Annotated in this window: 58 protein-coding genes and 1 pseudogene; 37 read left to right on the top strand and 22 right to left on the bottom strand. The window is 35.1% G+C overall.

What is annotated here, in order from left to right:
- Positions 1 to 5: 5 nt before the first annotated feature.
- Genes ABEB23_RS16800 through ric form a run of 8 tightly spaced genes read right to left on the bottom strand, consistent with a single transcriptional unit; the run spans position 6 to position 6546 of the window.
- The gene (locus ABEB23_RS16800) at positions 6 to 440 is read right to left on the bottom strand and encodes an RrF2 family transcriptional regulator (RefSeq protein ID WP_348813826.1); all 435 of its coding nucleotides are present in this window, start codon (positions 438 to 440) and stop codon (positions 6 to 8) included.
- 53 nt (positions 441 to 493) lie between these two features.
- The gene (locus ABEB23_RS16795; RefSeq protein ID WP_348813825.1) at positions 494 to 1729 is read right to left on the bottom strand and encodes a hypothetical protein; all 1236 of its coding nucleotides are present in this window, start codon (positions 1727 to 1729) and stop codon (positions 494 to 496) included.
- A 48-nt stretch (positions 1730 to 1777) separates the two neighbouring features.
- Positions 1778 to 2221 (bottom strand): hypothetical protein, encoded by a 444-nt coding sequence (locus ABEB23_RS16790; RefSeq protein ID WP_348813824.1) that lies wholly within the window; start codon positions 2219 to 2221, stop codon positions 1778 to 1780.
- A 13-nt stretch (positions 2222 to 2234) separates the two neighbouring features.
- Positions 2235 to 2699 carry a hemerythrin domain-containing protein gene (locus ABEB23_RS16785; protein ID WP_348813822.1) on the bottom strand — a complete coding sequence of 155 codons (465 nt, stop codon included), beginning with the start codon at positions 2697 to 2699 and terminating at the stop codon, positions 2235 to 2237.
- Positions 2700 to 2758: 59 nt separating this feature from the next.
- Positions 2759 to 3448, bottom strand: coding sequence for an anaerobic ribonucleoside-triphosphate reductase activating protein (locus tag ABEB23_RS16780; RefSeq protein WP_348813821.1), 690 nt, complete (start codon positions 3446 to 3448; stop codon positions 2759 to 2761).
- Positions 3429 to 3596 (bottom strand): anaerobic ribonucleoside-triphosphate reductase, encoded by a 168-nt coding sequence (gene nrdD / locus ABEB23_RS16775; protein WP_348813820.1) that lies wholly within the window; start codon positions 3594 to 3596, stop codon positions 3429 to 3431. Before nrdD ends, ABEB23_RS16780 begins: the two co-directional genes overlap by 20 nt.
- A gap of 59 nt (positions 3597 to 3655) precedes the next feature.
- Complete coding sequence (locus ABEB23_RS16770; protein ID WP_348813819.1) at positions 3656 to 5773, bottom strand: ribonucleoside triphosphate reductase; 2118 nt, start codon at positions 5771 to 5773, stop codon at positions 3656 to 3658.
- Positions 5774 to 5814: 41 nt separating this feature from the next.
- A complete protein-coding gene (gene ric, locus ABEB23_RS16765) occupies positions 5815 to 6546 on the bottom strand; it encodes an iron-sulfur cluster repair di-iron protein (protein WP_348813818.1) in 732 nt (243 codons plus the stop codon).
- A gap of 306 nt (positions 6547 to 6852) precedes the next feature.
- Here ric and ABEB23_RS16760 point away from each other — a divergent pair, with 306 nt between their 5' ends.
- From ABEB23_RS16760 to ABEB23_RS16705, 12 genes and pseudogenes are all read left to right on the top strand, one after another.
- Positions 6853 to 7287: a c-type cytochrome gene (locus ABEB23_RS16760; protein WP_348813817.1), complete on the top strand. Its 435-nt coding sequence runs from the start codon at positions 6853 to 6855 to the stop codon at positions 7285 to 7287.
- 11 nt (positions 7288 to 7298) lie between these two features.
- Entirely contained in the window at positions 7299 to 8633 is a 1335-nt protein-coding gene (locus ABEB23_RS16755) for a cbb3-type cytochrome c oxidase subunit I (protein WP_348813816.1), read from the top strand.
- Between the two features lie 182 nt (positions 8634 to 8815).
- Entirely contained in the window at positions 8816 to 9595 is a 780-nt protein-coding gene (locus tag ABEB23_RS16750; RefSeq protein ID WP_315140223.1) for a CbbQ/NirQ/NorQ/GpvN family protein, read from the top strand.
- Positions 9596 to 9654: 59 nt separating this feature from the next.
- Positions 9655 to 11430 carry a nitric oxide reductase activation protein NorD gene (locus ABEB23_RS16745; RefSeq protein ID WP_348813815.1) on the top strand — a complete coding sequence of 592 codons (1776 nt, stop codon included), beginning with the start codon at positions 9655 to 9657 and terminating at the stop codon, positions 11428 to 11430.
- Positions 11431 to 11670: 240 nt separating this feature from the next.
- Positions 11671 to 12636 carry a DUF438 domain-containing protein gene (locus tag ABEB23_RS16740; RefSeq protein ID WP_348813814.1) on the top strand — a complete coding sequence of 322 codons (966 nt, stop codon included), beginning with the start codon at positions 11671 to 11673 and terminating at the stop codon, positions 12634 to 12636.
- 24 nt (positions 12637 to 12660) lie between these two features.
- Positions 12661 to 13242 (top strand): cytochrome c oxidase subunit 3, encoded by a 582-nt coding sequence (locus ABEB23_RS16735; protein ID WP_348813813.1) that lies wholly within the window; start codon positions 12661 to 12663, stop codon positions 13240 to 13242.
- Positions 13243 to 13340: 98 nt separating this feature from the next.
- Positions 13341 to 13592 (top strand): cytochrome C oxidase subunit IV family protein, encoded by a 252-nt coding sequence (locus tag ABEB23_RS16730; RefSeq protein WP_348813812.1) that lies wholly within the window; start codon positions 13341 to 13343, stop codon positions 13590 to 13592.
- A 93-nt stretch (positions 13593 to 13685) separates the two neighbouring features.
- Positions 13686 to 15176, top strand: coding sequence for a copper-containing nitrite reductase (gene nirK, locus ABEB23_RS16725; protein WP_438861681.1), 1491 nt, complete (start codon positions 13686 to 13688; stop codon positions 15174 to 15176).
- 103 nt (positions 15177 to 15279) lie between these two features.
- Positions 15280 to 15603: pseudogene (locus ABEB23_RS16720) on the top strand (c-type cytochrome); the annotation flags it as partial.
- An 85-nt stretch (positions 15604 to 15688) separates the two neighbouring features.
- Entirely contained in the window at positions 15689 to 16495 is an 807-nt protein-coding gene (locus ABEB23_RS16715; protein ID WP_348813811.1) for a formylglycine-generating enzyme family protein, read from the top strand.
- A gap of 71 nt (positions 16496 to 16566) precedes the next feature.
- Entirely contained in the window at positions 16567 to 17136 is a 570-nt protein-coding gene (locus tag ABEB23_RS16710) for an SCO family protein (RefSeq protein WP_348813893.1), read from the top strand.
- Between the two features lie 88 nt (positions 17137 to 17224).
- Positions 17225 to 18487 (top strand): alginate export family protein, encoded by a 1263-nt coding sequence (locus ABEB23_RS16705; protein WP_348813810.1) that lies wholly within the window; start codon positions 17225 to 17227, stop codon positions 18485 to 18487.
- A gap of 125 nt (positions 18488 to 18612) precedes the next feature.
- On the opposite strand, the gene ABEB23_RS16700 is transcribed toward ABEB23_RS16705, so the two are convergent.
- Positions 18613 to 19236, bottom strand: coding sequence for a murein L,D-transpeptidase catalytic domain-containing protein (locus ABEB23_RS16700; RefSeq protein WP_348813809.1), 624 nt, complete (start codon positions 19234 to 19236; stop codon positions 18613 to 18615).
- Positions 19237 to 19722: 486 nt separating this feature from the next.
- Complete coding sequence (locus tag ABEB23_RS16695; protein WP_348813808.1) at positions 19723 to 20607, bottom strand: SDR family oxidoreductase; 885 nt, start codon at positions 20605 to 20607, stop codon at positions 19723 to 19725.
- 119 nt (positions 20608 to 20726) lie between these two features.
- On the opposite strand from ABEB23_RS16695, the gene ABEB23_RS16690 reads away from it, so the two are divergent.
- The 3 genes from ABEB23_RS16690 to ABEB23_RS16680 all read left to right on the top strand — a co-directional run bounded on the left by ABEB23_RS16690 (position 20727) and on the right by ABEB23_RS16680 (position 23478).
- Positions 20727 to 21086 (top strand): winged helix-turn-helix transcriptional regulator, encoded by a 360-nt coding sequence (locus ABEB23_RS16690; protein ID WP_348813807.1) that lies wholly within the window; start codon positions 20727 to 20729, stop codon positions 21084 to 21086.
- 102 nt (positions 21087 to 21188) lie between these two features.
- On the top strand, positions 21189 to 22358 hold the full coding sequence (locus ABEB23_RS16685; protein WP_348813806.1) for a molybdopterin molybdotransferase MoeA: 1170 nt from the start codon (positions 21189 to 21191) through the stop codon (positions 22356 to 22358).
- Positions 22359 to 22815: 457 nt separating this feature from the next.
- Positions 22816 to 23478, top strand: coding sequence for a carboxylesterase family protein (locus ABEB23_RS16680; RefSeq protein WP_348813805.1), 663 nt, complete (start codon positions 22816 to 22818; stop codon positions 23476 to 23478).
- Positions 23479 to 23687: 209 nt separating this feature from the next.
- Here the strand turns inward: ABEB23_RS16680 and ABEB23_RS16675 are convergent, their stop codons facing one another.
- The 10 genes from ABEB23_RS16675 to ABEB23_RS16630 form a co-directional block, all read right to left on the bottom strand.
- Positions 23688 to 24596, bottom strand: a complete 909-nt coding sequence (locus tag ABEB23_RS16675; RefSeq protein ID WP_348813804.1) for a helix-turn-helix domain-containing protein — start codon at positions 24594 to 24596, stop codon at positions 23688 to 23690.
- Positions 24597 to 24604: 8 nt separating this feature from the next.
- Positions 24605 to 25102 (bottom strand): hypothetical protein, encoded by a 498-nt coding sequence (locus ABEB23_RS16670; protein ID WP_348813803.1) that lies wholly within the window; start codon positions 25100 to 25102, stop codon positions 24605 to 24607.
- 1 nt (position 25103) lies between these two features.
- A complete protein-coding gene (locus tag ABEB23_RS16665; protein ID WP_348813802.1) occupies positions 25104 to 25541 on the bottom strand; it encodes a DUF2147 domain-containing protein in 438 nt (145 codons plus the stop codon).
- Positions 25542 to 25570: 29 nt separating this feature from the next.
- Positions 25571 to 26386, bottom strand: a complete 816-nt coding sequence (locus tag ABEB23_RS16660) for an oxidoreductase (protein ID WP_348813801.1) — start codon at positions 26384 to 26386, stop codon at positions 25571 to 25573.
- A gap of 453 nt (positions 26387 to 26839) precedes the next feature.
- Positions 26840 to 27355, bottom strand: a complete 516-nt coding sequence (locus tag ABEB23_RS16655) for a hypothetical protein (RefSeq protein WP_348813800.1) — start codon at positions 27353 to 27355, stop codon at positions 26840 to 26842.
- Between the two features lie 176 nt (positions 27356 to 27531).
- Complete coding sequence (locus ABEB23_RS16650) at positions 27532 to 28218, bottom strand: DUF6602 domain-containing protein (protein WP_348813799.1); 687 nt, start codon at positions 28216 to 28218, stop codon at positions 27532 to 27534.
- Between the two features lie 157 nt (positions 28219 to 28375).
- Positions 28376 to 29698, bottom strand: a complete 1323-nt coding sequence (locus ABEB23_RS16645) for a HEPN domain-containing protein (protein WP_348813797.1) — start codon at positions 29696 to 29698, stop codon at positions 28376 to 28378.
- A gap of 160 nt (positions 29699 to 29858) precedes the next feature.
- Entirely contained in the window at positions 29859 to 30479 is a 621-nt protein-coding gene (locus tag ABEB23_RS16640; protein ID WP_348813796.1) for an HNH endonuclease family protein, read from the bottom strand.
- Entirely contained in the window at positions 30472 to 31878 is a 1407-nt protein-coding gene (locus tag ABEB23_RS16635; RefSeq protein WP_348813795.1) for an AAA family ATPase, read from the bottom strand. Before ABEB23_RS16635 ends, ABEB23_RS16640 begins: the two co-directional genes overlap by 8 nt.
- Positions 31879 to 32037: 159 nt before the next feature.
- Positions 32038 to 33066, bottom strand: coding sequence for a hypothetical protein (locus ABEB23_RS16630; RefSeq protein ID WP_348813794.1), 1029 nt, complete (start codon positions 33064 to 33066; stop codon positions 32038 to 32040).
- A gap of 457 nt (positions 33067 to 33523) precedes the next feature.
- Here ABEB23_RS16630 and ABEB23_RS16625 point away from each other — a divergent pair, with 457 nt between their 5' ends.
- The 19 genes from ABEB23_RS16625 (at position 33524) to ABEB23_RS16535 (ending at position 52128) form a co-directional block, all read left to right on the top strand.
- Positions 33524 to 33853 carry a winged helix-turn-helix domain-containing protein gene (locus ABEB23_RS16625; RefSeq protein ID WP_348813793.1) on the top strand — a complete coding sequence of 110 codons (330 nt, stop codon included), beginning with the start codon at positions 33524 to 33526 and terminating at the stop codon, positions 33851 to 33853.
- Positions 33850 to 34599, top strand: coding sequence for a sulfite exporter TauE/SafE family protein (locus ABEB23_RS16620; protein WP_348813792.1), 750 nt, complete (start codon positions 33850 to 33852; stop codon positions 34597 to 34599). The genes ABEB23_RS16625 and ABEB23_RS16620 overlap by 4 nt, the downstream gene beginning before the upstream one ends.
- Positions 34599 to 35162, top strand: a complete 564-nt coding sequence (gene mobA, locus ABEB23_RS16615; RefSeq protein WP_348813791.1) for a molybdenum cofactor guanylyltransferase — start codon at positions 34599 to 34601, stop codon at positions 35160 to 35162. Before ABEB23_RS16620 ends, mobA begins: the two co-directional genes overlap by 1 nt.
- Positions 35162 to 35404, top strand: a complete 243-nt coding sequence (locus ABEB23_RS16610; RefSeq protein WP_348813790.1) for a MoaD/ThiS family protein — start codon at positions 35162 to 35164, stop codon at positions 35402 to 35404. Before mobA ends, ABEB23_RS16610 begins: the two co-directional genes overlap by 1 nt.
- A 78-nt stretch (positions 35405 to 35482) precedes the next feature.
- Entirely contained in the window at positions 35483 to 36541 is a 1059-nt protein-coding gene (locus tag ABEB23_RS16605; RefSeq protein WP_348813788.1) for a ThiF family adenylyltransferase, read from the top strand.
- A 59-nt stretch (positions 36542 to 36600) separates the two neighbouring features.
- Positions 36601 to 37047, top strand: a complete 447-nt coding sequence (locus ABEB23_RS16600; RefSeq protein ID WP_348813787.1) for a molybdenum cofactor biosynthesis protein MoaE — start codon at positions 36601 to 36603, stop codon at positions 37045 to 37047.
- Positions 37048 to 37213: 166 nt separating this feature from the next.
- Positions 37214 to 38128 carry a bifunctional molybdenum cofactor biosynthesis protein MoaC/MoaB gene (gene moaCB, locus ABEB23_RS16595; RefSeq protein ID WP_348813786.1) on the top strand — a complete coding sequence of 305 codons (915 nt, stop codon included), beginning with the start codon at positions 37214 to 37216 and terminating at the stop codon, positions 38126 to 38128.
- Positions 38118 to 39125, top strand: coding sequence for a GTP 3',8-cyclase MoaA (gene moaA, locus ABEB23_RS16590; RefSeq protein WP_348813784.1), 1008 nt, complete (start codon positions 38118 to 38120; stop codon positions 39123 to 39125). The genes moaCB and moaA overlap by 11 nt, the downstream gene beginning before the upstream one ends.
- 65 nt (positions 39126 to 39190) lie before the next feature.
- Positions 39191 to 40141: a tRNA modification radical SAM protein MnmL/YtqA gene (gene mnmL, locus ABEB23_RS16585; protein ID WP_348813783.1), complete on the top strand. Its 951-nt coding sequence runs from the start codon at positions 39191 to 39193 to the stop codon at positions 40139 to 40141.
- A 343-nt stretch (positions 40142 to 40484) separates the two neighbouring features.
- Positions 40485 to 41960 (top strand): MFS transporter, encoded by a 1476-nt coding sequence (locus tag ABEB23_RS16580; RefSeq protein WP_348813782.1) that lies wholly within the window; start codon positions 40485 to 40487, stop codon positions 41958 to 41960.
- 47 nt (positions 41961 to 42007) lie between these two features.
- Positions 42008 to 43600 (top strand): MFS transporter, encoded by a 1593-nt coding sequence (locus tag ABEB23_RS16575; protein WP_348813781.1) that lies wholly within the window; start codon positions 42008 to 42010, stop codon positions 43598 to 43600.
- A 28-nt stretch (positions 43601 to 43628) separates the two neighbouring features.
- The gene (locus ABEB23_RS16570) at positions 43629 to 44678 is read left to right on the top strand and encodes an MFS transporter (protein ID WP_348813780.1); all 1050 of its coding nucleotides are present in this window, start codon (positions 43629 to 43631) and stop codon (positions 44676 to 44678) included.
- A gap of 148 nt (positions 44679 to 44826) precedes the next feature.
- Entirely contained in the window at positions 44827 to 47043 is a 2217-nt protein-coding gene (locus ABEB23_RS16565; RefSeq protein ID WP_348813779.1) for a molybdopterin oxidoreductase family protein, read from the top strand.
- Between the two features lie 16 nt (positions 47044 to 47059).
- Positions 47060 to 47629, top strand: coding sequence for a 4Fe-4S dicluster domain-containing protein (locus ABEB23_RS16560; protein ID WP_348813777.1), 570 nt, complete (start codon positions 47060 to 47062; stop codon positions 47627 to 47629).
- Positions 47630 to 47711: 82 nt separating this feature from the next.
- Positions 47712 to 48224 (top strand): Rieske (2Fe-2S) protein, encoded by a 513-nt coding sequence (locus ABEB23_RS16555; RefSeq protein ID WP_348813776.1) that lies wholly within the window; start codon positions 47712 to 47714, stop codon positions 48222 to 48224.
- 31 nt (positions 48225 to 48255) lie between these two features.
- Positions 48256 to 48507 (top strand): DUF6755 family protein, encoded by a 252-nt coding sequence (locus ABEB23_RS16550; protein ID WP_348813775.1) that lies wholly within the window; start codon positions 48256 to 48258, stop codon positions 48505 to 48507.
- Positions 48508 to 48595: 88 nt separating this feature from the next.
- Positions 48596 to 48937: a hypothetical protein gene (locus ABEB23_RS16545; protein ID WP_348813774.1), complete on the top strand. Its 342-nt coding sequence runs from the start codon at positions 48596 to 48598 to the stop codon at positions 48935 to 48937.
- Between the two features lie 134 nt (positions 48938 to 49071).
- Complete coding sequence (locus tag ABEB23_RS16540; protein ID WP_348813773.1) at positions 49072 to 49923, top strand: FixH family protein; 852 nt, start codon at positions 49072 to 49074, stop codon at positions 49921 to 49923.
- A 207-nt stretch (positions 49924 to 50130) separates the two neighbouring features.
- On the top strand, positions 50131 to 52128 hold the full coding sequence (locus tag ABEB23_RS16535) for a TonB-copper family protein (RefSeq protein WP_348813771.1): 1998 nt from the start codon (positions 50131 to 50133) through the stop codon (positions 52126 to 52128).
- A 74-nt stretch (positions 52129 to 52202) separates the two neighbouring features.
- Here the strand turns inward: ABEB23_RS16535 and lysS are convergent, their stop codons facing one another.
- Positions 52203 to 53912 carry a lysine--tRNA ligase gene (gene lysS / locus ABEB23_RS16530; RefSeq protein WP_348813770.1) on the bottom strand — a complete coding sequence of 570 codons (1710 nt, stop codon included), beginning with the start codon at positions 53910 to 53912 and terminating at the stop codon, positions 52203 to 52205.
- Between the two features lie 294 nt (positions 53913 to 54206).
- Here lysS and ABEB23_RS16525 point away from each other — a divergent pair, with 294 nt between their 5' ends.
- From ABEB23_RS16525 to lipB, 3 genes are all read left to right on the top strand, one after another.
- Positions 54207 to 54932: a hypothetical protein gene (locus tag ABEB23_RS16525; RefSeq protein WP_348813769.1), complete on the top strand. Its 726-nt coding sequence runs from the start codon at positions 54207 to 54209 to the stop codon at positions 54930 to 54932.
- A gap of 101 nt (positions 54933 to 55033) precedes the next feature.
- The gene (locus tag ABEB23_RS16520) at positions 55034 to 55780 is read left to right on the top strand and encodes a hypothetical protein (protein ID WP_348813767.1); all 747 of its coding nucleotides are present in this window, start codon (positions 55034 to 55036) and stop codon (positions 55778 to 55780) included.
- A gap of 15 nt (positions 55781 to 55795) precedes the next feature.
- Positions 55796 to 56497 carry a lipoyl(octanoyl) transferase LipB gene (lipB, locus tag ABEB23_RS16515; protein WP_348813766.1) on the top strand — a complete coding sequence of 234 codons (702 nt, stop codon included), beginning with the start codon at positions 55796 to 55798 and terminating at the stop codon, positions 56495 to 56497.
- A gap of 89 nt (positions 56498 to 56586) precedes the next feature.
- Here lipB and rnhB read toward each other — a convergent pair whose 3' ends face one another.
- Positions 56587 to 57246, bottom strand: coding sequence for a ribonuclease HII (rnhB, locus tag ABEB23_RS16510; RefSeq protein WP_348813764.1), 660 nt, complete (start codon positions 57244 to 57246; stop codon positions 56587 to 56589).
- Positions 57247 to 57671: the final 425 nt, after the last annotated feature.

Below are 57671 nucleotides of genomic sequence, written 5' to 3'. Positions count from 1 at the left end.
AAAAATTAATACCTTAAAAAAGTATCACCGGATTTAATCCCAAGCGCCAATTCCTCAAGATTGGTGTTTTCGAGCATGTGGGCCAATTCATTTCGGATTGATTTGAATTTTTCATGCACCGGACAGGGATGTTCTTCGGAGCAATGATGCAATCCCAGACCACAACCGGTAAAGACGCTGTCTCCTTCGAGAGCAGTTACAATTTGCGAAAGTTTGATCTCGCTCATAGTTTCTTTTGGAATTTCAAAACCACCGCCTACGCCTTTGATGGAATGGATGATATTATTTTTGGAGAGTATTTGTAGAATTTTGGCCGTAAAAGCCTCAGGAGAATCTATTTTTTTTGCAATATCTCTCAGTCCCACTCTGTTGTCCTGATATGATTGGGAAGCTATAAAGATAGTGGCTCGGATACCGTATTCACAGGTTTTAGAAAACATATTTAGTTTTTTACAAATTTATTGAATTAAGTTTCATTCTATTATGATTATTATCATTCTTTCATCAGTTGTACTTCACTTATAGATCGTGATTGTGTAACGAGTTTTCCAATAATAATCATCAAAAGTCCGGCGGGTAAACCGATACTGGTAAAAAAAAGATTTTGCTGGTACATAGGCATTGGCCCTTTATCAAAAAAGAAATAACCTCCTTGGATGAATAATAACATTTCGGTTCCCACAAAACCCAATAAAAATAGTGAGAGTCCCCAGTTTATCCAGATGCTTTTTCCGTTTATGAATTTGTTTTGCAAGGCAAAACCCAATAAAAATCCTGTGATAATCCCCAGCATTGTTAAATGGATGTATCCAATGACAAAGTTCCTTATTTGATGGGATATCTGATCCAGTCCCGGTAGTAAAACCACCAATTGAATTCCAATTTTTAATGCTAATGAAAACAGGGCAAATCCATAAACGATTTTTTCAATCTTTTTTAAAGATGAAAAGAAAGTTTGAAAATGGGGTTTACAAATTTTCACGAATACTAAAAAAGCGGCCAACTGCAAGATAACTCCTAAGCTGTTGATCCAATAAAAAATAGGATTACTCAGATACCAACTTACGGGCAAAGCTAAGGTCAAAATGGTTGCTGTTACTAATAATTTATAGAAGAAGTGAAATTGTTTGTCGTCAATTTTAGCTTTCAGCTGATGAAAAAATAAAGCTAAAACGGCAAACATAAACCAACCGTTAAATTGAAAATGCAAAAAGAATTGAATAGCAATTTGATAAAAAGCACTCGCTTTTCCCATTAATCCTACCGCGGGTCCCAAACACCAAACACCTATAGTCGATAAGACCATGAAAAATAATGCGGTTCTAAGCATTTGTTTTTCCGGGAGAGAAGAAGCTTGGGCATCTTTCCAGATCAATCTGCAGAAAAAGTAACTGCAAAAAATATGTAGAGTAGAAAAGGCAATCGAAAGCATGGCATATCCTTCAACAGGAAAACGAACCATCATACCCATAACAGCGACCTGCGTAACCCAAAATAATCGGTTGTAAATGGGTTTTTGTTGCGTTTCTTTAGGAACGAAAAAGTGAACAATCAAACTGTACAACATCAAATACACCCAGCCCAACATGGCAACATGTGAATGACCATGTAATAAAAACTGAAAATTAACCAATTCGACGGGAGCAACATACATCAAACGAAGTAACAGCCCCATCAATGCAGCAATAAAAAAATTAATAAAACAAATTAAGAACCAATGCTTCTTCATAATCAACCTCTAAAATGGATTTTAATTTTTGTGTGTGTAAAGGGTTTTTTATTTGAAATATAAGGGATATTCTTCTAAATAAGCGGAGATTTCTTTTTTTATTTCTTCTTTGTTCGTTTCTTCAATGGTATTGATTTTCCATTTCAATGGTAGCAAATAATTATGCAGTTGATTGTGTGATTCCCCCTTCATTGTGCAATTTTTAAAAATCAAAGCAAATTCAGCGTCTAATTTTTCTTTTAAAACAGATGCGCTTTCATCTGATTTAGAATCGGAAATGATTTGCTGTAAGGCTTTAATCCCAGCAGTAGTTTCTGGATTAGCTTCCCACAGTTGTCCATTGTTTAGACTCACTTTGGTAGGGGTGTTTTTTGGTACTTCTGTAGCTTCTTTGTTTGGAGATACTTCTGTAGGTTCCTTAGCTTCTTTGTTTTGGCAACATAGAAAGCTGATGGACAAAAGAAATAATACTATTGCATTTATTTTTTTCATTTTTAGTTTCATTTTATTTCCAAAAAATGTCATCTTCTTTTTCTACAAAAGTTTCTCTGGAATGAATTTGATTAATTTTTGCCAATTGTGCTGCCGTTGCAATTTTCTGAATTGCAGCAAATAAAATTCGTTCCTCAAAACGGATGTGCGTTTCTAGTTCTTTTTCGAAAAGTTCTAAAGATTTTTCTAAATTGGAACAGTTTTTCAAAATGTATTCTAAGCGACGGTGTTCCGTGATGGCACGTTTTACAAGTTCATTGTCGGCATCTAAAATGGGGAAGAGGTATTTTTCTTCCAATTCATAATGAGGTTTTAAATACGAACTAAAAAACCAATCGGTATGTGCTTTAATACGTTTTGGATCTACTTTTTTAGCTAATCCTGTTCGTATTTTCCAACACAACTGTAATCCGTGATGATGATCGTGGCTTAAGGGCTGTAATTCTGGAGCTCTCTTTAAAGGTCTGTCTGAAATCATTGTATTAAATTTTAAATTATTTTAAAAAGAGGTGAACAGGAAGTGGCTATTCTTCATCATCAACCTCTAAAATGAACTTTAATTTTTTCTGTAGAAAGGTTTTCATTTTCTAATTCCCGATTGGAATGCCACAATTTTTCTAAAGTGGCAACGCCATTCACAAAATGCTGTATGTAATAATCGCCGCTGTAATTATTGGTTTCTAAATAAGCGATCATCGTGCGCATGTCTTTTTTTGAAATTAAATCCGAGTGAACCGTGGTGCGTACTTCAAAGGCGAGCTGACTTTTAAGTAATAAATGCAATGATTTTTCGAACGGATCAAAAAGTTCCGATTGTGTTATTTTTTGAAACTCGGAAGGCATAGCTTTAAAGTCTAAAGATACAAAATCAACCAGCTTGTTTTTAATTAATTCTTTTAAAACAGTTGGTTTAGAGCCGTTTGTGTCAATTTTGACTAAGAAACCCATTTTTTTGACTTCGGCAATAAGATCGATAATGTTTTTGTGCAACAAACATTCTCCTCCACTGAAAACAACTGCGTCTAATAGGTTTTTTCTCGAACGAAGAAAAGTAATTGTTTTTTCGAACGAAATGGTTCCTTTTCCTAACACTATTTCAGGGTTATAACAATATAAGCAACGCATGTTACAGCCTGCAAACCAAAGAATGCAAGCTGATTTATGCGCATAGTCTAATAACGTAAAAGGCGTTATATTGTAAATGGGTTTACTGACATTTTCCTTCATTGAAATGGGTGCGTTGTCTGTGTTCTCCTTTTTTTCCAATATTGAAACTTTCTACAGGTCTGTGGTAGCCCATAACTCGGGTATACACCAAACACTTAGTTCTTAAATGTTGATTTTGTTCTAAAATCGGATGTGTGGCTGTTTTCATATATTTAGGTTTTTTGGTTGAGAGTGCTTAATTATAATGTTGGTTTTTGAATTGTCGTCTTAGTCTAGAGAATGTAAAATGAAATTGTCTTTTTCTTTTTCAATTAATGCATCGTCACATTTTGGACAAAATTCATGTTCTCCATTCAGATAGCCATGTACTGGGCACACGCTAAACACGGGAGTCACGGTGATGTATGGCAATTTGAAATTAGAGATTACTTTCTTTACAAATTGTTTACAGGCTTCCGGAGAGCTTATTTTTTCGCTCATATACAAGTGCAGAACGGTTCCGCCGGTATACTTGCATTGCAATTCGTCTTGTAAAAACAAAGCTTCAAACGGATCCTCGGTATGATCAACCGGTATTTGTGAACTGTTTGTGTAATAAATATTGTCTTCTTGTCCAGCTTGATAAATATCGGCAAAGCGTTTTTTATCTTCTTTGGCAAAACGATACGTTGTTCCTTCGGCTGGTGTGGCTTCCAGATTATAGAGATTTCCAGTTTCTTCCTGAAATTCTTTCATTCGGTTACGAATATGGTCCAAAACTTCCGATGCAAATTCAATTCCAGATGGTGAGGTTATCGCATCTTGTTTTCCAGTGAAGTTCACAATCATTTCATTCATTCCGTTGACACCAATAGTTGAAAAGTGATTTCTGAAATGTTGTAAATATCGTTTGGTATAGGGATATAAACCACGGTCATACATTTCCTGAATGAATACTCTTTTTTTCTCTAAAGTCGATTTGGAAAGATATAACAGCTTATCCAATTGCAGGAACAATTCGGGTTTGTTTCCTTGAAACAGATAACCCAAACGTGCCATATTGATGGTAACCACTCCAATACTGCCAGTCATTTCGGCACTACCAAAAAGACCATTACCACGTTTTAATAATTCGCGTAAATCGAGTTGTAAACGACAGCACATGCTGCGAACGGCATTAGGTTTGTAAGCATTTGGATTTTCTTCTTTATTGCCATTTTCATCCAATACATATTGGCTTCCGATGAAATTCTGGAAATAGGAGGAACCAATTTTCGCTGTATTTTCAAAAAGCAAATCGGTATTTTCTCCATTCCAGTCAAATTCTTCGGTAATGTTTACTGTTGGGATAGGGAAGGTGAAAGGTTGTCCATTAGCATCTCCTTCGGTCATTACAGTATAATACGCTTTGTTGATGAGGTTCATTTCCTTTTGAAAATGTTCGTATCGCAAATCAGTCAATTTGTTAACGCCTCGTTCCCTGGCTCTCATCAAGAGATCGTATTCAAAATTTGATTCGAAAAAATGCAGATCATTCTTAGTTGGGATTTGTGTTTTCAAATCTTCCGGTACTACCCAGTCCAAAGTGATATTGGTAAAAGGCGATTGTCCCCAACGGGCAGGAACATTTAAATTATAAACAAAACTGCGAACCGCTTTCAATACATCATCAAAGGATAAATCGTCCTTAAAAACATAAGGAGCTAAATAAGTATCAAAGGAACTGAATGCCTGCGCACCTGCCCATTCACTTTGCAAAATTCCAAGAAAATTAGCCATTTGTCCCAAAGCTTCCCTAAAATGGGAAGGAGCTTTGCTTTCGACACGACCACGAATACCGTTAAAACCTTCGTTAAGCAATACACGTAAACTCCAGCCGGCACAGTATCCTGTCAAACAATCCAAATCATGAATGTGAATATCACCATTTCGGTGTGCATAGCCTTCTTGTTTGGTATAGACTTTATCCAACCAATAATTGGCTATGATTTTACCTGCAACATTGTTGACTAAACCCGCATTGGAATAGGAAGTATTCGCATTGGCATTAATGCGCCAATCTGTTTGTTCTATATATTCTTCAATGGTTTGAGAACTGTCAACATAGGTGGTATCCTCATTCAATCCATCAATATGCTCGCGTTGCAATTTGCGTGTATGTCTGAACAACATAAAGGAACGCATTACTTCAAAATATTGTTTCTCAAAAAGTGTTTTTTCGATCAAATCCTGAATTTCCTCAACAGCCCAAGTTTCTTTGGATTGTAATCTGTCTGTAATGGTTTCAAAAACACTTTCATCTAATGCTATGTTGACGCTGTTGAAACTTTTTTCAATGGCATCCTTAATTTTGAAACTTTCAAAGGGTTTGTATTCGCCGTTTCTTTTGATAACATATTTTTCCATAGCATTTGATGATTAAGGTTTATATTAGTTGATTTTGTCTTTTATAGTTCTGGTGAAAATTTTTTTTCTAAAACCGCTGCAGCCGGGAACAAAATATTGTTTTCCAAATGAATGTGTTTGTGAAGATCCTCTTCGAATTCGGCCAACATGGCAAAAGTCACACGATAAGTATTGCAGGCATCAGCAGGTGGTGTGTAATCATTAGTTAGCAAAGCAATTTTACGAAAACGCTCTCCTTCAGCATCATGCTCGTTCATCATCATGGCAATTGGATTTGCAACAGTACCAAAATGCGGTTGTTCGATGAGTTCATCTGTAAGAGTTGCTTTAACCATTCTTTTGATGAAAGGGAATAAAATCAACTCTTCTTTTTTCATATGTTGTGCTAATTCACCGGCACAACCAATGAATAGTTGGTTGATTTCGAATAATTCAGGATGGCTTGCCCCGTGCACTTTACATAATTTGGCTAAAAAGGGAAGGATAACATTTGTTTTCTCTTCTACATAACGGTGATGTGTTTTCTCAATATAGTCCGCTAATAAATCCAACGGCCATGATTTAAAATCGATGCTGTTGTCATTTTTTGTAGCCAAAACAGAATTTATCTCATCCATTATTGTATTGGTATCAACGTCTTTTTTTTCACAAGCTTCATCAATAGTTCGGTTCCCTTTACAGCAAAAATCAATTCCGTATTTGGAAAAAACGGCTGCCGTTCTGAAATCTTTTGCTACATATTCACCTATTGTTGTTCTCTCTAAAGTTTCCATAATGATTGTTTTTAATTAAAATTTATTCTACAAAAATAATCATTATTTTGAATAAAAGACAAATTTATCCTTAATTAAATTTATTATTTTATTTTTTTTGTAACTAGATAGAATTCAATAGTATGTAATTTTTTTTATTTCTTTTTTGGGTACTATAATTTTACAAATAAAAAAAAATGCACAACATGACTTTTATCATGTTTTAAGGTTTTTTTAAGGTTTTAATTTGCAGTAATCAAATAAAAGACAATTTTGTCCTTTATTTAAAATTAAGTAAAATTATTAACTAGTAAAAAACTGATACTTATGCTTTCAAAATCACAGGCAAGAGCATTTTTTTTGGGAGGAACCTTGGTCACCTTTTTAATCTTTATAGGATTGACCGTTTACTCATTCATGCCCAGAAATGATCAAACGAACTACGTCAAGATTGACAAACATGTAGTGCGCGGAAAAGAAATTTGGGAAACCAACAATTGTATGGGATGCCATTCCATTATGGGAGAAGGAGGATACTACGCTCCCGAATTAACAAAAGTACTTGACCGAAGAGGCGAGGGATATGTTAAAGCAGCTTTAATGTCTCCAGTTCCTTGGGCTCCAAGTGGCCGAAAAATGGTAGTCTATAATATGAGTGAAAAAGATGCCGATGCAGTAGTTGCCTACTTAAAATGGATTGGAAAAATAGATTTAAATGGTTTTGACCGTGTGGTTTCTCCATTAGCCAAAGAAAATAATTAAAAATAAGTAAGATGAAATATAAATCACAAAAAGTAGCCTATTGGTTTTTTGCATTGTGTATGCTTTTGTTCTCCCTGCAAATAATCTACGGTTTTATCATGGGCTTTGACCGAATAGGAATACAAGGATTACACGATATCATTCCTTTTAATACGGCAAGAGCAGTTCATACCAATTTATTAGTGGTCTGGTTGTTAACCGGTTTTATGGGTGCTGCCTATTACATTATTCCAGAAGAAGCACAGCGCGAATTAATCAGTGTAAAATGGGCATACATTCAGCTTATATCACTTGCTGTTGTGGGGGTTGTAGCGATTGTAGGGTTTCACTTCAATCATTGGGAAGGAAGAAAATTTCTTGAAATTCCAAGAGAATTAGACTTCCTGGTAGTTATTAATGTATTGCTTTTCCTAGGTTTAATTCTGGGAACACTTTTCAAAGGAAAACGCCAGACTACCACCGCGTTGGTACTCTCAATGGGATTGTTGTTTGCCGCCTTATTGTACCTGCCGGGAATGATTTGGTTTGACAGTCAGGTAATGGATTCATTCTTCCGTTGGTGGGTTGTTCACTTGTGGGTTGAAGGTGTTTGGGAATTAATCATGGGAGGTATTCTTTCGTTCTTATTGATCAAATTAACCGGAGTTGACAGAGAGGTAATCGAAAAATGGTTGTACGTAATTGTTGGATTGACTTTCCTTTCAGGAGTTTTAGGAACAGGACATCACTATTACTATATAGGTGTAAATAAAATTTGGTTAATCGTTGGAGGTATTTTCTCCGCTTTGGAACCTTTAGCTTTCTTGGCGATGGCCTTATTCGCCGTAAATATGTATAGAAAGGGAGAAAAAAGTCATCCGAACAAAATTGCCTTATTCTGGACTATTGGTTCGTCTATCGTTTCATTTGTTGGCGCCGGATTACTTGGTTTTGCACACACATTACCACAAACCAACATGTACACTCACGGTACTTTGGTAACAGCCATGCACGGACATTATGCGTTTTGGGGTGCTTATGCGATGATTGTTCTAGCAATGATTAGTTATGCCTTGCCAAATGTTACAGGTCGTAAACGTTATGAAAGTACACATGGTATGATGGCTTTCTGGTTATCCAATATTGGAATGCTTGGAATGACTGTTGCCTTTGGGGTAGCTGGTGTTGCTCAAGTATATATGGAAAGAAAAATGAAAATGGATTTCATGGTTGTTCAAAACGAAATCAGTATCCACTTTGTAGTGCTGCTTATTTGCGCCACGATGTTTACAACAGGAATAAGTCTTTTTATTTATGACTTCTTTAAATACGGCAAACCTTCTGATGAAGCTTTAGAAATAAAATAAATTACTAATTCGCCTTTTTTTTTAATCCGGGACGCTTTGATTATCGTTTTTTAGAACTGCATTTCCAGAAAGACAATAGTTTTAGTGTTCCGGTTTTTTTTAACTCTTACTGAATTAACATACAAGGAAATTTTTACTTGGTTAGTTTTTTTAATTGATTTAGATGTTTAAATAATAAAATGATGTCACAAAATACACCTTATTACCATACTGTAGGCAAAGAAGTAGAAGTCTTTGAACATTCCTATAAAAACAAAATTCCTTTTTTGCTAAAGGGACCAACCGGAACAGGAAAGTCTCGTTTTGTAGAATATATGGCGCATCAATTGGACAAGAAAATCATCACGATCAGTTGTCATGAAGAAACTTCTTCGACAGATTTGATTGGAAGATTTATTATCAAAGGAGCCGAGACAATCTGGCTTGATGGTCCGTTGACCACTGCCGTAAAAGAAGGAGCGATCATTTATTTGGATGAGGTTGCCGAAGCCCGTCCCGATGTTATTGTTGCTATTCACTCTTTGACCGATCACCGACGAGAACTTTTTATTGACAAATTAGGAGAAACGGTAAAAGCACACGACGATTTCATGTTGGTTGCTTCCTTTAATCCAGGCTATCAAAGAGGTTTTAAAGAACTGAAACCATCAACTCGTCAACGTTTTATTGCGGTATCTTTTGATTATCCAGAACCAAAAATTGAAACTGAAATTTTGGTTAACGAAACGGATATTGATCAGGACACTGCCAAAAAACTTGTAGCGATTGGAAATAAAATCCGAAACTTAACCGAATTAGGATTGACAGAAACGGTATCTACGCGACTTCTGGTGGATGCTGCTAAAATAATTCATAGTGGATTACCAAAACGATTGTCTGTTCATGTCGCGGTTGTAGAACCATTAACGGATGACTTACAAACATTGGAAGCACTAAAAGATTTGTGCAATTTGATGATATAATGTAGAGGCAACTCGTATGGACAACTCTCGAGTTGCACGTACATACAAATAATAAAAAAATGGGTTTCGAAATAGATGAATACATAGTTGGGAAGTTCTTCAAACACTTAAAAAAAAGTAAAAAAGTAGCTCCAGAAATCATTGCGAGGACTGTTACGCTCAACGAAATCAAACCGCGACTGACTATTTTGGCTCGTGCCTTGACGGGTAAACCAATCGAAATTTTTCCTGCCGAACGCGAAGGAGGATATAAAAACAATAATTTTTTTCTTCCGATTTCCTTTGCCGAATTACCAAGCAAAGCCGAAAATCACACTTTTTATCTTTTCCGAATTTTGTTTTTAAGCGTGCAACAACGTTTGAATTACAATTGGACTTTCGAGGAAAATGAACAAACTTTAGCCGTTTCACAACAAAGAGCATTAGAGACATCAGAAGAAATTCTGAAGATTTTATTCGAAGAATATGCCATAAATGAAGACTTTCATAGTCAAGCAAAGCAACATTTTATTCAAAAAGCAACCGAAAAAAGCGATCCTGATTTTTCCTGGATTTATGGTAAATGGATGCAAAATGATGTAGAGCAAAATCTGGAAACGGTACTTGAAAATTTCTCGGATAAAACTAAAAAAGGAGTTGAAAACCAACCAACAACTACATTAAAATCAACTGCGGTTGAAGAAGTTAAAACGGTGGAATTAGACAAAAAACAGCAGGAGGATTATGTCTTGCTTCATAATTTTGAAAAAGTAGAAACGGCCGAGGAATTCAACGGAACCTGGCGTGATTTTGATGGCTCAGACGAATTGGAAGACCATCAGGAAGCGTTGGAAGAGTTAAATATGAAGTTCACCGTTCGCGTAGATGACACAGCACATTCTGTTTATCAGGCTGATTTTATTGAAAACACTTCCATCTCCGAAAGTGCAGAAGTCGATGCCAAAGGATTTCATCTTACCTATGATGAATGGGATTGCAGCAAACGTGTTTACAAAGAGAATTTCTGTAAAGTGTATCCAAAATCACAACAAAAAACAGATCCTGTTTATTACAAAAATACGATTACCAAAAATGCATCCACTTTGTTGGGCTTGCGTAAAATGCTGACCAATGTCAATAACAAAATGCAACAGCAAAAACGCCAGACACAAGGAGATGAATTTGATATTGATGCGATTACCGATTTGTATGTAGACGTCCATTCCCAACGCACTCCTTCTGAAAAAATATACATTTCAAACCGTAAAAAAGATAAAGATTTATCCATTTTAATTCTGTTAGATATTAGTCTTTCCAGTGATGGATACGCGGCTGGAAATCGTGTTATTGATGTCGAAAAAGAAGTTTCAATCCTTTTTGGTGAAATCCTAAACGAATTTAATATTGATTTTTCAATTGACAGTTTTTATTCTAAAACGCGCAACTTTTCAACCTATTTAACCATTAAAGATTTTGATGAAAATTGGAACGTCGCTAAACACAAAGTGGGCGCAGTAGAACCTAATGGCTATACTCGAATTGGAGCTGCTTTGCGTCATGCCGGCGCCCGACTCGACAAAAGAAACACCAAAAATAAATGGGTTATTGTGATTTCTGACGGAAAGCCAAATGATTATGATAAATACGAAGGCAAATACGGTATCAATGATGTGAAGCAAGCACTTCGCGAATTGAATGCAAGAAACATTAATTCGTATGCCCTGGCAATTGAAGCGGAGGCAAAATATTATTTGCCGCAAATGTTTGGTCAAAATCACTACCAAATTTTAACGACACCAGTTGAGTTATTGCAATCTCTGGTGCGATTGTATGAAAAAATTAAACATCAAAAATAAAATTCAATCAGTAAGAAATTAAGTTTCATTTAGAAATAAACTATTTAATTTTTTAGAACCATAGAAGAAATGTGAGCAGCTAAGAACAATTTTAACAATTAGGTTGTCCATTTTTATAGGCTTATGTTTCTAATGTAGTTTAAATTATTTTCCAGGATTACAATGTTTTGCAAAATGCAGTGTAGCATCCAAAACTAAATTTTCTTAATTCTTCATTATCAATCTTTAAATTACAATATAATGAATACCACTTTAGATACCACAGCCCTTCCTGAGGGACACCCCGTTCAGGTTTATTTTCAGGAAAGAGAAATTATTTACAAACTTTTAGAGGAATTATCAGAGGCAGACCCAGCTGAAGATATTCAGAAATACATTAATATTTTCAATCAACTGGATACGATTGAAAAAAGATTTGCCCGAAAAGAGAATCAGCTCTTTCCATTTTTAGAAAAAAAGGGATGGGTTGGACCTTCACAAGGAATGTGGTCTTTTCATGACAATTTGAGAGAGCAGATTCGTTTAATCCGTTACTATATTAAAACAGGAAATCCTGAAAAAATCACTGTCAATACACCTTTTTTGGTTGATGGGATTTATAGGTTAATGCATGTTGAAGAGACTGTTTTGTTTCCTAATGCATTAGACTTGTTAGAAGAAAAAGATTGGATTGCGATGCGTTCTGGTGAAGAAGAAATAGGCTGGATGTTGCCAAAGGCTCCCGCTCCTTTTCCGGCAGTCGAATACATTCATCCAAGTGAAGATTTTACTCCAAGAGAATTGTCTTTTTCATTAGAGAACACTTCGCATTATGACGAAGGATATATGACGGTAGAACAAGTGAATTTACTTTTCAAAACGATGCCTTTGGATTTGACTTATGTTGATGAAAATGACAGAGTTATTTTTTACAATAGAGGAGAGGAACGTGTTTTTCCGCGAAGTGCCGGAATCATTGGTCGCGAAGTTAAATTTTGCCATCCTCCAAAAAGCGTTGGAACCGTTCTTAAGATTTTGGATGAATTTAGAAAAGGAACCAAAAGTGAATCTTCGTTCTGGATTAATTACAAGGAACGTCTGATTTACATTCGCTATTTTGCCGTTAGGGATGCTGATAAAAACTATAAAGGAGTGATTGAAATCTCTCAAGATATTACTGATATCAAGAAAATTGAAGGCGAAAAAAGATTGTTAGATTGGGAGTAAAATAGTATTAAATAAATCTTAAAAATGATTACCTTTAAAATCGATTACAAAGACATCTATTATCCTCCTGGGGGTATTTTGATGTGGATTATTATTTTTCTGGAACTGATTACTTTCGGTATGGCGGTTGTGGCATTTGTTTTTTATGGAAAAGAGCAGCCTGAATTATTTCATCAGTCCAGATTACAATTGAATGCCACTTTTGGCGCGATAAATACTGTTTTTTTGTTAACTAGTGGTTTTTTTATGGCTAATGCAGTACATGAATTTAAAGAAAACGACAGACAGAAATCTTCTTTGTATTTTAAATTGGCCATGCTTGGTGGCGTATTCTTCTTAATTTTAAAAGGAATTGAATATTACCATAAAATTGAATCAGGTGTTACATTGGATACCAATATGTTTTTTACATTTTACTGGCTGTTAACCGGATTTCACCTTATTCATGTAATTATGGGTTTGGTGATTTTGGCATGGACGCGCTACGGAATGAAGAAGAAAGATTCTGATACCGGTATTGAAGACATTGAGGGCTGCGCAGCTTTCTGGCACATGTGCGATTTGATTTGGTTGCTTTTATTTCCTGTACTCTATTTAATTTTTTGAAAATGAAATCGTCCTGATTCCATCCCGAAGCTTCGCGACAGAAAATGGAAAGTAGTAAGGCGATATCATTTCAATTAAAAAACAAATATTATCCACATATGAAAAAAACATTAGTTTTTGTTTACGGCATATTGATTTTGCTCACGGTTGCCACGGCTTTGATTTCGAATGTTATGTTGGTTTCCCAATTGGCAATAGCTTTAATAATGGGCTTATCGGTGCTGAAGTTCTTTTTGGTTTCGTTTGAATTCATGGATTTGAAAAAAGCGAATTCTTTTTGGAAGGTGAGTCTGATAGCACTTTTAGGAGTGATTGTTTTGAGCATTATTTTTATTAAAATAAGTGCCTAAAAAAAAGTATAAACATGATAAATATCATAATAAAAGATAAAAAGGTCTTTTATTTTTACAGTATAAATTATGACAAATTAACACCAGATAATTATGGAAATTACATTTAATTTAAGCAGACAAAGTAAGGTAGTTGCTGCTGCTTTGTTTATGGCTGTTGGCCTGTTTTCTTGTTCCAAAAAAGAGGAAAAAGATGCAAAATATTACCAAGACATTAAAGTGGAAGGCCAAAAAGAAGCTGAACTTACTGCGCCACCTTTTGTTCCAAAACCAGTTGGTGATCGTGCCGCAATGAAATTGGTTGTAAACATGGAAATTAAAGAAGAAGAAGGTGAAATGGTAGATGGGGTAAAATATACCTATTGGACCTTTGGAGGATCAGTGCCAGGAAGTTTTATCAGAACCAGAGTTGGGGATGAGGTAGAATTTCACTTAAGAAACCATCCTGATAATAAAATGCCGCACAATATCGATTTGCACGCGGTAACAGGACCAGGAGGGGGTGCAACATCTTCTCTAGTAGCACCAGGACACGAAAAAGTGTTTAATTTTAAAACATTAAATCCAGGTTTGTATGTATACCATTGTGCTACTGCGCCAGTTGGGATGCACATTGCCAACGGAATGTACGGTTTGATTTTGGTGGAACCAGAAGGTGGATTGCCTCCAGTTGATAAGGAGTACTACATCATGCAAGGGGATTTCTATACCAAAGGAAGTTATGGAGAGCAAGGTTCTCAGCCGTTTGACATGAATAAAGCAATTAAGGAACAACCGGATTATGTAGTTTTCAACGGAAAAGTAGGAGCTGTGGCCGGTGATAAAGCGATAACCGCTAAAGTGGGTGAAACTGTTCGTATCTATATGGGTAATGGTGGACCAAACTTGGTTTCTTCTTTCCACGTTATCGGAGAAATATTTGATAAAGTACACATTGAAGGTGGTGACATGATTAATAAAAATGTTCAAACTACTTTGGTGCCTGCGGGTGGTTCTGCTATAGTTGAGTTTAAAGTGGATGTTCCTGGAACATTTATTTTAGTGGATCACTCTATCTTTAGAGCGTTCAATAAAGGAGCTTTGGGAATGCTAAAAGTAGAAGGGGATGAAAGCAAAAAAGTATATTCAGGTACAACACAAGAAGGAATTTATTTGCCAGAAGGTGGAACAATACAAAATATGCCTAAGGAAAATGGTGCTGTAAAAAGTACTGTTGCCAAAACGGTTCCTGAACAAATTAAATCAGGTAAAGAATTGTACGGAAGAACTTGTTTCGCCTGTCACCAATCAGAAGGACAAGGGGTTCCAAATGCTTTCCCTCCATTAGCCAAATCAGATTTCTTAAATGCTAATCCAGATAGAGCAATTAATGCTGTATTGCACGGATTGAGTGGAGAAGTTGTTGTAAATGGTAAAAAATTCAATAATGTTATGACCAGTCAAAATTTGACAGACGACGAAGTAGCGGATGTTTTGACTTATGTATATAACAGTTGGGGTAATAATAAAACAGTTGTAACTCCGGCAAAAGTAAAAGCAGTTAGAGCGAAACCGGCTCCAAAAGCTGCGGCTGCTGCTCATTAATCAATAAGAAAATAGAATTCAATTAAAATTTAAAATTAAAATAACAGTAATGAAAAAGTATATTTTTTGCATCGCAATGATCGGATTAGGTTTGCATGGCTATAGCCAAAATGCAGCCAAAGGAAAAGTAGTTTATGATAAGGTTTGTGTGGCTTGTCACCAACCAACAGGACAAGGAATTCCAGGAGCTTTTCCTCCCTTGGCTAAATCGGATTACTTGAATAAAGATGTGAACCGCGCTATTAAAGGAGTGGTGAAGGGATTAACTGGACCAATCACAGTAAATGGTAAAAAATTTAGTGGAGCTATGCCTGCGCAAGCTTTAAGTGATCAGCAAATTGCCGACGCATTCACTTATGTTTATGCTAGTTGGGGTAATAATAAAACGGTTGTTACACCAGCAATGGTAAAAGCCCAAAGAAAATAATAAATAGTGATCTGTTGGGTATAATTATTTTAAAAAAAAAAGGATTATACTCAACAGGTTAAATAGTACTCAAAATAAGTCCGCCATGTTAAGAAGTAAAATAGCCGTGTTTTCATTTCTATTACTGATAGCAACATCGCTATGGGCTCAAGATACTCCAATGGTTTCTATAAAAAGGGGAGCTTATGTTCCCCTTTATGGAACTACGGATAAGAAGCCGGTAGAGATTACAGCTTTTAATATGGATGTTTATCCCGTTACGAATGCGCAATATGCTGCTTTTGTAAAAAAGTATCCTGAATACAGTCGTTCTAAAATGAAAGGAATTTTTGCCGATAAAAGTTATTTGTCGCATTGGCAAAGTGATTTTAATTATGGTAAAAACAATTTGAGTAACGCAGCGGTAACCAATGTTTCCTGGTTTGCAGCCAAAAAATATTGCGAATGCCAAGGAAAACGTTTGCCAACCATGGACGAATGGGAATATGTGGCCATGGCCGATGAAAAGCGAATTGATGCCAGAACCAAAGAAGATTTTAATAAATACATCATGTCTTGGTATGAAAAGCCCAAAACCTATGCGAATCCTGTAGGGCAGACCTTCAAAAATTATTGGGGTGTTTATGATATGCATGGACTCGTTTGGGAATGGACTGCTGATTTCAACAGTATTTTTCTTTCCGGGGAATCCAGAAAGGACAAGGCTACTGATAAGAATCTCTTTTGCGGAAGCGGCTCCGTTAATGCTACCGATTTAATGAATTATGCCGCCTTTATGCGGTATGCTTTCAGAGGAAGTCTCAAAGCAAGATACACTACAAAAAATCTTGGATTTCGATGTGCGAGTGATAAAATACAGCAATCAAATCCAACCCAAAAATCAAAGAAATGAAATCAATGATTCAAGAACACCGAAAAGTTGGAATTATAGATAGTTTGAGTAAAAAAATGTTTTTAGGATTGATGGTAATCCTTTTAACACTTCAAGGCTGTATTAGTAAATCCGAAGCGGATACCAAAGACAAGCCTATTTCGGATTTATCCATTTATAATCTTCCTTCAAAATGGACCAATCAAAATGGTGAAAATCTCGAAATGAAAGATTTGAAAGGCAAGGTATTGGTCATGGTAATGATTTACACCTCCTGTAAATCTGCCTGTCCGAGATTAGTGGCTGATATGCGTAATATTGAGGAGCGTTTACCAGAGAACATCAAGGAAAATGTAAAATTGGTTTTAGTGAGTATAGATCCCGATGTTGATACTCCAAAACGATTAAAAGCTTTTTCTATTGAGAACAAGATGGAAGGAGATCAATGGCTTTTCTTACGTTCGACCCAGGAAAATACAAGAGAGTTTGCAGCAGTTTTGGCTGTCAATTATAAAAAAATATCCCCATTGGATTTCTCTCATTCTAATATAATCAGTGTTTTTAATACCGATGGAGAACTGGCGTATCAGCAAGAAGGATTGGGGGTTAACTCAGATCAAACCATAAAGAAAATCACTGAAGAAGCCGAAAAAATAGACTAAAATAATGATGAAATTGCTTGATTCCAAACACAAAAAAAAAAGGAGGATTAGCGATTGCATATACGTTTAAAAACAAATATAAACCACAATGAAATTATTAAAAAACATCTGTCTGTCATTGATCGCGATGATGAGCTTAGGGGCTTATGCACAAGAATTTGATGCCAATCTCCAACTTAGACCCCGTTATGAATTCAGAAACGGTTTTAAAAGTCCGATATCAAATGCGGATGACGCCACTTCTTTCATATCACAACGTTCCCGCCTGAATTTTAATTTCAAGCAAGAAAAATTAAAAGCTAAATTAACGCTTCAAAACGTTCGTACCTGGGGTGATGTGACCACAACCACACAGGCTGATAAAACCGGAATTGCGGTGTACGAGGCTTGGGGTCAATATGATTTTAGTTCCAATTGGAGTGCCCGTTTGGGACGTCAGGTGATTTCGTATGATAATCAGCGTATTCTTGGTGAAATTGATTGGGCGCAACAAGGACAAAGTCATGATGCTGCGGTAGTTACTTTTCATCCTGAAAATCATCAATTAGACTTAGGGGTTGCGATGAATGCCAATGCAGAAAATCTGGTTGAGCCAAAAACACCTTATACTACCAATTACAAATACATGCAATATGCTTGGTATCATACCAAAATCAGTCAATTAAACATGAGTTTGTTGTTGTTAAATACAGGTTATGAATTTGAAAAAACGGTTGGTGATTTGGAGGTTGACTGTAAACAAACTTTTGGAACCTATCTTACTTTCAAGGAAAAAAAATGGGATACTAACCTTGGTTTGTACGGACAAACAGGAGAAAGTGCTGATAAAAATGTGAGCGCATGGTATGCTGGAGTTTTTGCGGGTTATGGTATTACTGATGCTTTTAAGGCAGGGTTAGGATATGAATATCTTTCCGGTAAAGACCAAGATGATACCAGTAGCGATATCAAATCATTTAACCCTCTTTTTGGAACTAACCACGGTTTTAATGGTTATATGGATTATTTTTATGTAGGAAACCATCAAAATAGTGTTGGTTTGCAAGATGCCTATTTGAAATTTAATTATACTTCTAATAAATGGCAATTTGCTTTAATGCCGCACGTTTTTTATGCACCAAATACAGTTTTAGATGCTGCCAATGAAAAAATGGATAGTTATTTAGGAACTGAGGTTGACTTCACCACCAGTTACACCATTCAAAAAGATATTGTCGTTTCGGGGGGGTATTCACAAATGTTTGCTTCGACAACATTGGAAAGAGTTAAAAACGTTGCTGATCCGGCCAATACTAATAATTGGGTTTGGGTAATGGTTTCGTTTAATCCTAGAATTTTTACGTTAAAATAAAACGTTTGCCTGTTTTAAAAAAAAGAACCTCGCTTACCTGAAATACAGGGTGTAGCGAGGTTTTTTATATAGGGGTCTTCCGAGTCTGGAAGAATTTGATTTAGATATATTGCCGTTGAAACTTTTTAATAGTAGATGTCTAAAATAATGTTGCTTTTAGAACTGTCAATTATTTTTTCAATTCGGCTGTAATATTCTGTATTAACCATGGGACAACCTAAACTTTTACAAATTGGTTGATCTTGTTCTTCACAAGGCACTCTTTCGTATTTATGAAGAACTATATTTCTGGCTAAAGCATTATTATTCGTTTTTTCTAATCCGTATAGTTTGTAAGCCTTGCCGTATTGTCCATTATAGCTGGACCCTATAACATATTTGCCAAGAGAAGTACAAAAAGAATTTGGGGTGTTACTGAATTTTAATTCACCGGCGGTTTCATTTCCGGAACCTAGACCGTGAGCAACCAAACCCTGATCGATTATTTTATCGTTTTTCAGGTCATAAACAAAAAATCTGTTTTTTCCTGACATGATTCGCATATCAATAAGAAAAGCTATTTCCTTGTTGTATTTAGGATTGGCTTTAATTAATTGCTTGATACGATTTACCTGGTTCAACAGCTTTTGTTCTATTGAGTCATGTAAAACTGGAATATCAGAAGATTCCTTTTTAGTATTTTTTGATGAAATTTGGGCACTATGAAATAATAGTCCCAAAGAAACAAAAAGAAATAACAGTCTTTTCATTTGATGCTTTTTTGAGTTATAGGTTATATACATCTAATTTTCGGTGATACTACTTTGTTGCTTATTTGGGAGAAACAATTCGATAGTTATAGGTCAAATCAATTTTAAACTGTTGTAAAATTAGTTTTTTTTTATATATAATTCACACTTAAAATTTTATTAACATTTTCAATAGCTATAAATTAACATTTTATTTTAGAACGGAATTATTTGATTTAAAGTATTTTACAGAAAAGCAAAATTTAGTAAGAAGTTACAGGTCTAATTGGTTAGGAAAATCAGTTTCATAAATCTTAATTTTTTAAGGAGCATTATATCATGAAAACTGAAACCTCTTATAAAAGTTGGTTTTGCCTGAAGGGTTTTTCTAGATTCGCTTTGGTGTAAATTAGATTCGTCTGTTGCGGAGTGACATTTCAGTATTTGTCTAAAAAAAAATAGCGAACAATTTTTAGTTGTTCGCTATTTTTTCACAAGTTGAGTAAATTAGCTTTTTACTGCATATACTTTTGTTAAAAAGTCTTCCAAACTAGTTGGTTTTCTGCCTAACAACTGTTCTAAATCTGTTTTAGTACTGTTAAATTCTCCTTGTTTTATCGCTTCTGCAAATCCTGCAAACATCCCAACATATTCTGCTGGCACACCAGCTTTTGATAATGCATCTGTATAAATAGCAGCAGTTGGATTTATATAGTCAATTTTTTTGTTTGTGATTTTACTCAAGATATCTGCCACATCCTGAAAAGAATAATTTTCAACATTATTCATGGCGTATTCTTTGTTTTCGTGTCCTTCACTTATTAAAACATTGGCTACTGCTTCTGCTAAGTCTGTACGTGAAGCAAATGCTGATCTGGTTTCTCCTGCGGGAAAAAATACTCCTGTTTCCAAAACCTGCTCCCCTACGAACATCGGTATCACATCCAAATACAAATTGTTTCTGAAAATAGTGTAATTCAAGCCACTTGCTTTGATGCTGTTGTCAGTGTCAATATGCGATTTGGCAAGAAAAGCGATTGGCGAAGTTTCAGTTTCATTTTTGCGTTCAAAACTGGTGTATAAAATGTGTTTGACACCGGCTTCTTTTGCAGCCTTTACAACATTTTCCTGTTGTTTTCCTCGGTTCACGATATCAGTTCCTGAAACCAATAGTAATTTGTCAATTCCTGAAAAGGCAGCGACCAACGATTCATAATTATCGTATTCACCAATTTTTATATTGATGCCCTTAGCTTTAAAATCGGTTGCTTTTGTCTCGTCTCTTACCAAAGCCGAAATCGAGTTTGGTGTAACTCCTTTTTTTAATAGGAAATCAATAGTTGCTTTTCCAAAATTTCCTGTTGCTCCTGTTATTAAAATTTTTTGACTCATTTTTTTATATTTAGTTGTAGATTATACTGCAAAGATATTTATATTTGCTATTAAAAGTATAGTGGTATACTAAAGTATATCACTATACTTTAGTATACTAACAATGAAATCAGGTAAAGATGGATGAAATAATTAGTTTTAGCGAAGCAAAGGCTTGTCCGATTCAGTTTGTACTGGCTGTGAATGATACCTTGAATGTAATTAATGGGAAATGGAAGTTGCCTATTATTGGTTCTTTATTGTTTGATAAAAAACGATTTACAGAGATACAACGCAATATTCCCAAAATCACAGCACGAATGTTATCCAAGGAATTGAAAGATTTAGAAATGAACGGAATGGTGAAACGAACCGTTTATGATACTATTCCGGTAACTGTCGAATATGAGTTGACAGATTCGGCGAGGAACTTAGGGGAAGTTTTGGATAAAATGTTAGAATGGGGTTTGCAGCACCGAAAAGCTGTGCTTTCGGAATAGTAAAATGCAATTGAGTCCAATTTTCTTCTATTTATTTCTAAAAGAATAAAAGGAATAAGTCAATTGGGAATTGTATTTTTGAATGTTGCTAAAAATTACACTATGATTTCAGTTCAAGAGGCTTTTTCAATCCTACAAAATAATTTACCAGAGTTACAGGAAACAGACTATTCATTGGTTCAGGCACGAAAACATGTGCTTTCCCAAACGCTTTTTTCACCTATCAACATGCCTCCGTTCCGACAATCGGCAATGGATGGGTTTGCCTTGTGTTTGCATAATGCCCTGGTGTATGAGATTATTGGTGAAATCAAAGCTGGGGATACGCATCAGGTGGTTTTGTTGCCAGGTCAGGCGATTAAGATTTTCACTGGAGCCGCTGTTCCGGATTCGGCGCAAGCGGTGATTCAAATTGAAAAAGTAGTGGTAAAAGAACAGCAATTGTTGCTCGAAGAAGCTGTTCAGCCAGAAACGAACATAAGACCTATTGGTGAACAGATTAGTGTTGGGGAACTGGCTCTAGAAAAAGGAACTTTGCTAAATGCCGCGGCTATTGGGTTCTTGGCCGGATTGGGTTTTACTTCCGTAAAAGTATTTAAAAAACCGAGTGTAGGAATTCTGGTAACCGGGAACGAATTGGTAAAACCGGGTTCGCCTCTAGAATACGGAAAAGTCTATGAAAGTAACGGTATCATGCTGGAATCGGCTTTGAAAGAGGGGTATTTTGATCAGGTGAATTTGTATGAAGTCAACGATAATTTTGAAAACACCAAAAACAAATTGCAAGAAGCTTTGTCTGTAAATAATGTGGTTTTGGTTTCGGGAGGAATATCAGTGGGGGATTATGATTTTGTGGCAGCAGCCTTAAAGGAATTAGAAGTCGAAACACTGTTTTATAAAGTTAACCAAAAACCCGGAAAACCGCTTTTTGCAGGAAAACGAAATGACAAAATGGTTTTTGCTTTGCCTGGAAATCCTGCGGCTTGCTTAACTTGTTTTTATGTTTACGTTTTACCAACGCTTTCGATACTTTCAGGAAAAGCGACGAACTACAATCAATCCAAGTCAATTTCGTTGGGACATGATTATACTGTGCATAATACCCGTTCTCAGTTTTTAAAAGCGGATATTGTTAATGATGAAGCGAATGTTTTATCGCATCAGGCTTCTTCGATGCTGAATTCTTTCTCGGTTTCCAACGGACTGGTTTTTGTGCCCGATGGAATCTATGAATTGAAAAAAGGCGATAAAGTTGAAGTGTATTTGTTGTAGAGGTATATTTATAACGCCTTAGTACAAAAGTAAATTGTTGTCCGCCAAGTTTAATTATTTTTCCTTTCTCTTTGTTCGTCTTCTCGTTGATCATCATCGTAATCATCGCTTGGGTAAAATGCAACCTAAACATGAACTAAATAGTCGTGAAAACCCCTTTTGCTTTTGTGGAAGTCCTTTGCTTTTTAAAACCAAATAAGTGATTTATCATCAACGTTTTAAGGTAAGATGACTATCTACATTCGATTATAAAATTTTGACTTTTTAGAAAATATCGTCCCGCACACGAGGCTGAAAGCCGAACTGGCTAAGCAATCGGGGCTAAAGGGAAAAATATTGTTTTTTTGTTTTTATCCAAAAAAAGTTGCCTCCTTTAATTATAAAAAGGTATTTTGCCTCCCCAAATCAAACATTAAGCCCCCAATTCATGCGATTTCATATTTTATTTTACCTACTTATGCTTTGCACCATTCCTACTGCACAAGCGCAGCTAAAAGCCATCACAGATCAAACTGACTATCCTTTCTGGATCAATCTGCCCAGTCAGGAGGTGTTGGACAAAAAAGCACCGATCATTTTATTTTTGCACGGAAAAAGTCTGTCTGGAACTAATTTGGACCGTGTAAAACGTTACGGCGTAATTAGGACCATTGAAAGCGGAAAAGAAATACCAGCAATAGTTATTGCGCCACAAGTAGCACATGGTGCTTGGAATCCAGACAAGCTCTTAAAGCTTTTGGAATATGTGCAAAACAATTACAATACCGATTTATCAAGGGTTTATGTATGTGGAATGAGCTTAGGTGGATATGGCACTTTTGATTTTGCCGGTAAATATCCCGATAAAATCACTGCGGCAGTCGCCATTTGCGGAGGCGGAAATACCAAAGATGCCTGCAATCTGGCTACGGTTCCTTTGTGGGTTATTCATGGAAACAAAGATTATATTGTCCCATTATCGGAATCCAAAAAAATGGTCAAAGCAATTCAAACCTGCAATCCCGATGCCAATCTTACCTTTACCGTTGTTAAGGATGGAAATCACGGTACTGTGGAACGTTATTTTAGAGAAGACAAAATCTACAACTGGATGTTGAGCCAAATTAAATTTATCCCATAAAAAAAGACAACCGTATTGGGTTGCCCTATTAAGATTCAATTTTTAAACACAAATTTCACTGCCGAACGACAACGTCCCGCCGGCTTTAAGAAGTTGGGGATTTTTATTCCCAAACCATTCCATTAGGACTGATGTCAAATATAAAAAAAGCTCGTTCCATTAAAAACCAAAACCCCAGTTTCTTAAAACCGCTGTTTTACGCAGGCTTTTTAATTAAGTTTTCTGTATTCCTGCGGTGTCATTCCTGTTTTAGATTTAAACAATCTAGTGAAATAGTGAGGGTAATTAAATCCTAACGAATAAGCAATTTCACTAACGGATTCTGTTTTGCTTAAAAGGAAGTTTTTTGCTTTTTCAATGATAAAATTATTGATTTGATCTTTAGTACTGTAACCCGTTTCTTTTTTTAGTAAATCACTCAAGTAATTTGGTGAAAGATGAATTTTGTCAGCAAAATAGTCAATTGCCGGAATCCCTAGAGTAATAAAATTGCCTTCATAAAAATAGTTTTGCAATAGATTATAAAACTGACTTACTACATCGGAATTTTGTGCAGATCGTGTGTTGAATTGTCTTTCGTAATAACGGTTTGATAGGTTTAATAATAATTCTAAAGACGAAGAAATTACTGTTTGGCTGTGATTATCTATGCGTTCAGAAATTTCACTTTTTATCATATTCACACATTCTGTAATTGTTTTTTGTTCGGTTTCTGATAAATGTAAGGCTTCATGTATATCATAAGAAAAGAACTTGTATTGGTCAATAGTTTTTCCTAGTGACGTATTTCGTATCAAATCCGGGTGAAAGAATAACATCCAGCCTTTTATTTCATTTATTTTTTGTCCCTTCGTTATTGATTGAACTTGATTTGGTGCTGTAAAAATTAAAACACCTTCATCAAAATCATAAGTATTTCTACCATATTGCATTCCACAGCTTTTATCTTTTAATGCGATGGAATATAAATCAGTTGTAGATTTGAAACCAATCCATTCTTCTGAAATTTCCCACTTTGAAACATCAACTATGCTAATCAGTGGGTGTGTAGGTTTTGTAAAACCTTGCATCTGATGAAGTTGGCTTATTGATTTTATGTGATGAATTTCGTTAGTCATTTTCTTTTCTAAATTAAAGTCTCTAAAATTTTTTGATAATATATTGTCGCTCTTTCTTCAGAAAAATAATCAACTACCAAACCAGCTAAACCAAAAAGAGCAAGTCCAATACTGGCACCTTGCCATGTTGGATTTTTGGTATACCAAAAGATGAAAATTGTAGCACTGAAAAACAATGTTGCAATGATTTTTGAGATTTTATATTGATACTGAAAATCTTCTACCCGCTTTTTTTCGGCTTTGATAAATTCCGTTTTGTTTTGCTTGTAGTTTTGTTGCATTTGAGTCATTCTTTTTTGATTTGAGAAAAGCATATTTCCTCCAATAGAAAAATATATTCCACCTACAATTAACAAAGGAATTAATAGTGCTTTGGCATTGGGTGTACTTCCCATTTTCCAGAAAAGTACACCTATTAAAATTGTTAAAAGTCCAAAGGCAATGATAAGTTTTGACTCTAGTAATTCACCTTTTATCCAGTTTGCTGTATTTTGAAAAAAATCCATACTATTCGATTTTATGAAAAGTCGCTGTTTGCCCTAATAATGAGATACCCAAAAACCCTCTTAAATATAGTTTATTTTTTTTAATCCAAAGTTTACAACTGTATGTATCTCCAGATGGGGCGTTATAGATTTTTCCATCAACATATTCTTTACCATTCCAAGTTAAGCCTGTTAAGCTTGTAATGCCTATAACATTTCTTGAACGCAATTTTGGGTCTGGATTTTCGGTGTCTTTTTTGGAAGTTTTTCCATCATTCTGAACAATTTCCTTACCCCAAAGATATCTTCCGTAGTATTTGTCTCCTTTTTTGAATACTTCCAAAATTACATCTTTCTTGTCCGACTCCCATTTACTTATAATTTCATTTTCATTGGTTTGCGCGAAAAGTTGATTGCTGAATGTTACAATAAGCAACATAATTAATTTAATTGTTTTCATAATTGTATTTAGTTTTTGATTTTAGCAGATTACATTTGACTCATTACAATTTTATCGAATAGTTTATCACCTAAATTGGTCCTCATCCAAACCATAGGTTTAGCAAATTTCCCAACACGGTATCGGGTTTTGGGATTATTTGAATTAATGATTTTTACAATAGCATCGGAAATAACTGTAGGTTGTGAGGAACCATTTCCTTGGGCTGCTTTTTTTGTTCCTTCAGAGATTTTGTCCATCATATTTCGGTAGGCACTATCTTTTGGTAATGTGTCGAATTGATTTAAAAGTACATCACCAAATTCGGTAGCAATAAATCCTGGTTCAATTATTACTACTTTAATTCCAAAAGGTTTTAATTCCAATCGTAAACAATCGCTTAAGCCTTCTACAGCGTGTTTACTTGCATGATACCAAGCCCCCATTGGGAAATACATTTTGCCTCCCATTGAAGAAGTATTAATGATTGTTCCTGATTTTACTTTTCTCATATGCGGAACTACTTTTTGAGTCATAGCAGCCATACCAAATACATTTACTTCCATTTGTTTTCTGGCTTCGTTCATAGGAACATCTTCAACTGAGCCGTAAAGACCATATCCAGCATTGTTCCAAAGTACATCTATTTTGCCTTCTTTTCGGATAATTGTATTTACCACATTTTGAATGTCTTCTTCTTTGGTAACATCCATTTTGATTGGATACCCGCCCAATTCCTTTAAATCTTGCATCTGGTCAATGCGTCTAGCAACGGCATAAACAATATGTCCTTTTTTAATTAGGTTTTTGGCTGTTTCTTTACCCATTCCAGAGCTTGCGCCAGTGATTAAGATTACCTTTTTCATTGTATTATTATTTAAAATTGTTTTAATAAATTATTTACAATGCAAAGTTGCGACTCAATCAAGAGGTTTAGTAACACAAAAAAAGGAAGAGTAAACACAAATCACCGAAGTGTGATAAAATGTTTAGAAATTTTAAGAAAATAAAAGGAAATCTACTGAGGGATAGTGTTTTTTTTGTTAGGGCTGTTGGCTTTAGCTTGCATACAACATTCTGGTACTACAGCGGGTTTGGGATTAAATTAAGCCTTATTTTTTTCGGATTTGCCACCCGAGCGATCGCGAACAGGCGAAGCAAATCATCCCAAATACAAAACCAACTTTCCATTAAACCTATTACCCAAATCCATTGTAATAGCTGTTATGCCTTCGGTTTTTTATTTATTCCGATTTTCGGTTTCGCTACCACATCGTTTAAGTCGGAAAAAATTTAATTAAATATTATGTTTAAAGACATTATTTGCCTTTTTCAAAATTAGCAGGAATTAAAGAATTATCTTTTTTTTGGGTTAAAATTAAAGTACGTAATTTGGATAATTCCGATTCCATTTCTTCTTTGGTTATTTGTTTTGATTGTACATTTTCTACTTTGGTTAAGTTTTTTATAATGTCGTACGCACTGTATAAACCACCAAATAAGCCAAATATGAATAAAGGCCAAAAAGTTTTAACTTGCCAATCAGAAAGTTTAGATTCATTATGCAGTTTTTTTCGTTCTGCTTCTTTGTCTTTAATCTCTTGTGTATATTCCGCCTCTAAAGTGTATAATGTAGTTTTCCCTATTTCGGTTAATTTATTATGCGTCTGTTCATCAAGTAATGAATTTGCAACACATTCACGGTATATTTCATTGTATTTTTTCCAACCAATTTTGTCCTCTATTAATTCAAAAAAATTGTTCGAATCAAGATTTTTAGTTTCATTTTCTAATTTTGTTTTTAAAAATAATATTCTTAATTCTTTATCAATCATTTCTTTACTGTTTTGGTTTTCTAAACTGAGACATAACGTCCCGCCGGCTTTAAGAAGTTGGGGATTTTTGTTCCCAAACCATTCCGTTAAGACTGAAGCCAAATATACAAAAAGACCTTTTCATTATTCACCAAACCCCCAATTTCTTAAAACCGCTGTTATGCCTTGTTGTTTAATTAAACTCCCATTATATAAGCATCCCAAATTGGATTAATTTCTCTTGTCTCCAGTGTTTGTTTCAAATAATTATAAAGTTGATTATAAAATACTAGCGTTTCAAAGTAATTTGGATTTATAGCGCCTTTTTCATATTTCTTAATAGTGTCTTCTTTGCTCAATATGAATTTACCAATGATGCATATCGATACTATGTCATTCATTTTTTCCATCCATTCAATTAAAGTTTTTTCAGCAATATTGGTTTCATAAGCTATTATAACACTAGGGACTTTAAATTCAGGATTATTAGGTATGTGTTTTGCTGCCAATTCTAATTTGTTGAAATTTTCTCGTGCGGTTTTAATTTGCTCTAAATCAGAAGTTCTTAATGTAGTTTTTATTTCAGCAATTATATAAACCGTTTCAATTGGAATAATAGAAATTTCTTTGTCTAACAAAATTCTAGGTAATGTACTTTTATCATATACTATAAAATCTGTTTGATTACTACTCTTTCCTTTTGCATCACAAATGATACCACTGGTAATATCTAAACCTTCAGGGATTAGTTTCTTGAAAAAATTGATTAAAAGATTTTCTCTAAGCCCACCTTTAGTGGCGTTATGGTCAACTGCTTCAAAACCTTTTGATTTTTGAGCTAGTATTTCAATTTCTGTTAGTATTAAATGTTTAATTGGAAACATATTTTTTATTTTATAGTTTGGTACAATAAGGCATAACGTTCTGGCACTACAGCGGGTTTGGGACTAAATTAAGCCCATTCTTCGGATTAGCCAAATCATCCCAAGTACAAAACCATCTTTCCATTAAGCCAAATGCCAAAATCCGTTGTAGTGGCTGTTATGTGACGTTTTTATGTAGGTCATCTTTCAATCCAAATTTAGACAGAATTAAGCAAATTGCAATTTTTCGTATACAATAGATTTGTAGTTTCAAATCTTCTTCCTTGATTGAACTCAGGCTACCGTGTGTTATGCTATCTCTTGTTCTCTTTAATTTATTGAGTGTAAAACCAAATTTTGTTGGGTCAATATTATTTGTTTTTAAAGTTTCTTCTAGAGGGCTTTTAAAAGGTTTATATTCTATTTTATTGAATACACCTTCAAGTTTTTTTTCAAACTCAATTTCATCATTTTTATCTGTTAAATATTGCTTGAAATGAGAAACAATCTCTTTTGTCATTTCATCTTTGCTAATGTTAAAGTTGAATTTTTCTTGATTCTTATTTATATTAAATATTTCGATAATATTAAAAAGTAATAGAAAAGAAGCTCCTAGACTAACTTCTCTAGCGTGTAAAAAATTATCTATAGCCTTTGTTAGAGATATCTCATTTGTTTTATAATTACTAAACCAATCAGTTTTTAATATTTTGTCAATAGTAAAATTTTCTTTTAGAAATCTAAAGTTATTTGTCAATTCAGATATGTAAGTTTTATTGTTTGGTTCAGTGTCTCTAAAAATGAAAATTTCATCTTCGGTTCTAAAAACAATTTTTTCAACAATTATTCTTACGCTGAAACAAAAGGATAAGAAATTACAAATTAACTGAATTCTATTTTTAATTTCTTCAAATTCAATTTCTTCAAAATTAAACTTTATGGTTGGTATCTTCTTTATTGTTAACTTTTTACTTCCTCTTTTTTCATTATTTTTGAACTCAAGTTCTGGTCTAAATTTTATATTGTCAATTTTATAGAAATCGTGCATTCCATTCATTCGTGATATTGAGAATGTATTCTTATTTTTAAAGTTAGTAAAAAATGAATAAAAAAGATTTGTAACACTTAATCCATTGTTGTTTAAATAAGCGACACCTTCATTTACAAATTCATTATGGAGATTTTTATGAATAAGACATATTTTGCTGACATAAATCGTAAAGTATTGATTTTTATCATCATTTTGAAAAGAGACGACTTTAAAAATTCGACTTTGGTCAAACATAATTGAAATTTCGGTATCAATAACTTCAAAATTTTCCTCAAATAAGCCTAAAGCATTTTCTGACATTGAAAAATATGAATCAATTCGAGAAGTGGTATCATTATCAATTATTTGAAAATACATTTCCTTGTCATTAACAAATAAATGTGAATGAAATATTTTATCAGATATTTTTTTATCCTTAAATTTTAAATTTAGGCAGTAGTAGTCTTTCACTATTGGTTTTTTTCTAAAATGTCACATAACGTTCTGGTACTAAAGCGGGTTTGGGACTAAATTAAGCCCTATTTTCGGATTTGCCAAATCATCCCAAATACAAAACCATTTTTCCATTAAACCAATTGCCCAAATCCGTTGTAGTAGCTGTTACCAGCAGTTATTTCTTAAAGTTGAATATTTCAGCTATTCTATTTCTAATTTGTATTCTTTGATTATACTTTGATAGTTTGTTTTCAAACATTGCTTGTTTTGCTCTAGCCAAAGTGTGAGATTCAGAGTCTAGTCCAAATAATTCAATTGACTTATTTCCTTTAATAGATATTGAAGAGATTAAAATTTTGTATTTTCCTTTTGTCCAAGTATAATGTAAATCAGGATTGTCAAAGTAAGGGTGAACGATTTTAAATGTACAATTAGTATAATTAGTTAAATCCACATTATCTAAAATATCTTCTTGCCCTTTTTTCGAAGAACTATTACAAAATTGACAAATTATCGCAAGGTTTTCTTTTGTAAATACAAATTCAATATAAGCGGGTCTTTTTTGACCTCCTTTGTTCGCGATATGTTCAATTTCGGCTCTACCTCCTTCGTTGACTTTTAGACCGCAGTAGCAACAATTGTTATTTTGAATAAGAAGTAGCTGTTTATGAATTTCTGTCTTTACATCTTTTACAGCAGTATTGTTCCATATTCCAGGTTGGAATGGAATTAATGAATTTATCAAATTCTGTTCTTGTTGTGAAAGATTATATGTTGATTTAATTTGGTTAATCATTTTCTTTTAGATATGCAGTAGCTTCTTCAATGACCACATTTAATGGGTCATTAGAAGTAATACTTAATGATTTAATAGATTGCAACAGTTCTCTAATTTTATTTAGATTCTTTGATTTTTCAGATATTAAGCCAAGTAAGTCTACTAAATCGGATTCAATGAAATGGTTACGAACTGTTTTGACATTAAAAACAGTATAAAGGATTTCTTCGGCAGACCAACCATATGTTGGTTCTAATATTGATTCAGATTTAATAATTCCTTTGTGATTTTTTAAAGTAATAACTGAAGATTTTTCAGGTAATAAATCTGTTACTAAAAAGTGTGAATGGGAAGCAATTATTATATGACAGCCGTTAAAATTTGAAAAAATTTTATTAATCAAGTCAATGTACTGAGATTGCCATAATGGGTGTAAACTTATTTCAGGTTCGTCAATTAAAATTAAGCTGTTGTCAACAATTAATGGAATTAAAGCAATTAAAGTTGATAGAATATTAGCTTCCCCTGAACTTGCTTCATTGAAATTAAATTCAGAACCTCCTTTTTTATATACTTTAATTTCAACTTGTCTGATTATGTCTAGTTTTGTTAAAATTCCTATAAGGTTATAGGAATGAACATTGTTCTCATATCTAGAATTGTCAGCATTAATTCTGGAAATGTTTTTTTCTGAAAAATTTATTAATAATTCTCTTTTTCCTGAGTGATAAGAATTTATAAAATCACATAATTCATTAATTTTATCTCCAATTAATTCCTCAATTCTTTCTGGGGTCAATCTTCTAAATCTTGTATTATCGTTCTGATTATTTAAATAATCAATAAAATCATTTGGAATAATCTGCCTGTTAAATGTGTTGTAGAGTTTGGAACTTACTTTATAATTTAATTTTAATACAGGTTCATAATCTAAATAATCAAAAATATGTCTGTAATTTCTCGAAACATCTAATTCAGAATAGTTTTCAAAAAGAATATCCAAAGCTCTATTCATTAAAGCTCTATTTGAGAAACTATTAATTCTATTTCTCGTGCCTAGATAATTATATTTGAAATCTCTGAAATAAATATTATTGGTATTATTTTGAAAAGGTCTAAAACTTTCATCCATTGGAAATTTGTCGGAAATGCTATTTGTGATAGCAATTATTTTTTCTGGTGCTCTGTTGTATTCCAGAATAGACCCAAATAATGGTTTTTGATTTGATTCCTTAATTTGCTCAACAAAAAATCTTGCTATTTTACTTAGAACTCTACTTTTTCCAGTGCCATTATTTCCAACAATTAATGAAATGTAATTTGAATCAGAAGAATGTTCCGGATTTACAAGTTGTATTTCATTTGTTTCAAAGTCCTTTTCTTCAAAACGTATTTTATTTAATCTAAATTTGTTCATTTTTTTGGTATAATTGCTGGTAACGTTCCCGCGCTACACGCAGTTTGGGACTAAATTAAGCCCATTATTCGGATTTATCAAATCTTTCTGACACAAAACCAACTTCAAATTAAGCCTATTGCCCAAATTGCTTGTAGCGTGTGTTGGCAGATGATTTTTTTACGTTTCGTTTTCAGGAAACATTTTTTCTTTCAGATATATAAAATATGGCAAAGTCAAAATTATAAGCCAAATTGCGGTTTGTCTATGCATTATTTGATATTTATAATTTAAGAAATAAAATAAAGAGCAGTAGAGTAGACAAAGGAAAGAATCAATTTTCATCACTTGCTTTTCCGAATATCGTTCAATATGCGTCTTATTCATTGCTTTTATATCTGTCATATGTGTTTTGTCGTAAAATCTATTTCTACTTGGCAAATATTCAGCTAACATAAAAAAATTCTGCAAAATGTACATTGACGATATGCCTAAAATAAAATATTCTAAAGTTAGTATAGAACCATTTATAGCATCTGTGTCTTCGATGTTTTGACTATTAAAAACACTAAAAATATGTTCTGTTGCGAAAATTATCATAATTATTGAACTCCATATACTTAAGAACAATCTATGATTTTTGCTTAATGGTATATATGTAAATGCGTGAATTAAAGAATAGAATGAAATTAAGAAAGATACTAAGATTAATGATAAGGAAAATAGATTTAGGTTCTCAAATAAATTATAATCAAAAATCCAATATATTATTGAAATCGATTGAATTAGAGTTATTCCTTCGGTTAGTTTTGGGACAACTTTTTTATCATGGAATATTACTGATATTAAAATAAAAAATGCTAAAAAAGTAAAAGGCCAAGCCTCAATATGACTTTCAAAATTATAGTTCTTTTCGTGCTTTCCTGGTAAAAAAGCAAAAAAACTCAAAATAAGCGAGCCTAAAATTTTTAAAGCGATAATTTTCCAATCTGTTGAAAGTCTTTTGTTTTCGTAGATTATTCCAAGTAGTAGGGGAATAAAACTTAAAGTAAATAATTTTCTCTCACTTACTTGAACTCTGTAGATAATATAAATTAAAAACATTAAAAGAAAGAAACCGAGAAAATAAAAGTAAGTTGACCATTTTTTGTAGAATGGGAATTCTACTATAATTTTCTTCTTTTTGAGAGTTTTTTTTCTTTCGGTCATTAGTATTCGTTTCGTTCTTTTAAATTATCTGCCAACTTGTATATTGGTCTGACAAAATCAGACCTATACACCTTAAAATGGGCGGCTTGGTTTGACAGCTGCCAGTATTTATTTTTACCAAATATATAGAAATTATCTTATAAAATATATAAGAATTCCCTATTTTCCAGCTGTTTTTCCTGAAATTGATCTTCCTCGTTATTAGGACGATTCGCGTGAGGGATAGGAGCAAGCTACCGCAGTAGCGCGGATAGCCCGACAGCAGACAGGAAAAGGGCGTCGATCCAGTTTGGTGCTGGCCCTTTTTTCTGGCTGGGGTCACGCCCAAAGTCACCGGATAATTTGTTTTGCCCTCTGTGTTTACGAAATCGATAACGGTTAAAAAGTACTTATTTCTCTTTTATTAAAAGGAATATTTCGTTATGTTTGTAAAAGTATAACGAAACTCTATTTTCTTTTGAAAATTAAAAGCAAAATCTGGATTGAGACGGAGGAAGGGATTCTCATTAGTGAAGGTCGCATTCAATTATTGAAATTAATTGATGCCACGGGTTCGCTCAATAAGGCCGCCAAAGCAATGAATATTTCCTATCAGAAAGCCTGGAAATTAGTAGATGCTTCGAATAAAGCCTCGAAAACGCCGCTGATTGAAACCCAGGTGGGAGGAAATAAAGGTGGTGGTACAGTTTTGACTCCCTACGGAAAATCGTTAATCGAATCTTTTGAAGCCATTAATACTGCCTGCTGGGGATTTTTGGACGCAGAACTTAAAAAACATGCTTTATGACCGTTGCTGATTTATTAGATACCCCATTATTGTTACTATTATTACCCATAGTTGCTTTTTTATATGCTAGTGTGGGACATGGCGGTGCGAGCGGCTATTTGGCCTTAATGAGTGCTTTTTCGTTTCCGATGACGTTTATGAAACCAACGGCTTTGGTACTAAATATCTTGGTTTCGGCGGTTTCTTTTTACTTCTATTACCGCGAGAAAAATTTTAAATGGAATTTGTTTTATCCTTTTGCGCTAAGCTCTATTCCGTTTTCATTTGTGGGTGGTTATTTAGAAATTGACGCTTTTTATTATAAAATTATATTGGCCACTGTTTTGGTTTTTGCCGTGATGCGACTGCTAGGATTTTTTGGTAAAGAAAAAAATACGATAAATGAGATTAATCTGCCTTTGGCATTGGGATTTGGAGCCTTAATAGGGTTTTTATCCGGTTTGTTAGGTATTGGAGGAGGCATTATTTTGAGTCCGGTTTTATTAATATTGGGATGGGCAACGATGAAACAAGCAGCGGCAGTATCTGCTTTGTTTATTTTGACGAACTCAATATCGGGACTTTTTGGTTTTGTTTCCCAAGGCGGAACCCTGCCTGAATCTTCTTTGGTTTTGATTGGTGTGGTTTTTATAGGAGGATTGTTTGGGGCGTATTACGGAAGTACTAAATTTAATTCGAAGGCCTTGCGTTATGTTTTGTCAGCGGTTATCGGAATAGCAATAGTTAAATTATATACCACAGCTTAATGGAAAAGTATACAGGAATTATTTTGGCAGGCGGGAAAAGCCAGCGCATGGGAACTGATAAAGGCTTGCTGCCCTTAAAAGGAAAACCATTTATAAGCCATATTTATGAAGCAATGAAACCTATTATTGGAGACAATATTGTGGTTGTTTCATCAAATGCGGACTATGATGCTTTAGGATATACCCGCATAGAAGATTTAATTGCTGACAAAGGTCCTGTAGGTGGTTTGTATACGGCTTTGAAACAGTCGAAAACCAAATTTAATTTGGTGTTGAGTGTCGATGTGCCTTTGGTTTCAACCGAATTATTACAATGGTTGGTTGATAAACATGAAGATTCGTTTATGTTGACACAAGTGCAGGTAGAAGAAAAAGCAAGTCCGCTTATTGGGGTTTATGACCGTTCGATGCGCATTCTTTTAGGAGAGCATTTGGCGGGAAACCAATTGAAATTACGAGGTGTTATTAACGAAGTGAATCATCAAACGCTGACGGTTCCTGAAAAGTGGAGCGCACAAGTGCAAAACATCAATACAGAGGAAGATTATAAAAAAATAGTATAATGACGATAACGCTTAAATATTTTGGACTGCTGGTAGATATTACTCGTAAAAAAGAGGAAGTATTCCAGATGGAGGAACATAAAGTTTCGGTTTCTTTTTTGAAATCAAAAATGGAAGCTGTTTATGAAGAACTGAAAAATACGAACTACACGATTGCCGTAAACCGGGCGATGAGTAGTTTGGATTATAACATTAAAGATCAGGATGTAATTGCTTTTCTGCCGCCGTTTGCTGGTGGTTAAGAAGGAAAGTATTGAATCAAATGTTTTATGATTCAAATAATTTACCCAATGTGTTCGCAAGGGTTTTAGCTATAAAAAATGAAAAATAACGCACGATATTCCAGACAAATTGCCCTAGCAGAAATTGGGCTTTCAGGTCAGCAAAAATTGCAGAACGCACGCGTTTTGGTAATTGGAGCCGGTGGTTTGGGTTGTCCGGTATTGCAAAATTTGGCCGCGGCGGGTGTGGGATCTATCGGAATTGTAGATGGTGATGTGGTGGATGAAACTAATTTGCACCGTCAATTGCTCTACAGTCTGAAAGATTGCGGAAAAGGAAAAGCGGAAACAGCTGCACAGGCTATTTTGGGGTTGAATCCGGATGTAAAAGTTACTGTTTTTCCTGAGTTTTTCAATGAACAAAATGCAACCAAGATTGTTTCAGATTATCAGATTATCGTGGATTGTACCGATACCATTGCGGTTCGTTATCTGATTAATGATGTGGCTGTAGCCAAAAGAATACCGGTGGTGTATGCTTCGATTTATAAATTTGAAGGACAGGTTTCGGTATTCAATTATAAAAACGGACCGACCTATCGTTGTTTGTTTCCTGAAACAGTGCATTTAAATGCGGTTCCTAATTGTGTTGTGTCTGGCGTTTTGGGCGTTTTACCCAATACTCTTGGTACGTTTCAGGCTACCGAAGTGCTTAAGATTATACTGGAAATAGGGAATATTTTGTCGGGAAAATTGTTAGTCTATGATGCGTTAGAATATCAGACACAAATCATAGATTTTCATAAGAATCCAAAGCAAATTGAAAAAGGAATGAGGAATGGTTTGGCTCTTTTAAAACAAGAGAGTGCAAAACCAAATGAGGATTTAGAACCAAACAGTTTTCTTGAAAAATACAACCTGTCTGATGTTCTGATTATTGATGTAAGGGAATCCGGTGAAGAACCTAAACTGGCTCTTTCGAATCTGGTAAACGTGCCTTTAAATTCCTTAGAACAGTATGCAAAAGAGCTCAATAAAAATCAGGAAACGGTTTTGTTTTGTCAAACGGGACAACGCAGTCAAGCAGCATTGAAATATTTGAAAAGAGAAGGATTTACAAAAGTATCGCATCTTAAAAAAGGCGTTCAGTCCTTATAAACGGCAAGTAATAACATTGTCAAAAAATAAAAATAGGTAACAACAATAGATTATATAGTATGTCAACTCCAAAACCTAAAAAAAGCTCCTTTATTCAAGGGCAAATAACGTCAGATTTCATTGGAAATTCTATTGCCAAACACCAGAGTAAAACCACTATTGGTGCGCATAATATTTTTTTAGGACAGGTTCGTGCTGACGTTATCGACGGAAAAACGGTAGCAGCCATCGAATATAGCGCCTACGAAGAAATGGCTGAGCAAAGTTTGTATGAAATCAGGGAAGCGGCTTTCGCCAAATACGAATTGTCCTGTCTGCATATTTATCACAGTTTGGGAACCGTGAAAACAGGCGAGATTTGTTTGTTTGTTTTTGTGTCGGCACCAAGACGTAAAGTGGTTTATAAAGCCTTGGAATTTTTGGTAGAAGAAATCAAGGAAAAAGTATCCATTTTTGGAAAAGAAATAATGGAAGACGAATCCTATACTTGGAAAAAGAATACGTAAGAGAGAGATGATCAACAGAAAAAGAATCTGCATAATCTGCGTGAAAATTAAAAATGATTGAAAATGGGACAGGATATTGAAAAAGGTTTGTAGTAAACGAATCAGTTTAATCCGTATCATCAGTGTGCCAAAAAAAACATAGTAAATAAGAAATCAAAAAATCAGCATGGTAGATATCACCCATAAAATAATAACCCAACGTACTGCAACAGCTCAGGCCATCGTAAAAGTTGGTTCGCCGGAAACCATGCAGGCCATTTTGAACAAAACTGTTCCTAAAGGTGATGTATTGGAAGTATCCCGAACAGCGGGTTTATTCGCTGTAAAAAATACTTCGAATTCTATTCCGGATTGCCATCCGATGCCGATTGAATATACCGGAATTCAGTTTGAATGTTTGGAAGATTCGGTTCGAATAGAAGTAACCGTAAAAACAATTTATAAAACCGGTGTTGAGGTAGAAGCCATGCACGGTGCTTCGATTGTAGCCTTGACAATGTACGACATGCTGAAACCGATCGATAAAAAAGTAGAGATTTCAACCGTCAAATTACTACATAAAAAAGGAGGAAAATCAGATTATGGGGTCAAAGAAGACCTCAATCTTGCAGTGGCGGTAATGGTTTGTTCGGACAGCGTTTCCAGTGGAAAGAAAGAAGACAAAGCAGGAAAAGTGATTGCTGATAAAATCAAAAATCTGGGATTGAGAGTTTCTAATTATTCGGTTATTCCAGACGAAGTTCTCGATATTCAGGCTAGCATCAATCAGTTTTGTGACAAAAAAATGGATTTGGTGATTATTACTGGGGGAACCGGTTTATCTAATCGGGATGTTACTCCGGAAGCGGTGATTCCAATATTAGATCGTCGCATTCCTGGGATAGAAGAAGCGATCCGTTCTTACGGTCAGGACAGAACGCCTTATGCAATGTTGTCCAGAAGCGTAGTTGGGTTTAAAGGAAATACCCTGATCATGGCTTTACCGGGTTCAACCGCAGGAGCAAGTGAATCGATGGATGCTGTTTTTCCATCGGTATTGCACTTATTTAAAATTTTAAATGGCTTCAACCATGGAAAATAAAACAATTCAAATGCAGGACACACACGGCAGAGCACACAGCTATTTGCGCATTTCGATTACGGAACACTGTAATTTGAGATGTACCTATTGCATGCCAGCCGAGGGAATTGCACTTACACCAAGAGCACACCTGATGACTGCAGATGAAATTGTTACGATTGCCCAAACTTTTGTCAATCTCGGTGTAAACAAAATCAGGTTGACAGGAGGAGAACCTTTAGTTCGAAAAGATGCCAAAGATATCATTCAACGTTTAGGAAAATTAGGCGTTGAACTGACTTTGACTACCAATGGAATTATGGTACATGAATTTATTGATACTTTCAAAGAAGCGGGAATTACCACTTTAAATGTTAGTATTGACAGTTTGCAAAAAGATAAATTCAACCAAATTACCCGTAGAAATTATTTTGATAAACTATGGGAGAATCTGGATTTGCTTCACGCTAACGGGTTTCAGGTGAAGTTGAATGTGGTGGTGATGAAAGGATTTAATGACAATGAAATAATTGATTTTATTGAATTGACCAAAGAACGCAACATTCAGATTCGGTTTATTGAGTTCATGCCTTTTGATGGCAATCAATGGAATAAAGAAAAATTGGTTTCGTATGCCGAAATCATGGCGCAAGTCGAAAATTTTTATTCCAGTCAAAAAGTGGAACGCATACAAGACAAACCAAATGATACCGCCAAAAATCATAAAATCACATCGCATAAAGGGAGTTTTTCGGTGATCAGTTCGGTGACAAATCCGTTTTGTAGTACTTGCAACCGCATTCGCTTAACTGCTGACGGGAAATTAAAAAACTGTCTTTTTTCGAATACGGAGACTTCCTTGCTAGATACTTTAAGAGCAGGTAAAGACATAGAACCACTTATTTTTCAAAACATAAAATCCAAACACGCCATGCGAGGCGGAATGGATGATGATGCCAAATTTCAAAACCCAAAGTTATTTTCCCAAAACAGGAGTATGATTAAGATTGGAGGCTAATTTTTTTCTGTTAATACGTTAAACGTAAGAATGTCGTTCCTTGCGATATTGTGTAAATTTAGAATATGAGTACAACATTAGATTTAGGGTTTAAAGGATATAAAAATTACGGGACCTACCTTCGTGAAAAATACAACGGACAACGAGTATACAAAGTAATTGTTGATGGAGGATTTAGTTGTCCTAACCGAGACGGGAATAAAGGTTATGGCGGTTGTACTTATTGCAATACTGATTCCTTTACTCCGGAGTTATCCAGAAAAGCGCCGAGTATTCAAGAACAAGTACTTCAAGGTATGGAGCGTGCCAGAAAATCATACAAGGCCGAAAAATTTATTGTGTATTTTCAGCCTAATTCCAATACCTATGCATCAGTACCCTATTTGAAAAAAATCTATGATGAAGCCTTGGCTGTTGATTCATCAGATGTTGTTGGTTTTTCTGTTGGCACACGACCGGATTGTATAGATGCTGAAAAAGTAGCTTTGCTGGAAAGTTATTGCGATCGTTATGATGTTGATTTAGAAATGGGCATGGAATCGATGTATGATGATACTCTGGAACAAATTAACAGAGGTTGCAGCCATGCTGATTTTGTGACTGCAGTCGAATTATTAAAGGATAGTAAAATTGATTTGTGTGTGCATACTGTTTTTGGATTTCCGTGGGAAACCAGAGAAATGATGCTGAATTATATTGCCGAAATTAACCGATTCCCTCAAATTAAATTTGTGAAATTCCACCACCTGCACATCGTTGAAGGTTCTGTTATGGGAGTTAAATATAAAAGAAACCCATTCCCTTTATTTACTTTAGAAGAATATACCGATTTACTTTGTGAAGTTATACCATTGTTGCGCCCCGATATTGTTATCCAAAGATTGTTTGGAATATCAGATTGGGATTTACTGATAGCTCCCAACTGGGGATTAAAAAAATCAGCCATTCAAACTTATATGGAGAAAGAAATTGAACGCCGGGCGATCGTGCAGGGTTCTAAGTATAGCACCACATAACAAGAGTTCGTAATCATAATTATATTTATAAGTACTAAAATCCGTTTTTAAAACGGATTTTTTTTATGTAAAACAAATTCAGGTAGTTGTGTTTTTTAGATTGTTTTTTTTATTAATTTATTTACTACTTTTAATGATTAAAGTAAGTTGATTTAGAATAGTCTGTATGCCGATTAAATGCAAATTATGCGATTATTTTAAATGAAAAACTTTCTTCCTTAAATGATTTATATCATGTTTTAGAAAAGTATTAGATATTAATTTTACATTATAAATAAAGGACATATTTATCCGATGATTATGTGAAGTTTATTTAAAGAGAAACATTTAAAAAGAATCTTTTATGAGTAGTTTATCCCAATCCCACAAAATTTTATTTTTAAACACCCTGGCTTTTACAATCTGTTTTGCCTGCTGGACTTTAAATGGTGTTTTGGTTACCTATCTTGTTGACAAGGGAATATTCAATTGGACTGTTGTTGAGGTAGGCTGGTTGTTAGGGATTCCTATTTTATCAGGCTCGATTTTTCGTCTTCCTATAGGTATTTTTACGGATAAATTCGGAGGGAAAATTGTATTCTCCATCTTGTTAATACTTTGTTCGATCCCGCTTTTTTTGTTGCCGTTTGCTGATTCTTTCTGGAGTTTTGCCATATTGAGTTTTCTTTTTGGATTGGTAGGAACCAGCTTTGCTGTTGGGATTGGATATACTTCAGTATGGTATCCTAAAAACTGGCAGGGTAGAGCGCTAGGTATTTTCGGAATGGGAAATGCGGGAGCTGCCATCACCACTTTTGTAGCTCCCACTTTATTAAATAATTTTTCAGAGGAGGATCCAATAAATGGTTGGAAAATGCTACCGATAACCTATGGGATAGTTTTAGTAGCTATCGGAATTCTTTTTATTCTTTTCGCCAAAAACAAAACAAATCCAGGTGTATCAAAAACCACCAAAGAGCTTTTATCTCCATTGAAAAATATTAGAGTATGGCGTTTTGGAGCGTATTATTTCTTAGTGTTTGGTTGTTTTGTCGCCTATTCACAATGGTTACTGCCAAATTTCATGAATGTTTACCAGACTTCATTAGTGATGGGAGGAATGTTTGCCACAATGTTCAGTTTACCTTCCGGAATTATCAGAGCTTTTGGAGGTTATCTGTCCGATAAATTCGGAGCCAGAAAAGTGATGTATTGGGTTTTAGGTTCTTCTATTGCAATTAGTTTTTTATTGATGTTTCCAAAAATGGAAGTCTTTACAGCCGGTCCCGGAGTTTTGGCAACCAGCAATGGTGTTGTTACCGAAATTTCTGATTCGACAATAAGCATTAATGGAAAACCACAGCAGATTAACACAAAAGTAACTTCAGATAAGGCAGAGACCGCTATTTTTCCGGTTAGGAATTCGTGGCAAGAGATAGTTGTCAAACAGAATCAAGAAGTGAAAAAGAAAGAATTATTGGCAAAAGGGATTACTCAAATTGAGTTTAGCGCCAATATCTGGGTATATCTTGTTTTAGTGATTCTGATAGGGATATCCTGGGGAATTGGTAAAGCAGCAGTTTTCAAACACATCCCGGAATATTTTCCGAATGAAGTAGGTGTTGTAGGAGGGATGGTAGGTTTAATAGGTGGATTGGGTGGTTTTGTTGGGCCAATTATCTTCGGTTATTTGCTGAATTCAACCGGACTTTGGACAAGCTCCTGGATATTCATCTTTGTAATATCAATCCTTTGCCTGTTGTGGATGCACAGAACCATCATCAAAATTTTGAGAGTTAAATCACCAACTTTTACCCGCGATATAGAACACAACCATTAGTAATACAAAGCATTGCAAAAAAAAATATAACAATAAATACATACAAAATGAAAACTTGGCTAGACAAATGGGAACCGGAAAATGAAGAGTTCTGGAAAAAAACAGGTAGTAAAATTGCCTGGAAAACGTTGACGATTACAACTTTATCATTGATATTGTCTTTTTCTTCCTGGTTTATGATGAGCGTAATAGCGGTAAAATTACCGGGATTAGGATTTCCTTTCTCGAAAGACCAACTTTTTTGGTTGGTGGCTATCCCTGGTTTGGCCGCAGGATTTTTAAGAATCATACACACCTTTATTCTGCCTATTTTTGGTACAAGGCACGTAGTGACTGTGGCAACTTTACTCAAGTTAATTCCGGCAATTGGAATCGGGTTTGCGGTAATGGATACCAATACTCCATTTTGGGTATTTGTTCTTTTGGCTATTACTAGTGGTTTTGGCGGTGGAGATTTTTCATCCTTTATGCCTAGTACCAGTTTGTTTTTTCCAAAAAGATTAAAAGGAACTGCATTGGGAATCCAAGCGGGAATTGGGAATTTTGGAGTTAGTTTAGCTCAGTTTATTACCCCGATTATTTTGAGTGTTAGTATTTACGGGACTACTTCGGTATTTACAAGCATCGATGTTAAGGAAACAAGGAATGTTTTAAAAGATTCAACAGTTGAAAAACTACAAGAAGTTTTTGCAGCCTTGGATGACAAATCACAAAATAAAATTCTGGCTACTGTAAAGAAACCAGTATTAGATTCGGTTACAGCGGTAACGAAATCAAATGAAAATCTTGAAATTTTTTCTGCATTACCACTCAATGAGAAATCTAAAGCGATTGCAAATGCAAACCCTAAATTGGCCGAAAAAATATTAAACAAAATTAGTCCCGAAAATGAGGCGGTTACAAACAGGAGCATCTATATTCAATCTGCTGCATTTTGGTACATTGGTTTTCTTTTGGTTTTGGCAGTTATCAGTTGGTTTAGCTTAAAAAGTATTCCGATGCAAGCTTCCATAAAAGAGCAGATGGATATTTTTTCAAATAAACACACTTGGTATTGCACGATTACTTACCTGATGACTTTTGGGACATTTGCCGGTTTATCAGCAGCTTTTCCTTTGATGATTAAATTCCTATACGGAGATTTTCCTAATGCACCGGATCCGTTAGTATATGCTTTTTATGGTCCGCTTATCGGATCTGCGAGTAGAATCGTTTTTGGTTTCGTGGCTGATAAAGTGGGAGGAGCTATTCTTACTACAATTACCGGCTTAGGGATTTTGGCAGGAGGAATCATTTTGGTTACCCAAGGTCTGGTGTCACCAACAAGTATGGATCAGTTTCCTCTTTTTGTAGCCGTAATTTTGGGAATGTTCTTCTTTACAGGTATTGGGAACGCGGGTACTTTTAGACAGTATCCAATCATTTTTGCAGAGAACCAACGTCAGGCCGCAGGAGTTATTGGTTGGACTGCCGCTATCGCAGCATTTGGACCGTTTATTTTTTCAAAATTAATTGGAAATAACATCTCTGCTAATGGCTCAGTAAATCAATTTTTTATTGGTTTGATTCTTTTTACTATCTTAGCTACAGGTATCAATTGGTGGTTCTATAATCGTAAAGGTTGTGAAAAACCAAGTTAGTCAGTAATTAATCTAAACCCAATCTGAAATGAAAAACCGGACTTTTAATACCAAAGCATTACTGATTGCTACTTTGCTTTCAATATTTGCTATTGTACTCGTGTTTTATGGCTCCAGAAAATTACAGAATTTTGATGCAGCGCTGATTACCTATTTATTTGGAACCGTGTTTGCCTTCTTTGGAATTGTGTATCGCTATACTGTTTGGTTGCAAAGGCCTCCAACTTGGATTTATTTTAAACGAGGAATTACATATTTGGTAACTGGAAAAGTGTTTTCTCATTTTTGGTTTGCTACCAAAGAATCGGTGGAGAATATCGCCTTTCAGAAATTCATTTATCCAAGAGGGAAATACCGCTGGGTAGCTCACTTTATGATTGCAGTAGGCTGTACATCAGCATTTTTAATTACCATTCCGCTTACCTTTGGGTGGATTCATTTTACAATGGCTCCCAACACGATATCCGTTTATGAGGCCCATTTTTTCGGATTCAAAGTAATGGATTTTGAATTGGGTTCTATCATGGCATTTCTAACGTTTCATGCGTTGAACTGGTCTTCTTACTTAGTTATTTTTGGATCTTTATATTATTTGAGAAGACGATTGACAAATCCCGGATTAATCGCAACACAATCTTTTGAAGGTGATTTGTTGCCGCTTATTTTATTGATAGCGATCTCGGTTACTGGATTAGGATTGACGTATTCATATCAATTCATGAAAGGTTTTGCTTTCGATTTTCTCGCAGTAATTCATGCTGTTACAGTAATTATGTTTTTGATATGGATTCCATTTGGGAAGTTTTTCCACATCATTCAACGTCCTGCACAAATTGGTGCGCACATTTATAAAAAGGAAGGAATGAAACAGGGGATGGTAGTTTGTAAACATACAGGCGAAGAATTTGCCACCAAACTGCATATTGACGATCTCAAAACCGTAACTAGTCAGCTCGGTTTTGATTTTTCAATGGAAGACGGAGGTTCTCATCTTGATTTGAGTCCCGAAGGAAAAAGATCCCGTTTGGCACAGGCGCATTTGAAAGCCAGACAAATAGGTGGCAATTTATTTGGATAAAGAGAATGTATTCAGTCACAGTTTGAAGGCCAAACCTGAAACTATGATTAAACTTTGATACTGATTGGAAAACAATCGAGAGAAACTGAAAACCATGACTGCGCAGAAAAATGTAACTGCGACTCAAAACTGAAAACTAAAAAAAAATATGGCAAAATTACCTGTTTCAGCAGAAAATATAATAGAACATTTTGGACCGCATAAAAATTATAGTCCAAAAGAGGGATATGAAGGAAGAGACGAGCCAGATGAAGTAGTAAAAACACATTGTTGCTTCTGTGGTATGCAATGCGGAATTCAACTGTTAGTTAAAAGTAATAAAGTAGTTGGTTTTGAACCTTGGATGGAATTTCCTTTTAATGAAGGCAGACTTTGTCCAAAAGGAGTACAACGCTATTTGCAAAATAACCATCCGGATCGTTTGATGAATCCCTTAAAAAGAGTAGAAGGACAAGGATTTGTGCCTACATCTTGGGACGAAGCAATGAATAAAACGGTATCCGAAATAAAACGCATTCAGGAAAAGTACGGGAAAGATGCTTTCTCTATGCTTTCGGGAGTTTCGTTGACCAATGAAAAAAGTTATCTGGTAGGGAAGTTTGCCCGCGTTGCTTTGAAAACAAAAAATCTGGATTACAACGGTCGTTTGTGTATGGTGAGCGCTGGTGCCGGAAATAAAAAAGCATTTGGTTTAGACCGTGCTTCCAATAATTATTCGGATTTGGAATATGCCGAAGTGATTATTGTGGCTGGAGCCAATATTAGCGAAACCTTTCCAACGCTGACCCACTGGATATGGAAAGCCAGAGATAGAGGTGCAAAATTAATTGTGATTGATCCAAGAATTATTCCTTTGGCCAGAACTGCCGATGTACATTTGGATGTAAAACCAGGAACTGATTCAGCTCTTTATGGAGCTATGTTGAAATATCTGGTGGATCACGACATGTTAGATCATGATTTTATAGATAATTATACTTCAGGTTTCCAGGAAACAATTGATGCCGTAAAAGACTACACCTTGGAATGGGCAGAAGAAGTTACAGGGATTAAAAAAGAAAAAATCAAAGAGGCCGCTGAATTATGGGGCAAAGCCAAAACCAGTTTCTTACTGCACGCCCGTGGAATAGAGCACCATTCAAAAGGGGTGGACAATGTTTTAGGCTGTATTAATTTAGTTTTGGCTACAGGAAGAATTGGTCGTCCTTATTGTGGGTACGGAACGATAACCGGACAAGGAAACGGACAAGGTGGTAGAGAACACGGTCACAAATGCGATCAGTTACCCGGAAATCGAGATATAGAAAACCCGGAACACAGACAATACATTGCTAATGTTTGGGGAATTGATGAAAAAGACATGCCAGGAAAAGGGCTGTCGGCTTACGAAATTATAGAAGCCATTCATAGAGGAGAAATCAAAGGATTATTGTCCATTTGTTTTAATCCATTAGTGTCATTGCCTAATAGTAATTATGTTAGGGAAGCATTAGAGAAATTAGAATTTTATGTTTGTATCGACTTTTTCTTGAACGAAACGGCACGTCATGCTGATATTGTACTGGCAGGTTCTTTACAGGAAGAAGAAGAAGGTACAACAACTTCGGCAGAAGGAAGGGTAATCCGAATTCGACAAGCGGTAACACCTCCGGGAGACGCCAGAACCGATACTTCGATCATTTTAGAATTGGCCAAACGTTTAGGAGTGGAAGATAAATTCACCTACAGTGACAGTGAAGCTATTTTTAATGAATTGCGTGTTGCTTCAAAAGGAGGAACCGCTGATTACAACGGAATCACGTATAAAAGAGTGGAAGAGAATATGGGAATTTTTTGGCCTTGTCCAACAGAAGATCACCCGGGAACTCCTCGTTTATGGGAAGATAAAAAATTCAAAACGCCAGATGGTAAAGCCCATTTTAATCCGGCACCATATAAACTACCGGGAGAAGTAACTGATACTGAATATCCTGTGGTTTTAACAACGGGCCGTGTGGTTTCCCAATATTTAAGCGGAACACAAACTCGTAGAATAGGTAAATTAGTAGACCAGTTCCCAGAACCGCTGTTAGAAATTCATCCGAATTTAGCCCGCCAATATGGAATCCAACAAAGAGAATTGATAAAGGTTTCTACCCGAAGAGGAGAGGGGATTTTTCCTGCCAACATCGTAGAAACCATTAGAGAAGATACTGTTTTTATACCGTACCACTGGTCTGGAAAAAAATCGGCAAATCAATTGACTCCAGGAACTTTAGATCCAATATCAAAAATACCGGAGTTTAAGGTTTGTGCCTGTCAATTAGAACCGCTTAGGGAAATTGCACCTCCATCAAAAGAATCAAAAGCGTATGCTAGTGTTTAATCTATAAAATGTAAAGATGAATTATACCAGTTTTAATACAAACGAGGAATTTTTTGTAGATATGCAACGCTGCATCGGCTGTAAAGCATGTGAAATGGCTTGCGCCGAATGTGAGACTAACGGTCAGGATTCGATGATACATGTCAATTATGTAGATCGTTCTTCTACTATTCAAACGACGGTTCAAGTGTGTATGCATTGTGAGGATCCGGTTTGTGCCAATGTTTGCCCAGCCGATGCAATATCAAAAGACGAATTTGGAATTGTTCATACCGCGAATACGGAAAGATGTATCGGTTGTTCCAATTGCGTGATGGCATGCCCTTTTGGAGTTCCGAAAAAAATAGAAGAATATGATTTGATGATGAAGTGCACGATGTGTTACGACAGAACCAGCGTTGGTAAAAAACCAATGTGTGCCACAGTATGTCCAAGTGGTGCTTTATTCTATGGAACCAGAGCAGAAATTGAAGAAATGCGTCCGAACAGTAGTCCGGTGAATACCTTCGTATTCGGGAAAGAAATTGTAAATACCAAAGTCAATATCATGATGCCGAAAGGAAGCACAGAGCTGATTATATATTAGTTGGCCGACTATCTCGAAGGGGAACCTCGCAGGAAGTTAAAACTTTAAACATTAAACTTTAAACCTTTTTACAATAAAAAAAATGTCAAAAGAAGATAATTTAAATAAAAACTGGAAAAAAGACTTTCCAATACAAAAACAACAAGCTACCAACGTAAGTCGTCGTGATTTCGCAAAATTCCTGACGTTAGTTTCCGGCGGATTAATGGTAGGTAGTGGTTTGGTCGCAGCCAAAGCTTATTTGCTTCCTAAAGAAGATGTTGAAGGAGAACATTTTGTTTGTAAGAAAGATGAGGTGCCTTTAGGTGGAACGCGCGCCTTCGTGATTGAAGGAAGCACGATTCCATATATTTTGATTCATCTTGAAAACGGAGAATTTAAAGCCTACGAACAAAAATGTACACATCTTTCCTGTTCTGTATTTTACAAACCGGGAACCGGAATTATCCATTGCCCATGTCATGAAGGTTCGTTTGATGCGAAGACTGGAGACGTACTTGCAGGACCACCACCGAGAGCTTTACCTAAACTGGAAGTGTTTTTTAAAGAAAACGACATTTATGTAAAAGCATCTCATGAAGAAGAAGTAAGTTAAAAAAATCAGGAACAATTAAATTGTATTTGTCATGAGTAATTTCAGAACCAGTCAAAACCGAGCCAATCCCAATAAGCTAAATAATATCCTTTCGACATTAATTTTTATATTAATTCTGAATGTGAGTATTCAGATTTGGTTGTTGTATGCCTCATTAAATAACGCATTAGAAAACAACAGAGAGATATTAATCCCCGCTTTTGTAGCTTCTTTGATTTTGTTTTTAATAGGTTTCAGTTGGCTTTATTATTTGCCTTCAGGAAATAGTAATAAAAAACAGTAGAGAGTTGTAAGGAATAAGTGTTTCGTGTTTGAAAAAATAAATCTACTTTTGCACCGTGAAAAAAATCATATTCATAATAGTAATCCTCATGCTTGTAAAGCCAATACTTCCGGTTTTAGAGTATGTAGTTAATTATGAATATATTTCAAAAGTACTTTGTGTTAATAAGGACAAACCGAAAATGCAATGTAACGGAAAATGTCATTTGATGAAAGAATTGGCGAAAGCTTCAGATGCTGAAAAGCCATTGTCTTCTGATAAAAAAATAGTATCCCCAATTTTTGAGGTCTTGTTTTTTGAAGAAATCAAATCGTTCAAAATTGCATCGATTAGCTTTGGTACCAAAGAAAAAATAAACCAATCCTATTCTAATTTATATTCTCATTTGAATAGTGGTTCTGTTTTTCATCCTCCTACTTTCATTTCTTAAAGTTTTACGCACTTTTGTGCACTTTTTTGTCCGTTTCTTTCAACGGATGGATACTTGTGTGTTGTTTTTGGAACGATTTAATTTCCAGAAACGATATGCGAACAAATATTATATACAAAACAAAAACTTTAGAAATGAAATCTTTATTAAAAAATATAGTAGCCATTTTGGCTATAGCGCTTGCATTTACTTCTTGTTCAGATAATGATGATAATACACCGGCAGTTAATGAATTAGAAGGAATCACTAAATTCAAAGAAATAACAAATACCACCCATACTATAGAATTGTATTCACATATGGGGTATTTGGAACAAGGGTATAACGAAATCAGCTTGAGAATTAAAGACAATACAACTGGTCAATATGTAAAAAATGCGGAAGTAAGTTGGTTGCCATTAATGCACATGACAATGATGACACATTCATGTCCGTATTCAGAAGTTGAAAAAGTAACTACCGAAGGAACGGTATATGAAGGAAATGTTGTTTTCCAAATGGCTGAAAACACTACAGAATATTGGGATTTAAAAATTGATTATACGATTAACGGAACAGAATATTCTGCAACTTCAGTAATTGATGTTCCAGCTTCTGCCAAACAGAGAGTAACTACTTTTACAGGTTCTGATAATGTGAAATATATTTTGGCCTATGTTGAACCACATCACCCAAAAGTCGCTTTAAATGATATTACTGTAGGTGTTTATAAAATGGAATCCATGATGAATTTTTCTGTTGTAGATAATTACAAAGTAAAAATTGACCCAAGAATGCCAAGCATGGGAAATCATGGTTCACCAAACAATGTCGACTTAACGCAATCAGCTTCAGATGGATTATATCATGGAAAATTATCATTGACCATGACCGGTTTATGGAAAATTAACCTGCAGCTTCTAAATGCTTCGGATGTTGTTTTGAAAGGGGAAACCGTTACAGACGCAGTTCCTGCAAGCAGTATTTACTTTGAGATTGAATTCTAATTCGTTTTCATTTTCTTAACCAAAAAAAGGCCAAAAAAGTCAAATGTTTTGGCAGTTATTCTTTTGGCCTTTTTTTAAATTTTTCTGTCATAAAATCAACTTTATCAGGGAGTTTGCGTGAGCAAGCACTTATCTGTAAAAGCTACCCGAGCTTGCGAACAGGCGAAGCATACCATTTATGACCGCTAACAAATATAATCGAGACGTATGAAAAAGAAATTGCAAGCAGTTTTGCTGTTGTTTTTTAGTTCAATCACACTTTTTGCACAAGAACAATCCAAAGATACCGTTGCACCAAAATCACTCAATGAAGTGATTGTCATTGGTAAAAAAACGCAATTATATCAAAAACAAACGAAACCTTTGGCGACAGTAGATGACTATTTACAGCAGTCAGGAAAAGTGGATATGATTAAAAGAGGGGGGTATGCTTGGGAGCCAATTATCAATAGTATGGCAACCGAAAGAACGCTGATAACCATTGATGGGATGCGAGTGTTTGGGGCTTGTACAGATAAAATGGACCCGATAACTTCTTATGTTGAGGTTTCAAATTTATCAGAAGCTACAGTGAAGTCCGGTCAACAAGCCAGTTGTCACGGTGCTACTATTGGTGGTGGAATTGATTTAATAAGAAATCGCACTGGGTTTTCAAATACGGGTTGGGATGCTTCTGTAAATACCGGTTTTGAAACCAATAGCAATCAGAAAATTATTGGATCGGCTGTCAATTATTCTGATAGTCTGTTTTATGTTGATACCGATTTTATGTTTCGTGATGCTGAAAATTATACGGCAGGAAATAATCAGGAAGTACTGTTTTCTCAGTTTAGAAAATTTAATATTTCGGCAACTTCCGGTTTTTCTTTTGATGAAAATAAATTAATAGAAGGATCGGTAATTTATGATAAAGCAACTGATGTTGGTTATCCGGCACTTCCAATGGATGTCTCTTTGGCGGAAGCTCTAATCACTTCCTTGAAATTTGAATACGCACCCCAGTCATCAAAAATTGACAATTGGGAAACCAAAGTATATTACAATACCATCACTCACAAAATGGACGATACTAAACGTCCCGCAGTTCCTGTTCACATGGATATGCCTGGCTGGAGTGATACCTATGGTTTTTATTCTAAAATAAGAGGGATTTTTGAAGCACATCATTTTACTGCTGATTTGAATTCCTTTTACAACCGTTCAATTGCTGAAATGACCATGTATCCTAATGATCCCAACGAAAGTTTAATGTTTATGTATACCTGGCCTGATGTAAGGACCTTGTATAGTGCTTTGTTTTTGGAAGATGCTGTGGTTTTGAATGAGCATTCTAATTTGAAGTTCACGGCAAGCATTGCCAATCATTTTAATGAAGTTGCGAACCAATTAGGCCTCGAAAGTTTGCAGATTTTTTATCCAAATATGAAAGACAGTAAAAACAGAATTTTGAAAAGCATTTCATCCAATTACTTGTATGGGAAAAATGGGTTCGAATATAGTTTTGGATTGGCTTATGGTGATCGTGCTCCATCTGTTTCAGAAGGATATGGGTTTTATTTATTTAATAGTTTTGATACGTACGATTATATTGGGAATCCTGAATTAAGAAATGAAAAGTCCCTGGAGGGAAATGTCTCTGTTGGTTATAAGACAGGCAAATTAGCCACTAGTATTTCGTCTTCTTATTTTCATATTTCGGATTATATAGTGGGGAAACCAGATGCTAATTTAATTCCGATGACAATTGGTGCCAGCGGTGTGAAAATTTATACGGCCTTAGATTATGCTACTATTTTCAATGCCGATTTCAAAATGGAATACCAATTTACAGCTGATTTCAAATGGAAAGGACAATTGGTTTACAGTTATGGTAAAGATTATGAAAAAGAGAATTTGCCTTTTATAAGTCCGTTGCGTTATACATCTTCTTTGAATTATCGAAAAAGCAAATTCTCCTCTGAAATTGCAGTTCAGGGAAATGCAACCCAAACGCAATACAGCCCTTTTTATGGTGAAGACAGAACTCCTGATTATGCGATTGTAAACGTTGCTTCCGGTTATTCTTTAAATTTTGAAAAAAGTAAATGGAATCTAAATGCAGGGATTGAGAATATTTTGGATACCTATTATTCTACTTTTTCAGATTGGAACAATATTCCCCGAAAAGGAAGAAACTTTTTTATAAATATTAATGTAGGGTTTTAATCTGTAATTGAATTTGGGATAAACAAAAAAGGAGCTTCAATCGAAGCTCCTTTTTTTATCATTAAGAAAATTGGTTATCCTACCAATTCTACAATTTTACTATCACCAACAAGACTTACTTTGATCAAGTTGTGTTTTGCCAAACCTTTGGTAGCGGCATCCCATTTTTTACCGCTCAAATCTGATTTAATTTTCAATAATCCCAAATCCATTTGATTGTCATTGATTTTCAAAAGATCAAGAATCAGTTTTTCTTCTTCAGATAACTCAATTTGAACTTGTTTTTTCTCTGGTCTCATTTGAGGGAACAGCAATACTTCCTGAATAGATGCATTATTAGTTAAGAACATCATCAAACGGTCCATTCCAATTCCTAATCCAGATGTTGGAGGCATTCCGTATTCTAAGGCTCTCAAGAAATCTTCGTCAATCATACCACTTGCTTCATCATCACCTTTTTCAGCCAAACGCAATTGGTCTTCAAAACGCTCTCTTTGGTCAATTGGGTCATTCAATTCAGAATAAGCGTTTGCTACTTCTTTACCGCAAACCATCAACTCAAAACGCTCTGTCAATTCCGGATTGTCACGGTGTTGTTTACACAAAGGAGACATTTCTTTTGGGTAATCAGTAATGAAGGTTGGTTGAATATAATTTCCTTCGCATTTCGCACCAAAAATTTCATCAATCAATTTTCCTTTACCCATGGTCGCATCTACCTCAATTCCCATGCCTTTTGCGGCGTCAAAAAGTTCCGTTTCACTTTTGCCCGAAATATCAAAACCCGTAAAATGTTTGATAGAATCGGTCATTGTAACACGGGCGTAAGGAGCTTTGAAGTTCACGGTGTGCTCTCCAAAAGTCGCCTCGCTGGTTCCGTTCACACCAATGGCGCAATGTTCCAATAAGTTTTCGGTGAAATTCATCATCCAGTTGTAGTCTTTGTAAGCTACATATATTTCCATTGCGGTAAATTCCGGGTTGTGCGTACGGTCCATTCCTTCATTACGGAAGTTTTTAGAGAACTCGTAAACCCCATCAAATCCACCAACAATTAATCTTTTTAAGTACAATTCGTTTGCAATTCTCATGTATAACGGAATGTCAAGCGAGTTGTGGTGTGTGATAAAAGGTCTCGCTGCGGCACCACCTGGAATCGGCTGTAAGACTGGAGTTTCTACCTCAAGATATCCTTTGTCATTAAAGAAAGAACGCATGGCGTTAAACAATTTAGTTCTTTTGATAAAAGTATCTTTTACATGATCGTTCACGGTTAAATCCACATAACGACGACGGTACCTTTGTTCTGGGTCTGCAAAAGCATCGTGAGTTTTTCCGTCAGCATCTATTTTAACCACAGGAAGCGGTTTCAGAGATTTTGCCAAAACTGTCAATCCATAAACATGAACGGAGATTTCACCTACTTGAGTTTTGAAAACCGTTCCGCGAACTCCAATAAAATCACCAATGTCCAATAGTTTTTTGAAAACCACATTGTACATCGTTTTTTCTTCATCAGTCGAAATGTCATCTCTCGAAACATAAACCTGAATACGTCCTTCAGCATCTTTCAATTCCGCAAACGACGCCTTTCCCATGATACGTTTACCCATCAAACGACCGGCTAGAACCACTTCCTTACCTTCGTACTTTTCGAAATCAGCAAGGATTTCGCTTGAATAAGCGGTAGTGATAAATTCGGCTGCAGGATAAGGTTCGATACCTAAATTGCGTAATTCGGTGAGAGCTTCTCTACGTAGTATTTCTTGTTCGGATAATGCCATTATATTCTGATTTTAAGAGCGCAAAGATAGTCTTTATGTCTTAAAGTTACAAAGTCATAAAGTTGGAAAGTTATATAATATGCTGATTTTTTTTCAGGAGCAGAAGCAACCGTTTTTTCAAGACGACTTGTCCCGCTATTCGCTCTATCTTTTTACCTTGTTTGAAAAAAAAACAAGATAAAAAGGATGCCGCTGCTATCGGGGCTATACCAGAACTTTTTGTTTTTCAAAACCGCACGAAAAATAATACAAAACATGTATATTTGAAATCAAATTTGAACTCTAAATCCCTACATGAAAAAATACATCTTCTTTCTTATAGCAATGTCTGCCGCGAGTTGCCAAATGACCGAAACTATTTACTTAAACGAAGACGGAAGCGGAAAAATAAAAACGGAATCGCATCGTGATGAACACAGTTACATGCAATTGGCAGCCGAAAATTATTCAAAGGAAGATGTTTTTCGGGACACAACGTATGTGTTCAAAGATATTATTACAAAATATTCGGATACATTTTCGAGACTTCCAGCATCAGAACAGGCTATTTTTCAAAAGTATGCAAATGTAAATGTGCATATCAAAAATAGTTCTTATGAGAAAGAATTCAGAACTATAGTTTCTCAAAATTTCAAAAAAATTGAAGAAGTTCCTGATTTGTATAAAACCCAGGAATATGTGGACGATTTAGAACATAATTATGCGTTGAGTGCCGAAGAACATTATTATATCGTCAGCTATACTTTTGACGGAAGTCTTTTTAAAAGAACCGTAATAATTTCAGATCCGGTAGAGTTGAAAAAACAACAGGATAAAATAACCGAATTGAAAACCCGATTTTCAAATCATAAAATTGTTCAAGGCTATACTTTGAATTACCATTTTCCTAGAAAAATAAAGTCGGTTTCCAATTCTAAGGCAAAAATAAGTGAAGACAAAAAATCGCTGGAATTGCAATTTACGATAACAGATTGTATGACACATCCGGAAAGTACGAATTTGGAGGTAGTGTTGGAATAATTAAATTTGTGTTTTTCTTTCGCTAATTCAAGAGTTAAGAGAGGGGAAAGTTTCAAAATAATTTCAATTAATGTTTTAGTATCTTTGAAAAAAAATAAAAAATGAAGTTAGTAAGATTGTTTTTGATGTTTTTTGTGTTGATAAGTCTGGTTAGCTGCACAGTAACGGAGAATATTTACATTAATGATAATGGTTCGGGAAATTTTTCTGTAGAAATGGATGGTTCCGCTTTGATGGCGATGATGCCAAACGATTCCTTGAAAACAGAAAAAAGTATCGATTCTACTTTTTCATTCAGGCAATTGATGGTTGAAAAAAAAGACAGTATTGCAAAACTTCCAAAAGAACAGCAGGAACTTCTAAAAAAGCTGGAGAATTTCAATATGAGAATGAAAATGAATGCGGAGAAAAAACAATTTGTTTTCTCGTTGAATACCGATTTTAAAAACGTGGCAGAACTCCAAGATGTAATGGAAACCATGAATGCTTTTAGCAAGATTCAAAAAGGAAATAAAAATACTGCGGAAGCTAATCCATATATACCGACTGCTGGTTTTGGTTCTAATAATTCTGTTTTAAGCTATGCTTATAATGGCAAAAAATTCAGCAGAAAAGCAACTGTGAATTCAACTGAAATGGATGAAATGGAGAATGATTCCCTTCAACAGTATAAAATGATCTTCGAATCTTCTATTTATGTTCTTAAATATCATTTTCCAAAACCGGTGAAAAAAGTTTCGAATACCACTGCTTTATTTAGTGAAGACAGAAAAACGATTACCATTCAGTATCCATTTAGTGAATATATGGCTAATCCGGATAAATTGAATATCGAGGTTGAATTTTAGAAAAGAAAAATGAAAATGAATAAAACAGTCCAACTTCAAGATTTAGGAAATAAAGATTATAAGGAAACCTGGGAATATCAGGAAGAATTATTCAAAGGAATTGTTGATTTGAAAATCAAGAACAGGAGAGAGGAAACCCAAATTGAAACACCCAATTATTTTCTTTTTGTGGAGCACCCTCATGTATATACTTTAGGGAAAAGCGGTGATTTGAGTAATTTACTTCTGTCCGAAAAACAATTAGAAGCCAAAGGTGCCACTTTTTATAAGATCAATAGAGGTGGCGATATAACCTATCACGGACCTGGGCAGATTGTAGGATATCCTATTTTGGACCTGGAGAATTTCTTTTCTGATATTCATAAATACTTACGTTTTCTGGAAGAAGCTATTATTCTGACGCTACAAGAATACGGATTGGAATGTGGTAGAAGTGAAGGAGAAACCGGAGTTTGGTTGGGCGTGGGGACACCATTTGCCAGAAAAATTTGTGCTATGGGAGTCCGTGCTTCCCGTTGGGTAACGATGCACGGCTTTGCTCTAAATGTTAATGCTGACTTAGGGTATTTTGACAACATTATTCCGTGTGGAATCCGTGGAAAAGCAGTAACTTCTTTAAATGTTGAACTAGGTGTGGAAAAAGTAGATGAAGCCGAAGTGAAAGAAAAAATTCTAAAACATTTTTCTGACTTGTTTGAATGCTCGATTGTTCTATAGTTAGATTGTTCGATGGCCGGATTTTTAGATTATTGGATAGTTCGAAGAATCAAACGCTCAAAAAATCTAAGAATCCAATAGTCTAATATCTAAATATCCAATTTCAATTGTTCCGGCAATAACCTAAAACTCATTCGGTGGTATTTGGTTGTACCATATTTTTTGATTGCCTCGCGGTGTTCTTGAGTGGGGTAACCTTTGTTTTTTTTCCAATTATACATAGGGAATTCTTCGTGGATGCGATTCATATAATCATCCCGATAGGTTTTTGCCAATACTGATGCTGCGGCAATACTCAAAAATTTGGAATCCCCTTTAATAATGCTTTGATTCGGAATGGATTTCAATAATTCTATTTCGGCTTTAGAGAATTGTTTTCCAAAAGCATTCTTTAAACCTAATTTTGCGTTTATAGCTCGATTGCCGTCAACAATGATAAATTCTGGGGTTTGATTTAATTTTAGGATGCATTCCTGCATTCCTTTCATCGAAGCATTTAGGATGTTTATTTCATCAATTTCGTTTGGGTGTAGGTGGGTTACTGCGAATGAAATAGCGTGTTCTTCAATAATGGGTCTTAGTTTTTCTCTTGCTTTTTCGGATAATTGCTTGCTGTCATTCAGGATGGTATTTTTAAAATCAAAAGGCAGAATCACTGCAGCGGCTGTGACTGGTCCGGCCAGACATCCGCGGCCTGCTTCGTCGGTACCGGTTTCGAGTAGAAAATTGGAGAAATTATTTTGAAGCATATGGAACTATTTTCAAGAAGCAAATATTGTAATTTTTTCTTGATTTTCTTTTTTGTGATGCAAATTGATTTCGAAAAAAGAATGTCTTGAATATTTAGCTAGTTTTCAGTCTCAGTTTTTAGTCCAAAAAGATGTTGATTCTAAAAGCATTTTTAAAACAGAATATTGTTAAGAAAAGCAAATAGAAATGTTTAGAGACAATCCTGAAAACTGTGACTGCGACTGAAAACTGCGACCTGAATACAAATTATGTAGCAATAGTATTGATTGTCGCGAGTGCGAGAGGGATAAAAGCTGGCTACCGAAGTAGCGCGGATAGCCCGACAGCAACAGCAAAAGGGGCGATTGTATAAGGGGTATAACCAAAAGTATATAAATACATAATATAAAAAAGGTCGAAAAAGCCAATAAAATAAAGGGATTAC

The sequence above is a fragment of the Flavobacterium maritimum genome, assembly GCF_040049085.1.
GTDB classification, from domain to species: domain Bacteria; phylum Bacteroidota; class Bacteroidia; order Flavobacteriales; family Flavobacteriaceae; genus Flavobacterium; species Flavobacterium maritimum.
The sequence above is the reverse complement of the archived record's forward strand: the minus strand, read 5'-3'. Positions and strand labels throughout refer to the sequence as shown.

Coding starts and splice junctions, on each gene's coding strand:
- ABEB23_RS16705 (WP_348813810.1), top strand. CDS start 17,225: ATGAAATTATTAAAAAACATCTGTCTGTCATTGATCGCGATGATGAGC.
- ABEB23_RS16700 (WP_348813809.1), bottom strand. CDS start 19,236: ATGAAAAGACTGTTATTTCTTTTTGTTTCTTTGGGACTATTATTTCAT.
- ABEB23_RS16735 (WP_348813813.1), top strand. CDS start 12,661: ATGATTACCTTTAAAATCGATTACAAAGACATCTATTATCCTCCTGGG.
- ABEB23_RS16675 (WP_348813804.1), bottom strand. CDS start 24,596: ATGACTAACGAAATTCATCACATAAAATCAATAAGCCAACTTCATCAG.
- nirK (WP_438861681.1), top strand. CDS start 13,686: ATGGAAATTACATTTAATTTAAGCAGACAAAGTAAGGTAGTTGCTGCT.
- ABEB23_RS16640 (WP_348813796.1), bottom strand. CDS start 30,479: ATGATTAACCAAATTAAATCAACATATAATCTTTCACAACAAGAACAG.
- ABEB23_RS16790 (WP_348813824.1), bottom strand. CDS start 2,221: ATGAAAAAAATAAATGCAATAGTATTATTTCTTTTGTCCATCAGCTTT.
- rnhB (WP_348813764.1), bottom strand. CDS start 57,246: ATGCTTCAAAATAATTTCTCCAATTTTCTACTCGAAACCGGTACCGAC.
- ABEB23_RS16740 (WP_348813814.1), top strand. CDS start 11,671: ATGAATACCACTTTAGATACCACAGCCCTTCCTGAGGGACACCCCGTT.
- ABEB23_RS16520 (WP_348813767.1), top strand. CDS start 55,034: ATGAAGTTAGTAAGATTGTTTTTGATGTTTTTTGTGTTGATAAGTCTG.
- ABEB23_RS16635 (WP_348813795.1), bottom strand. CDS start 31,878: ATGAACAAATTTAGATTAAATAAAATACGTTTTGAAGAAAAGGACTTT.
- ABEB23_RS16555 (WP_348813776.1), top strand. CDS start 47,712: ATGTCAAAAGAAGATAATTTAAATAAAAACTGGAAAAAAGACTTTCCA.
- ABEB23_RS16670 (WP_348813803.1), bottom strand. CDS start 25,102: ATGGATTTTTTTCAAAATACAGCAAACTGGATAAAAGGTGAATTACTA.
- ABEB23_RS16565 (WP_348813779.1), top strand. CDS start 44,827: ATGGCAAAATTACCTGTTTCAGCAGAAAATATAATAGAACATTTTGGA.
- mobA (WP_348813791.1), top strand. CDS start 34,599: ATGGAAAAGTATACAGGAATTATTTTGGCAGGCGGGAAAAGCCAGCGC.
- mnmL (WP_348813783.1), top strand. CDS start 39,191: ATGAGTACAACATTAGATTTAGGGTTTAAAGGATATAAAAATTACGGG.
- ABEB23_RS16730 (WP_348813812.1), top strand. CDS start 13,341: ATGAAAAAAACATTAGTTTTTGTTTACGGCATATTGATTTTGCTCACG.
- ABEB23_RS16575 (WP_348813781.1), top strand. CDS start 42,008: ATGAAAACTTGGCTAGACAAATGGGAACCGGAAAATGAAGAGTTCTGG.
- ABEB23_RS16750 (WP_315140223.1), top strand. CDS start 8,816: ATGTCACAAAATACACCTTATTACCATACTGTAGGCAAAGAAGTAGAA.
- ABEB23_RS16695 (WP_348813808.1), bottom strand. CDS start 20,607: ATGAGTCAAAAAATTTTAATAACAGGAGCAACAGGAAATTTTGGAAAA.
- ABEB23_RS16580 (WP_348813782.1), top strand. CDS start 40,485: ATGAGTAGTTTATCCCAATCCCACAAAATTTTATTTTTAAACACCCTG.
- ABEB23_RS16770 (WP_348813819.1), bottom strand. CDS start 5,773: ATGGAAAAATATGTTATCAAAAGAAACGGCGAATACAAACCCTTTGAA.
- ric (WP_348813818.1), bottom strand. CDS start 6,546: ATGGAAACTTTAGAGAGAACAACAATAGGTGAATATGTAGCAAAAGAT.
- ABEB23_RS16540 (WP_348813773.1), top strand. CDS start 49,072: ATGAAATCTTTATTAAAAAATATAGTAGCCATTTTGGCTATAGCGCTT.
- ABEB23_RS16655 (WP_348813800.1), bottom strand. CDS start 27,355: ATGATTGATAAAGAATTAAGAATATTATTTTTAAAAACAAAATTAGAA.
- moaCB (WP_348813786.1), top strand. CDS start 37,214: ATGGTAGATATCACCCATAAAATAATAACCCAACGTACTGCAACAGCT.
- ABEB23_RS16755 (WP_348813816.1), top strand. CDS start 7,299: ATGAAATATAAATCACAAAAAGTAGCCTATTGGTTTTTTGCATTGTGT.
- ABEB23_RS16690 (WP_348813807.1), top strand. CDS start 20,727: ATGGATGAAATAATTAGTTTTAGCGAAGCAAAGGCTTGTCCGATTCAG.
- ABEB23_RS16685 (WP_348813806.1), top strand. CDS start 21,189: ATGATTTCAGTTCAAGAGGCTTTTTCAATCCTACAAAATAATTTACCA.
- ABEB23_RS16760 (WP_348813817.1), top strand. CDS start 6,853: ATGCTTTCAAAATCACAGGCAAGAGCATTTTTTTTGGGAGGAACCTTG.
- moaA (WP_348813784.1), top strand. CDS start 38,118: ATGGAAAATAAAACAATTCAAATGCAGGACACACACGGCAGAGCACAC.
- ABEB23_RS16785 (WP_348813822.1), bottom strand. CDS start 2,699: ATGATTTCAGACAGACCTTTAAAGAGAGCTCCAGAATTACAGCCCTTA.
- ABEB23_RS16610 (WP_348813790.1), top strand. CDS start 35,162: ATGACGATAACGCTTAAATATTTTGGACTGCTGGTAGATATTACTCGT.
- ABEB23_RS16545 (WP_348813774.1), top strand. CDS start 48,596: ATGCTTGTAAAGCCAATACTTCCGGTTTTAGAGTATGTAGTTAATTAT.
- ABEB23_RS16525 (WP_348813769.1), top strand. CDS start 54,207: ATGAAAAAATACATCTTCTTTCTTATAGCAATGTCTGCCGCGAGTTGC.
- ABEB23_RS16745 (WP_348813815.1), top strand. CDS start 9,655: ATGGGTTTCGAAATAGATGAATACATAGTTGGGAAGTTCTTCAAACAC.
- lysS (WP_348813770.1), bottom strand. CDS start 53,912: ATGGCATTATCCGAACAAGAAATACTACGTAGAGAAGCTCTCACCGAA.
- ABEB23_RS16650 (WP_348813799.1), bottom strand. CDS start 28,218: ATGTTTCCAATTAAACATTTAATACTAACAGAAATTGAAATACTAGCT.
- ABEB23_RS16780 (WP_348813821.1), bottom strand. CDS start 3,448: ATGAAGGAAAATGTCAGTAAACCCATTTACAATATAACGCCTTTTACG.
- ABEB23_RS16570 (WP_348813780.1), top strand. CDS start 43,629: ATGAAAAACCGGACTTTTAATACCAAAGCATTACTGATTGCTACTTTG.
- ABEB23_RS16535 (WP_348813771.1), top strand. CDS start 50,131: ATGAAAAAGAAATTGCAAGCAGTTTTGCTGTTGTTTTTTAGTTCAATC.
- ABEB23_RS16550 (WP_348813775.1), top strand. CDS start 48,256: ATGAGTAATTTCAGAACCAGTCAAAACCGAGCCAATCCCAATAAGCTA.
- ABEB23_RS16680 (WP_348813805.1), top strand. CDS start 22,816: ATGCTTTGCACCATTCCTACTGCACAAGCGCAGCTAAAAGCCATCACA.
- nrdD (WP_348813820.1), bottom strand. CDS start 3,596: ATGAAAACAGCCACACATCCGATTTTAGAACAAAATCAACATTTAAGA.
- ABEB23_RS16795 (WP_348813825.1), bottom strand. CDS start 1,729: ATGAAGAAGCATTGGTTCTTAATTTGTTTTATTAATTTTTTTATTGCT.
- ABEB23_RS16630 (WP_348813794.1), bottom strand. CDS start 33,066: ATGACCGAAAGAAAAAAAACTCTCAAAAAGAAGAAAATTATAGTAGAA.
- ABEB23_RS16600 (WP_348813787.1), top strand. CDS start 36,601: ATGTCAACTCCAAAACCTAAAAAAAGCTCCTTTATTCAAGGGCAAATA.
- ABEB23_RS16560 (WP_348813777.1), top strand. CDS start 47,060: ATGAATTATACCAGTTTTAATACAAACGAGGAATTTTTTGTAGATATG.
- ABEB23_RS16715 (WP_348813811.1), top strand. CDS start 15,689: ATGTTAAGAAGTAAAATAGCCGTGTTTTCATTTCTATTACTGATAGCA.
- ABEB23_RS16605 (WP_348813788.1), top strand. CDS start 35,483: ATGAAAAATAACGCACGATATTCCAGACAAATTGCCCTAGCAGAAATT.
- ABEB23_RS16660 (WP_348813801.1), bottom strand. CDS start 26,386: ATGAAAAAGGTAATCTTAATCACTGGCGCAAGCTCTGGAATGGGTAAA.
- lipB (WP_348813766.1), top strand. CDS start 55,796: ATGAATAAAACAGTCCAACTTCAAGATTTAGGAAATAAAGATTATAAG.
- ABEB23_RS16665 (WP_348813802.1), bottom strand. CDS start 25,541: ATGAAAACAATTAAATTAATTATGTTGCTTATTGTAACATTCAGCAAT.
- ABEB23_RS16710 (WP_348813893.1), top strand. CDS start 16,567: ATGGTAATCCTTTTAACACTTCAAGGCTGTATTAGTAAATCCGAAGCG.
- ABEB23_RS16800 (WP_348813826.1), bottom strand. CDS start 440: ATGTTTTCTAAAACCTGTGAATACGGTATCCGAGCCACTATCTTTATA.
- ABEB23_RS16620 (WP_348813792.1), top strand. CDS start 33,850: ATGACCGTTGCTGATTTATTAGATACCCCATTATTGTTACTATTATTA.